This is a genomic window from Blautia sp. HCP28S3_G10 (genome assembly GCF_052065235.1).
In the GTDB taxonomy this organism is placed as follows: Bacteria; Bacillota; Clostridia; order Lachnospirales; family Lachnospiraceae; genus Blautia_A.
On sequence record NZ_JBQHUL010000032.1, the window covers coordinates 1 to 46,048 of the forward strand.

Genomic DNA, 46,048 nt, shown 5'->3' on the forward strand with positions numbered 1-46,048 from the left:
TGCATTTTTCGTCATCATAAAAAACACCGCCCTTCTGATATTTATTATATCAGAAAAGCGGTTCCAACAATAGCAAAACCCTGCAAAAGCAGGGCTTTGTCTACAGTCTGCGGGGACGTTGGATCAACGCCCCTTCTTTTGCTTGTCAGAAGATAATACAGACAGAATCCAGAAAAGGAGTAGATTTTATGAATCAGCAGGACGACAAAAAGCCGGAAAAAGGTCCGGTCAGACAGGTAAAAATCTCATAAAACTTCTTCCGGCAGCTGCTGTGATTGCAGCAGTGACTGTTTCAGGATTACAGCCGGAAGTCAGTGCAGAAGAGACAACCAAAACGGTCAGTGGGCCAAAATCAGATGTAATCAATGCAAAAGAGCTGGAAAGTCTCCTGACAACAGCGTATTCCTATGACTATGCAGAAGTGCAGGAGGATTTTTCCTCAGAAGAGTCTTCTGACAGGCAGAAAGAAAAAACTTCAGCAAAGAAAAAAGCGAAGACAGGCGGAATCAAAAAGGGCGGTGCAAAAGTCCTTCCTGTAAAATCTGCTGCAGCTTCCGGTCAGGGACAGGGAACGACAACTACACCGACCACCAGTGTACCGGAAGACGGTTACAAAGATGGTACTTATCAGGGAAGCGGAACAGGATTCGGAGGAACGATCACTGTTCAGGTTAAAGTTTCCGGAGGTAAAATTACAGCAATTAATGTACTCAGTGCGTCTGGTGAAACAGGATCATATTTTGCATCAGCAAAAGGAGTTATCAGCAAAATGATCTCTGCCCAGTCCCCAAATGTAGATGCTGTCAGTGGTGCCACATATTCATCAAACGGTATTATTCAGGCAGTCCAGAATGCTCTTTCCAAGGCTGGAAACGGAGGCAAAAAGACCACCACAAAGAAGAAAAAAAACAAGAAGAAAACAACAGCAGTGGCTGTTACACCAACACCGGCACCAGCATCAGCAGCAACACGTCCGGTTATTGCAAAACCGACTACGGCGCCGGGACAGGAAGAGGAAACTGTTTACTTTAAGGACGGAACTTACACTGCAAAAGCCAGAGGATTCCAGGGGTGGGTAACGATTACAGTTACGATTGAAAACGGAAAAATAACTACAATTAAGAATACAAATGATGATACACCTGCATATTTTAAAAAAGCATGGAAAGCGATTTACCCTGCAATTCTTGAAAACCAGACAACAGATGGAATTGATACAGTCACCGGCGCCACTTATTCCTCAAATGGTATTCTTAATGCGGCAGCTGAGGCCATTTATCAGTCACTGTCAGTAAAACCGACGGCTACTCCTACACCAACGCCGACAGCAACGCCAACGCCAGGGCCGACTCTGACAGTGACCCCAGAACCGACAGTGACCCCGGAACCGACAGTGACCCCGGAACCGACAGTGACTCCTGAACCGACAGCTACTCCTGTGCCGACAGCAGCTCCGGAACCGACAGTAACACCGGAGCCAACATCAACGGTAACACCAACCCCGGCTCCTGCGAAGTCAGAGGAACAGAAACCAACCCCGACTCAGGCAGCAGAAGCAGACGAAAAAGAGACGGAAAAAACGGATAAGGAAGGAAAGAATTAAATGAAATACCATAGTTTTTACATGAGACTTTTGTGTCTGATTCTGGTCATCGGAGCCTTCATGGGATATGATTTTGTCAACAAAAACAACTCACAGGTACAGAAAATTACAGAGCTTCAGGACAGAGTTACAGCTCTCGAAAAACAGCAGACAGAAATGCTGACAGCAATTGATGAAGCGGCAAAAGCAAGAGAGGAAGCGGAAGCTGCAGCAGAGGAAGCGAAGGCTCAGGCAGCAGCTGCAAAGACAAAAGATAATTCATCAAAAGATACAGCAGAGAACACAGATGATGCAGAAAATATATACAAAGATGGTACTTATACAGGTTCCGGACAGGGATTTGGCGGAGCTGTTGAAGTACAGGTAACACTTGCAAATGACTCTATTACAGATATTCAGGTGACATCAGCTTCCGGTGAAGATTCAGCATATCTTTCCCAGGCGGAAGGTGTTATAAGCACGATAATTTCTGCCCAGAGTACAGATGTGGATACTGTTTCCGGTGCAACTTTCAGCTCTACAGGAATAATAAATGCAGTTAATGATGCTCTTGGAAAGGCAGAAAATCAATGAAAAAAAAGCAGAGAAAAGTCCGGCTGATAAGAGCTGCAGTCCAGCTTGTATTTTTCATTGCAGCACCTGCGCTGTTTTCCACTGCATTTGCAGGAATTAAGTCAATTTTTCAGGCAATAGCATCGCATCAGCCGATTACCTGGAATTCCTTCCTTGATGTTACAGGTGTACTTCTTCTGATAACAGTCTTTTTCGGACGTCATTTCTGTGGTTATGCATGCGCTTTCGGATCACTGGGAGATGCTTTGTATGAGGCAACTGTGTTTATCAGAAGCAAGATTTTTCATAAGAAAAAACGCCATGGTTATCCGGAAAAAGTGGTCAGGATACTGCAGAAAGTGAAATATATTCTGCTTGCTTTTATCCTGCTTTCTATCCTCGCAGGCTGGTATCCGAAGCTGCAGGGAATGAGTCCGTGGGATGTTTTTTCGATGCTGACAGCCAGAAGGCTTCCGAATGCCTCCTATAAAATTGGAATTATTCTTCTGATTCTGATCATGGTGGGAATGTGTACACAGGAGCGCTTTTTCTGTCAGTTTCTGTGTCCGATGGGAGCAGTATTTGCAATGATGCCGATTTTCCCGTCTGCATTGTTTCACAGAGACCGCTCAAAATGCCCTTCCAAATGCGGCGCCTGCAAGAAACGCTGCCCCGCACATCTGGATATCGACGGGGATACACCACTTTCAGGAGAGTGTATCTGCTGTCATGCCTGCCAGGCAGCCTGCCCGAGGCAAAACATACAGATCGGAGAAGGGGAAGAAACGAAAGAAGTACAATAACAAGTATTCAGGGAAAAGTTAACACAATACAACTTGAAGACGATTTCATTCTATGGTAAAATACCATCGTATCAAGCTGGAAATAAAAACGCATTCACTGAGAAATATGGTGGATGCGTATTTCTGTTATGAGGAGTCAGGAAACAGATGATAAAACGAAACATATACAAATCTGTATTGGGAGCGATAGTTGCCAGCAGCATGATTTTGGCATCAGTGCCGGTAATGGCAGATACAGAAGTGCAGAAATATACAAACACAGATTTTGCTATGGATACAGTAGTATCAGAGACACTTTATACAACCGGTGATGATCTTAACGCCTCTATCGGAGAGAAACTCCGGGAAGTTGAGACAGGACTTCTGTCATGGACAGAGAGCGATTCTCAGATTGCCAAAATCAATTCCGCAGATGGGAAAACAGTCGAAGTATCTGATGAACTGGCAGGATATTTAAGGCAGATATGTCAGCTTGCTGAGGATTCAGATGGTGCATTTGATCCGACACTTGGGCAGGTGATCCGTCTCTGGGATATAGAAGGAGAAAATCCTCATGTACCGGATCAGAAAGAACTGGATGCCCTTATTGAAAATGTAAATTACAAAAATATTGTGCTGGACGGAAACAAAGTAACTCTGAAAGACGGAGCAACACTTGATCTGGGAGCGGCAGGAAAAGGTATCGGATGTGATGTTACAGCTTCTTATCTGAAAGAACAGAAAGATGTAACAGGTATGATCCTGAATCTTGGCGGCAGCAGCGTGATGGCCTATGGGGAGAAGCCGGATCAGTCTCCGTGGAAGGTGGCAGTTACAGATCCTCGAGATACAGAAGGGGATTACCTTGGAGCAATTACAATAAAGGGCGGTGAGTTCCTTTCTACGTCAGGAGATTATGAGAAATTTTTCATGGAAGATGGCAAACGTTATCACCATATACTGGATCCGAAGACGGGATATCCGGTGTGGAACGGACTGACTTCTGTGACAGTAGTCTGCGATAACGGACTGCTTGCAGATGGACTGTCAACAGCATGTTTTGTGCTTGGACTTGAAAATGCTCAGGCATTACTTGAGAAGTATGATGCGGATGCGGCTTTCGTAGATGAAGATAAAAATGTTTATCTTACGTCAGGCATGAAAGAAAGATTTGAACTGATGAAAAACACATATACAATAAAGAAGATTAAATAACAAAAAGCGGATTCATGTCAGAAATGAATCCGCTTTGTTACTTCGCCTGTAAGAATACCGATAAGTACACCGGTAATAACACCTGAAATGATAAGAACCGGTGCATAATAAAGAAGGCTTTTGTTTTCTACGATCAGGGCAGCTACGATCAGCTGTCCGATATTATGGGACACACCACCGGCAACGCTGATGCCCAGAAGACTGAAGCCGGACTTTTTTTCCATAAAGGTCATTACAGTAAGACTTAAAGCTGCGCCGGCCATACTGTAAAGAATACTGAACATATTTCCGAACATGAATCCGATCACAAGGATTCTTACCATGGAAACCAGAACTGCCTCTTTCCAGGTATATTTTTCAAGGATAAAGAGGACCGCGAGGTTGGCAAGACCAAGTTTGATTCCCGGAATTCCGGCAAAAAAAGGAATCAGGGATTCGACATATCCGAAGATGATTGCTATGGCGGCAAAAAGCCCCATGTAGGCGATTTTTTTCTGATTCATAATTTATACAGCCGTATCGAAATCCGAAGAATTGTCTTCAGCGTTATCGGCTTTTTCTCCTTCTATTACTACTTTGTTTGGAAGACAGACAATGGTTCCACCCGCACTTCCGACCGCTTTCTGTTTCATGCACAGATGATCCGGACAGTCTGCCTCGATCATTTTCACCTGTCCGTCTCTGATCTCGCAGACATTTGTGTCTCCAATAGAAATGATCTGATCTTTTGAAAGAGAATAAGTACCGTATTCTTCTCCGTTTATAGTGATGCGGACAGTTCCATAATTTCCTCTGCGTAATAAATACATACCGGCCCAGAGCACCAGGGCAAATATCAGAATTCCTGCAATAAAAGCAATTTCTTTTTTCTTCATAAATCCCTCTGTTTGAAGATTGATAACGTGAAACAGCAACACAATTTATCATAGCATATCGAAGTCGTTATGACAAGAAGCAGTTAGAAGCAACAAACATAAACCAAGGTAACTGTTCACTTGTAATATTCCGTGACTTGTTTACAGAGAATATGCATGATACAATAAAAACACTACTGCTCTGCTAAAATACAGACAGTAATATATGAAATTATAATGCATCATCAGAAAAAGGAGAACATCTATGACATCTTCATATTTTTATACGGGCATTATATGTGCAGTATTCTGGGGAATTTATTTTCTTCGGAAAAAAGATACGGTGTTGTCGTTTTCAAAATCAACACTGATTATTTTCTATATACTGACAAGATTTGTGCCAGTGGCAATGACGCAGGATATACCTGCAGGCACATGGAGAAATTTTGCGTTGGAATGGATTATTATTCTGGCAGGCATTTATTATATACGAAAGAAAAAATCTTCTGCGCTTACCAGCTGCATATGCAGTTTCTATCTGTTCCAGCCAGGGATTATTCTTGGAATTCTGACAGGAAACCAGCTGTTTTTACCTGCAATGTTTGTTACACTGGCAGTCTTATGTATCCTTGATACTGTTATAAAGAAACAGGGAGGAAGTCTGCTGGCATTCAGCGATGAATATTTGCTGGTCACTATCGGAAGCCTGGGACTTTTTGCAGCAGTTCAGATTTATGATCAGCACTGGAATAATATTTCAGACGCAGAAGAAATTCCGGTTTTATATATTGTATCAGTAACACTTCTGATTTTTGCGATTGTGAGATGTTCTTATCGGATTATCAGTAAAAAGACTTTTTCAGAGCATCTGAAACCTTATATAGTGGAAAAAACCTGTGACTGTGAAAAACGACCGGTACTTTCTACAAGAGACATGGTTATTATGATCTGTATTACACTGGCTTTTGCAGTAACGGCTTTTGTGAACCTCGGATCTGTCAGAACTCCGGAAACATATCGGACGCTGAATTATGATGTGGCTGGAAATAATGAGATTGTTCTCGGGTTTGATTCAGATGTTTATATATCAAAAATATACATTTATCTTGGATATACCGGAAAGACCGTGATGTCTTTTTCAAGTCTTGAAGAGGGAAGCAATGATTGGGAAGTCTTTGAGAGCAAGCATGAACTTTCAAGTGCTTTCTGCTGGAATGAAGTTCCGGTAAACCGTTCTCTGAACAGACTGGGAATGGTTATTACCGAAGACAAAGAAGCATCCATACATGAAATCGTGTGCCTGGATGCCAATGGAAATCGTATCCTTCCAACAAATGCATCATATTATAAAGAACTTTTTGACGAGCAGGGACTGTTTCCGGAAGAACTTCGTACAAGTTATGATCAGACCATGTTTGATGAGGTGTATCATGCCCGTACTGCGTATGAATTTATTCACGGACTGTCTATTTATGAAAATACGCATCCACCGCTTGGAAAAATTATCATTGGTCTGGGAATCCGGGCATTTGGTATGAATCCGTGGGGCTGGAGATTTATGTGTGTGATCATGGGAACGGCAATGATCCCTGTGATATACCTGCTGGCTTTTGCAATGTCTGCAAGCACTGGTACAGCATGTTTTACAACGGTTCTGCTTGCAACGGAGTTTATGCATTTTACATTGTCAAGAATTGCAACCATTGATATTATCGTTGCATGTTTTGTACTGTTGATGTTTTTCTTTATGTATTGTTTCAGCAGGTGCTGTGGCTCATTCAGGAATTTTAACAGGCAGGTACTGTTTCTGCTTTTGTGCGGAATTTCGACAGGACTGGCGGCAGCAACAAAATGGACCGGACTTTATGCTACTCTGGGGATTGCAGTGCTGTTTTTTGTGGGACTTTTTTCCAAAGTAAAAAATATCAGGCAGGAAAAGAAATATCTGTCTGTGTTGTTTGCATGCTGCCTTGCATGTTTTATTCTGATTCCAGGCTGCATTTATCTGTTGTCATACATACCGTTTACAAAAGTTTACACGGACAAAGGCCTGCTGGCATCGGCAGTTTCGAATGCTCAGCTTATGTTTACTTATCATTCAGATACAGTTTTTGAACATCCATATTCATCGGAATGGTATTCCTGGCTGGCTGATATCCGGCCTTTGATGGATTCATACACGACAGTTGATGCTGAACATCTACGTACAATTGTTACTTTTGGAAATCCTTTGATATGGTGGGGAGGACTAGTGGCACTGTTCCATCAGGTTTATCTCTGGTATTACAGAAAATGCAGAAACGCCCGATATCTGGTTATTGCATACTGTTCGGTGTTGTTTCCGTGGTTCTTTATTCACAGGACTGTGTTTATTTACCAGTATTTTCTCGCTTCCAATATTCTTGTTGTGATGATAGGCAACTCGCTGCATCATATAAAACGAAAAAAGATCGCAATGCTGCTGTTCGGAGGGATTTCTGTGGCACTGTTTATTATGTTTTATCCTGTGCTGGCTGGTGTTGCTGTCAGAACTGATTTTGTAAAAAGAATTCTGCAGTGGCTGCCGACATGGACGATGTCATTTTAGGCTGTTATGAAAAAGCAATCATTTTAGAGGACATACATATGAAAAAACAAAATACAATCTGCTGGAGGGCAGGGATTGATGTAACGCTTGCGGTATGCTTTATTTATATGGTCAGCCGGCTTACAGAGTTATATGAACATCCGATAATAATCCAGATTGCAATGGTGGCAGCACTGCTTGGGTGCTGCCTGTATATCTGGAGAAAAAAGCCCGATGAAAAGAAAATCTGCACGATTTTGATCATCATGGGAAGTGTCATGCGCATCGGATATATGTTGTATACAGGCTGTGAAGAGCGGCAGCATGATCTCTGGGACCTTGACAAAAGTGGTTATGGTCACGCAGCATATCTGCTGACTTTAATAGAAGACAGGCATCTTCCGGAAACCAATCAGGTTCAGATGTATCAACAGCCGATGTTTTATTTCCTGGGAGCTGGAATTTCTGGTTTTATAAACTGGATTCTGGGGTCAAAAGAGGCATATTTTCTGGTGGATGCTGCGAAAACAGTGTCCTGTGCAGCCTCGTGTATATGCCTTCTTCTATGCCGCAGGATTGGAATTCTTTGCGGTCTGAGAGAAAAAGAAATGAAATATGCCCTGATGCTTACTGCTTTTCTGCCGGCTTTTTATATTGCAGGAGGAACAATTTCACCAGACGCACTTGTGGCCATGTTTATGCTTCTGGCATTTGCACTTACTTTACAGTGGTTTAAAGATCCGGGCTGGTTAAATACAGTTCTTCTGGCAGTTGTATATGGACTTGGAGTTCTTACAAAGATTTCCTGTGGAGTTGTGGCACTTATGACAGCGATTCTTTTTGTCTGGAAATTTATTACTCAGATAAAAGCAGGGATAAAAACAGCCGGGATGCTTGTATGCAAATATGTGGTATTCGGGCTGATTGCGCTTCCTCTGGGATTGTGGTACAGCGTTCGCAATTATCTGCTTTTTGGACAGCCGCTGAATTATGTGCTGCCGATAAGTGAGGACTCCTGGCTGTACAGAGGAAACTGTTCTGTTGTGGAGAGATTGTTTCTTGTCCAGATATCAAATTTTTTCGGCACACCATATGTGGATTTGAATACAGATTATAATGCTCCCGCATATTATCTTAAATCCTCACTTTTTAATGAATTCAGATACAATGTACCAGGCTGGATACCAGTCGTACTGCTTATGTGTGCTGCAATATGTGCGGCAGCGTGTCTGGTGGCATTGATCTGGCAGATCATGCGTAACCGTAAAGATTTTTACTGCAGCATTGTGGCTGGTATGAGCGTGCTTTATTATGCAAGCATTTTGTTTTTTTATCTGCAGTATCCATTTGCCTGCAGTATGGACTTCAGATATATGCTGTTTCTTGTGATTCCACTTTCAATATTATTGGGAAAATATATACAATACCATGAAAAAACTGCAGCATGGATCAGAACAGGACTTTGGGGTCTGGCTGTCAGCTCGTGTGTAATGTATGTGCTGGCTGCTCACAGGTAATATCCCGAGACATACGGGTCAAAATCCCATCACCGAAGGTGATTTGGAATGGATTTAGACCAAGTTGCTGTGAACGGAGTGAACAGTAACGAGTAAAGCAGGTGGACACACTTTATTTAAGAAATATTCATTGTTTTCCACGTAGGAAAGTGGTAAAATAGTATGGATTTCTTAAATAGGTAAAATACGGATGATTTCGTATATAGAGTTATCAGAATAAAATAAATGGGAGTTTACTATGAACGTTTTTTCTAAAGTATTCGGAACACGTAGTCAGCGCGAAGTAAAGCGTATCATGCCTCTGGTAGAAAAGACAGAGTCTTATCGTCCGGAGATGCAGAAATTGAGCGATGAAGAGCTGAGAGAGAAGACAAGAGAGTTCAAGAAACGTCTGAGCGAAGGCGAGACATTGGATGATCTTCTTCCGGAAGCTTTTGCCACAGTACGTGAGGCAGCTAAACGTGTCCTCGGAATGGAACATTATCGTGTACAGATCATTGGTGGTATTATTCTTCATCAGGGTCGTATTGCAGAAATGAAGACAGGTGAAGGTAAGACATTGGTATCTACACTGCCTGCATATCTGAATGCACTGGAAGGTCGTGGAGTCCATATTGTAACAGTCAATGATTACCTGGCAAAACGAGATGCTGAGTGGATGGGTAAGGTTCATGAATTTCTTGGACTGACAGTTGGCGTGGTTCTTAATGATATGAAGCCAGAAGAGCGACGTGAAGCATATGGCTGCGATATCACATATGTAACCAATAACGAACTGGGATTTGATTACCTGCGTGATAATATGGTTATCTATAAAGAACAGCTGGTTCAGAGAGATCTTCATTACTGTATTATCGATGAGATCGACTCTGTACTTATTGATGAGGCACGTACACCTCTGATCATTTCAGGACAGAGTGGAAAATCTACCAAGCTTTATGAAGTCTGTGATATTCTGGCACAGCAGCTGGAACGTGGAGAAGCAAGCCATGAAATGACTAAGATGGCAGCTATCATGGGTGAGGAAGTTGTTGAGACAGGTGATTTTGTTGTCAACGAAAAGGATAAACTGGTCAACCTGACTGATCAGGGCGTAAAGAAAGTCGAAAAATTCTTTAATATCGATAACCTTGCTGATCCTGAAAACCTTGAGATCCAGCACAACATTATTCTTGCTCTTCGTGCACATAACCTTATGCACAAAGATCAGGACTATGTTGTAAAAGACGATGAAATTCTTATTGTAGATGAATTTACCGGACGTATTATGCCGGGACGTCGTTATTCTGACGGCCTTCATCAGGCAATTGAAGCGAAAGAACATGTTAAGGTTAAGAGAGAGAGCAAAACTCTTGCAACTATCACATTCCAGAACTTCTTTAATAAATATGACAAAAAAGGCGGTATGACAGGTACAGCTCTTACCGAAGAAAAAGAGTTCCGTGATATTTACGCAATGGACGTTGTAGAAATTCCTACCAACAGACCTGTACAGCGTAAAGACCTGGAAGATGCCGTTTACATGACAAAGAAAGAGAAATTCAATGCAGTTGTAGAAGCTGTCAAAGAAGCTCATGCTAAACAGCAGCCAGTACTGGTTGGTACCATTACGATTGAGACATCTGAACTTATCAGCAGAATGCTTCGCCGTGAAGGTATCCCGCACAATGTACTGAATGCGAAGTTCCATGAACTGGAAGCTGAGATCGTAGCTCAGGCAGGTCAGGCAGGAGCAGTTACAATTGCGACTAACATGGCTGGTCGTGGTACTGATATCAAGCTGGATGATGTGGCAAGAGAAGCCGGTGGTCTGAAAATCATTGGTACAGAGCGTCATGAATCCAGACGTATTGACAATCAGCTGCGTGGACGTTCCGGTCGTCAGGGAGATCCGGGTGAATCCCGTTTCTACATTTCTCTGGAAGATGATCTGATGCGTCTGTTCGGATCTGAGCGTCTGATGAAAGTATTTACATCTCTTGGTGTTGCTGAGAATGAACAGATCGAACATAAAATGCTTTCCAATGCAATCCAGAAAGCACAGGAAAAGATCGAGTTCAATAACTTTGGTATTCGTAAAAATCTTCTGGATTATGACCAGGTTAACAATGAACAGCGTGAGATTATCTACAAAGAACGTCGTCAGGTACTTGATGGTGAGAATATGCGTGATGCCATCTATAAGATGATCACAGATATAGTAGACAGCACAGTAGACATGTGCTTCTCTGATGATGTTGAATCTACAGAATGGGATCTGAATGAGTTTAATACTGCATTACTTCCAATCATTCCAATCGAACCGCTTACCGAAGAAAAGGTTAAGGGCAAGAAGAAAAACGAGATGAAACATTTCGTTAAAGAAGAAGCAGTAAAACTTTACGAAGCAAAAGAGGCTGAATTCCCGGAAGCAGAACAGCTTCGTGAACTGGAACGAGTTGTTCTCCTGAAGAGTATTGACAGTAAGTGGATGGATCACATTGATGATATGGAAATTCTTCGTCAGGGTATTGGTCTTGTAGGATATGGCCAGAGAGATCCGGTTGTTGAATATAAGATGAGTGCTTTTGAAATGTTCAACAGTATGATCACATCTATTCAGGAAGACACAGTACGTATGCTGTATCATGTACATGTAGAGCAGAAGGTTGAACGTGAACAGGTAGCAAAAGTTACAGGAACTAACAAAGATGACAGTTCTGTAAAGAAACCTGTTCAGAGAAAAGAAGATAAGATTTATCCAAATGATCCGTGTCCGTGCGGCAGTGGTAAGAAGTATAAACAGTGCTGCGGACGGAAATTAATGAAAGCATAAGATAAGGTGTGATATATTACGGAGCACCCTCTCATATATTGATTCACAGGTAACCGGATAACGGTCTGGCGAACTAACTGCCAATTATGACTAAACATTCTCTCAGGAGTGCCTTCGAGAATGAGTCATCGTAGGCAGTGGATTTTGCCAGTACCTAAAACCATCCGGAAATAACCTGTTCTTCAAATATATGAGAGGGTGCTCCTGTCTATATCATGGGCACGGGAGACCGCGCGACGCGCCAGATAAGGGAAGAAAATGTCACAAACACTGAAGAAACGACATTACCAACAAGGGAAAGCAAAACAAGTAAAATTTGATGTTTTACAGACCGATTCATTGATAATTCCATGAGGGAATTACAATTGATCGGTCGTGAACAGAAAGAAATCCCAGTATACCAGGGGAATTCCTGACATACTGGGATCTGTGTCTTATATATATTTAGAAGAATTTTGCAATTGTATCAAGTTCTCTTCTCTTCGGGCGGGCTGGTTCTTCAGCAGGAACACCTACTGCAATAACAGAAACAATTGTTTCTGTCTCTGGAATTTCGAGCAGTTCTCTGATTTTGTCAGCGTCACGGATACCCATGATCAGCGTACCAAGTCCCATCTCAGCAGCTTTCAGAACAAGATTTTCATTCTGGAGACCAAGGTCATAACAGCCCCAGCCGTTACCGAGTTCATTATCCGGCATACCGTCTGGCTGGAAACCAGCACGATTATGAACAAAAGCAGTAACAATAAGAGCAGCGTGTTTGGATTTTACTGCATTATTTGCACCAGGAAGACAGTTCTGACGGATTTTTTCAGTAAGATCATCTGACATAACGCAATAATAACGGCCGGTCTGAGAGTTTTTCCATGAAGGAGCTTCCTGAGCCGCATGAATCAGTTCCTCAATCTGTTCCTTAGTAACTTTGGAATCAGCACTATATTTACGAACAGTTCTTCTGCTTTCTATCAATTTCTGAAATTCCATAAACAAAAACCTCCTAAAAAAATATATTAAAAATAGCATACAGAATAGAAACTCTGTATGCCATAATTATGCCATTATCTGACAAAAAATGCAATTCTCATCTTATCTGATAAACAAATGGGCAGAGTAGGCGTTACTGTTCACAGGTAATATTCCGCGAGGTGTTTTGCCATGAATATGGCAAAATCCCGAGACATACTTATTTTCCGGCTTTACGTGACTCACGTTTGGCTTCCAGGTTGGAAACAACCATTGTACAGGCTGCATCACCTGTAATATTGACAGTAGTACGGCCCATATCAAAGATACGGTCAACACCTGCAACAAGTGCAATACCATCAACAGGAAGACCAACAGAGGTAAGTACCATGGCAAGCATGACCATGCCTGCGCCAGGAACACCTGCAGTTCCGATAGAAGCCAGTGTAGCAGTCAGAACGATAGTCAGCATCTGTGGAAGTGTCAGCTGGATACCATAGCAGGAAGCGATAAAGATCGCACACACCCCCTGATAAATAGCAGTACCGTCCATGTTGATCGTCGCTCCCAGCGGAAGAACGAAAGAGGCAACTTCACGTTTTGCACCAAGTTTTTCTGTACATTCCATATTGATCGGTAAAGTTCCGACAGAAGAAGCACTGGAGAATGCAAACATGATAGCAGGAAGCATGCCCCTGAAAAATTTCAGTGGGCTTAAGCCGCCCATAGTTTTGACAGTCAGGGAGTAAACGACCAGTGAATGAACAATATAACAGATGTAAGCTGCCAGAAGTACCATCGCAAGAGATCCGATAATGGCAGGACCATTAGAAGCGATAACCGGACACAGAAGACAGAATACACCGATTGGTGAAAGCTTCAGGATCATTTCCATGCATTTCATGAAAATTTCGTTAAGATCATTGAATGCGTTTACTACGCGTATATTTCTCTCACCTACAAGAATGATAGCAAATCCAAGAAGGATCGCCATAACGATGATCTGAAGCATGTTGGCTTCTACCATAGGAGATACGAAGTTGGATGGAAAGATATTGACCAGTGTATCCATGAAGGAAGTTGCCTCAGCTGCTTCATAAGTTAGATCTGTGGTAGCCACAACAGGAAAAAGTCCCTTAAAGAGATTACCTCCGACAAGACCGATAGTAACAGCGAAAGCAGTGGTGCACAGATAAAATACAACAGTTTTCAGTCCGATAGCACCGACCTTTTTGATGTCACTCATGGAAATGATACCGCACATAATAGAGAACAGTACAATCGGAACGACAATAAATTTGACAAGGTTCAGGAAGATAGTACCGAATGGCTTGATATAGGATTCGGCAAAGGCAGCATGGTTCTGCATAAGCAGACCTGCGATGATGGCCAGTATAAGTGCAATAAAAATCTGCATGGCCAGAGACATTTTTTTCTTTTCTTTCATTTGAATTTCCCCTCTCCAAAAATATTTTGAAAAAAGGAGACAATGCACCTGCTACAATGTCTCCTTTGACAATTTATTTTAACATGACTCGACTGTAAAAACAATGAAAATATGATAGTTTATCGTTATTGTTACTGTTCACAGGCAATGTCCCGCGAGGTGTTTTGCCATGAATATGGCAAAATCCCGAGACATACGGGGCAAAATCCCATCACCGAAGGTGATTTGGAATGGATTTTGACCAAGTTACTGTTCACAGCAGCTGTAAGCGTGCCACAGATGAAGAAAAATAACCGTTATCACTGCAATCAGGATTCCGTCAAAACTCTTGGACAGATTTCGCACAGCCACAGATTTTTTGCCAAGTACGATGACAAAATAAACAGCACATCTGCTCATCTCCAGATATAAAAGGCAGAAAACAGACAACAGTAAATCTTTTGTGCTAAGGCCTTTTTCCAGGCAGAGATAAAGGAAAAAGGCTGCCACGTATACAAGGATCAGATAGTCGGTGCCGTTTTTGTACATCCAGAAAGTTGACGCTGCGCATGCCGGAACATAAAGTACCAGGGAATTTTCTGATGCATGACATTTCTTTCTCAGATAAAAATATCCGGCAGCAGTAAAAATAATTCCGACAATCATATTCAGAAGAAGAACCACAGTGGAATTTATTCCTGCAAGCTGAAGAAAACTGAACATACCAAGATACTGTTTCGCAGAAGCGGTTCCGCTGGATAAAGTTTCTTTCAGAAGAATCAGAGGGGAAGTGCCCGTGATCACAGCAGTAGTGATCCATCCGAGAATATCAATAGCTGCCGCAGTAAAAAGCGGTTTCCATTTGCGATTCAGAAGCCAGACCAGGCAGATGATCATGGAGATCTGTGGCTTCATCATTGCAAATCCCATACAGATACCGGCAATCCACGGATTGGAGTCAGTGAGACATATGGCAAGAATTCCAAGGCAGCAGATGATCGCACCTGCGTTTCCGTAGCGGAGGGAATACATGAAACTGAAGTGTCCTCCGATAAGCAAAATCAGCAGGAGTATAAATCTGCCGGAAAACTGTCGGCGGAATTTACGATAAATAACAGTGGCTGTAACTGCATAAATAACAAAATGAAGAACCCAAATATATATCTGGGCGATTTCAACAGGCAGAAATGCACCATAAAAAATGCTCCCAAAAACACAACACCATGGTACTGTCGAAAAACCTTTGGGAATTCTGCCCACGGATTTCAGTAAAGTGTGCTGTCCGATCAGTGGAAACGGATCATAGCCAAGCAGAGTATAGCGACTGATCCTCCAGTGTCCTTTCAGATCAAAACCTGTATATCCCAGATAAAAATATAGGATAATACACGAAGCGATACAAAGTACAAGAAGACCGGCGAGAAGCCGGAATCTTTTTTGCTGTATATTGGATTTCATATCAGATACTCCATTTCTTATATTGTCTGCGTCGGGCAGAAGGTGTGGATTTCAGAATCAGATAATCTGTTCCGGCATTGATCGCACATTGGCCATCTTTTTCCTGACGGTCGCCGATCATCAGGACATCTGAAGGATTCAGGCTGTTTTCCCGGAGAATCAGAGAAAGTCCTTCCGGATTTGGTTTCAAAAAAGAAAAACGTATATTATCAGGATAATAAAGCCCGTCGGCATTAAATCCCAGTATGCGACTTTTATCTTCAAGAGGATAGTCGGAATAAAAGTAGACCTTGTGTCCTTTTTTCTGCTGTGCTTTCAGAAAAGCCAGAAGCCTCTTATCACGACTTTTGTATACGGCAGAAAGAGGACGTTTATACATCCATTCCTCAATAATGTGGTCTACTTTTGCCGGGGTAAAATGATGTTTTTCTGAAAGAAGGAAGCGGATCCTGCTTTCACAGTCTGCTTCCTTCAGTAATTCATCAGATTCTCTTAAGTGTCGGTAGTCTTTCAGGAGAAAGGCTTCTTTCCAGTTAGTTATATGCGACAGATAATAACCTGCCATCTGAAATAACATGGAAAGCCGCATGGGATATTTGTAATATAAAGTCCCATCCATATCTACTACATAGGTCTGATAATCTTTGATTGATTTCATCTTTGTTTTGTTCATATCAGAGTTTGATAAGATCCTTTCCTACCATCCATTCCAGTCCGGGAATGTGAACCATCATAAGGATACAGGTGATCACGATAAAAGCCAGAAGATAAAGCATCAGGCCTTTTTCGTGGAAAAGTTTCTCCGGTTTCTGTGCACAGGAATCTTCTTTGTAGCTGATATTCAGATACAGGCTGAAAAGACCACACAGAATCGGAATATCAATGATCAGTTCAGATTTATACTTGATCATGAAGATACCGCAGAAAAATACAGACAGAAGTGCATAATAAAATGCAGATATCAACAGAGATTTTTCTGTATAATACTGGAAAGATTTGCGGTAATGCCCTGCAAGATCTTTGTTATCGATCATACGATATTCAGAGTAACGTTTTGTTGCCATCAGAAATGCACCGCCCATCCAGTATCCGAGTACGATGCTTATTGGTGGCAGATAAAAAGAAGAAATGGAAAACCAGCCGATAAGAAGACGGATTGCATTATTAACAGATTCTGACAGTACGTCTATATAAGGAATTTCTTTAGTACGAAAAGGTTTTACGTTATAAAGAATTCCCATGATAAAGAGCCACAGTTCCATAAGAAATACCGGCATGGAAACGAACCAGGAAATAATAAGTCCGAGAGCTCCCAGAACCAGGTATTCAGTCATGACCCAGTGAAATTTCAGACGGCCTGACACAACAGGACGGTTTTTCTTGGTTGGATGGTATTTGTCAAATTCAGCGTCCAGCCATTCATTGATAACGTAGTTGGCGGAGGCTACAAAACAGGTGGAAATAAATGCCAGGATGATATCTGGTATTATGGAAGCCAGATTTACATCTTTTACCAGAAAAATGGCAAAAATCATTCCCGGGACTATAAACAACTGTTTGATCCAGTGATCGACACGTGCAATTTTTATATAATCTTTCATAAATTTGTTCCTTTTACTTTTTTTCTTCGAAAAGTATAACATAGCCATTTCTAAAAGTCTAGGATTGAGAAGGTGTTGTACCGAATTGCTTTTTGTAGGCACGGATAAAAGTGGTGTAGTCACGAAAACCACTCTGTTGGGCTGCCTTCAGTACGGGAGTTTCCTGACTGATCAGTGAGCGTGCCAGAAGAAGCCGTTTACTGGAGATATAGTTGTGTATCGTATAGCCGGTTTCTTCACGGAATTTTCGCATCATATGATATTTGCTGAAGAAAAATTTTTCCGACAGTGTATCAATGGAAAGATCCTGACTCAGATTTTGATTGATGTATTTAAGCAGTTGTTCTACCTGCGAATCTGAGGAATAAGATTTCTGATCAGCAGTGTATGTTTCTTTCAGGAAGATTCGATTAATATAAACCATAAATTGCGTGAAAAGTGATTCACACAGCAGATCATCACCAAATTTTTTGCTTTTGGATGCCTGTTCCAGTTTTAGGAGAAGTTCCCGGAGCTGTTCCTGAAGATCAGAATCAAGACGGACCAGGTTGAAACTGCGGTCGTTTGCTTTCTGGAAGCAGCTGTTCAGCTGGCTTTTTGCGATATCTTTACGTATCCATATGATAAAACGTTCATAGGGAACGGAGAAATCAATTTCCGGTTTGTGGATATCGCCCTGACTGACCAGAAGAATATCACGTGGTTTTAGATGATAGGCTTTTCCCTCGATATGATAGGTAACTTTCCCGGAAAGAAAAACCACGATTTTGTGAAAATCGTGATAGTGCCATTCAAACTCTCTCTTTGTCTGATCTTTAATATGAAACAGTCGGAATTCTTCTTTTAGATAGCCGGTTTTCTGTGACGCATACTGCAGATAATCCATGAAATCCTCCCTCATGTGAGATGACTTTATTATATAAAAATAAGGCAGGAAATGCAATGATGGCAGTCGAATTATGCCAAACGTTTTTTCTTGCAAATGCAAATATAAGGTGGTACAATATGTTCATCTTATTTGAGCGTTTTCTATGATGTTTCTATCGGGAATTCCAGTAGTTTAAGTCTAAGTTAAGAGTTGGTACTTGAAAGTTCAAAAAAGCAGATGTACAATCTGGATAAAAGCATTTTGTTCTTGAAAATAGAGAGGTATATGGCAAAGAAAGATGTTCTTTCAAAATGACAGCAATAAAGAACTATTGGAAAAATACATAGAGAAACATAAAGAGAACATTTACAGACAGGTCATTTCGGGACAGACTTCTGGTGGAGTATGGCTGCAAATAAATCCACCTTGTAAATAAGAAACGAATATAGTAGTATAGTTACTGTTCGCAGATAATATTCCGCGAGGTGTTTTGCCATAAAGATGGCAAAATCCCGAGACATACGGGTCAAAATCCCATCACCGAAGGTGATTTGGAATGGATTTTGACCAGGTTGCTGTGAACGGAGAGAACAGTAACGTAGTATAGACGGTAGATTAAATACATTGAAAGGGAAGGCTTTCCAGATGGAGAAATCACAGAAGATAATGAAAAGATGCGCTGCTGTTGTAATGGCATTTATCCTGACAGTATCAGGAAACGGATTGATGGTAAATGCAGCTACAGCACAGACAGAAGTTACAGTTAATGCAGGAAAAGTATATCAGAACAACAGACCATATACCGGCTGGTACAGTACGAAGGGGCAAAAGTATTATTCGGTTAATGGAAAGCGTGCAAAAGGATGGCGCAAAATAGGTGGCAAATATTATTATTTTGCCGGAAATTACAGACTTGCAGTTAATAAGATCGTTGGGTCAAAATCCCGTGGATATTATTATGTTGACGAAAATGGAATGAGAGTTACTACAAAGGAGATCAGACAGGCTGTTTCTTTTGTTATGAAGTATTCAAGTCCTAAGCTCAGCAGGCAGAAACGTCTGAAAAAATGTTTCCAGGCTTTGCTTAAATATCCATATCATCGTATGACTGACGGTGAACCATCTGCACGCAAAATAGCTTCCTGTGCCAGGTATATGTTTTCAGCAAAAAGAGGAAATTGCTATCGTTATGCTTCTGCAATGGCCTATATAGGAAGAGTTCTGGGATATGATACAAGAGTTGCAGTGGGGGCAGTTACAGCAAGAGGTCCGAAAGCCCCGTTATCTCCACATGGCTGGTGTGAAGTAAAAATCGGAAATACATGGAAAATGATCGACTGCAGTATGCAGAGAGCCAACATGAAAAGGAGTCTTTATCTGGTAACCCGCAAAAAATATCCGTATCGTCTGAAATGTAATAAGGAATATACAATGTCAGTACAAAACGGAAAAGTCAAATGGTCATAAATAACATAGATCCTTCTGGTGCTGAACGCAACGGAAGGATTTTTTTAACAATACAAAACGCATCTTTTGCAATATAAAACGCATTTTATTCTATATACATTGTAAAAATATCAGATATAATATGAATAAGTGAGTGCCACAGGTAATAAAACCGGGCAAAATGCAGGAAAGGCGGGAGTGAATAATGGCAGACTGTATTACAATGATCAAATATCAGGGACTGGGAAATGATTATCTGGTTCTGGATCCAAATAAAAACCGTGTACAGCTTCAGGGAAAGAAGATTGCACTGATGTGTCAGAGAGGATTTGGACTCGGAGCAGACGGTGTCCTTTACGGACCGGTTCAGATCAATGGGAAAATGGGCGTTCATATTTATAATTCAGATGGAAGCGAAGCCGCGATCAGTGGAAATGGTGTGAGGATTTTTGCAAAATATCTCATGGATCATGAATATGTAAAAGAACAGAAATTTACTATAGAAACTCTGTCAGGTCCTATTGAAGTGGAATGCCTGAATAACCGTGCAACAGAATTCAGAGTAAATATGGGAAAAGCTTCCTTTATATCAAGAGAGATTCCTGTTACCGGAGAAGTTCGTGAAGTAATCAATGAAACTTTCACCTTTAATAAAAAAGAGTATAAGGCAACATGTCTTACAGTGGGAAATCCACACTGCATTATCTTTACAGATAAAGTAACGCCTGAAATGGCGAAAGAACTTGGCCCATATGTAGAAAATGCAGATGAATTTCCGGAGAGAATGAATCTTCAGATCTGCCATCAGATTGACAGCGGAAATTTGGATATTGAAATCTGGGAACGTGGCTCCGGGTATACAAAAGCCTCAGGAACAGGGAGCTGTGCGGCAGCAGTTGCAGCGTATCGCCTTGGTCTGACAGAAAGCAGAGTAAATGTAAACCAGCCAGGTGGAATGATCCAGATTGATATTAAAGAAGACGGAACTGTTTATATGACAGGAAGTGTCGGTTACATTGCTGATATGAGTATTGCGGAGAGCTTTTTCTCATGATAAAAGTTCATAAATAGACCAAGTTGCTGTGAACGGAGTGAACAGTAAATTTCCGGAATTTTAAGGGAACGGTTTTGGCTGTTCCCTTTCTTTTTATAATATGGTAAGATATAGCCGATATTATTGCAAATATACTGGGAGGAAAACCATGAAACTTACAATGCTTGGAACTGGAAATGCAATGGTAACAGAATGTTATAATACATGTTTTGTCATACAGGATGGAGAAAAACACCTCCTGGTAGATGGCGGTGGCGGGAACACTTTGCTCCGTCAGCTGAAGCAGGCAGGTTTTGACTGGAAAGATATGCGGGAAATATTTGTTACACATAAACATGTAGATCACCTGATGGGAATTATCTGGATGGTCCGAATGATCTGCCAGAATATGAAACAGGGGCAGTATGAAGGGGAAGCCTGGATCTATGGTCATGATGAAGTGATCAGTCTCCTGAAAGATATGGCAGAGAAGCTTTATCCTGCAAAACAGACGCAGTTTATCGGAAAACGTCTGCATCTGGTAGTTGTAAATGACGGAGAAGAAAGAAACCTGATAGGACATAAAGTAACTTTTTTTGATATTCAGTCAACAAAAGCAAAACAGTATGGATTCTGTATGGATATGGGTAACGGTGAGAAGCTTACCTGTTGTGGAGATGAACCATACAACGAATGTGAAAAGAAATACGCGGAAAACAGCAAATGGCTGCTTCATGAGGCTTTCTGTCTTTTTGACCAGGCTGATCAGTTTCATCCCTATGAAAAACATCATTCTACCGCAAAAGATGCAAGCGAACTGGCTGCGCAGCTGAATGTGAAGAATCTGATACTATATCATACAGAAGACAAAAATATTTTCCGCAGAAAAGAACTGTATACAGCAGAAGGAAAGAAATATTTCAGCGGAAATATATACGTACCTGAAGACCTGGAAACAATAGAATTGTAAGAGTTACTGTTCTTGCAGTTTTAGGGCGAATGTGATATGCTGTTAACACTGGTGTTTTCGGACATAAACAGTATCCAGAAATGCTATCTTATATTATAGAAAGAAGGTGAAGCTGTGGTTGAATTAGATCAGTTCAAGAGTATTCTTGCAAACTACACAGAACCATTAGTGGAAGTGAGGGATTCACTTTGACCTCGCTAATAAAGAGCAGAAGGTCGAAGAATTAGAGCGCGAGATGGAAGCGCCGGATTTCTGGGACGATGCAGAAGTTTCCCAGAATAAAATGAAAGAACTCAAAAGTATGAAAGATGACATGGAAACATATCATAACCTGGTAACACAGATGGAAGATATGGAAACCATGATCGAAATGGGTTACGAAGAAAATGATCCTGAGATTATTCCTGAAATTCAGGAGATGCTGGATCAGTTTATTCAGGATTTTGACAATATCAGGGTTAAGACATTGCTGTCAGGAGAATATGACAGTGAAAATGCGATTATCAAACTGAATGCGGGAGCAGGTGGCACAGAAGCCTGTGACTGGTGTGGAATGCTTTATCGTATGTACAGCCGCTGGGTTGACCGTAAAGGATTCTCAATGGAAGTTCTGGATTATCTGGATGGAGATGAGGCTGGTATTAAATCAGTTACATTCCAGGTAAACGGTGAAAACGCATACGGATATCTTAAATCTGAGAAAGGGGTTCATCGTCTTGTACGTATTTCTCCTTTCAATGCAGCAGGTAAACGGCAGACATCATTTGTATCCTGTGATGTTATGCCGGATATCAAGAAGGATCTTGATGTAGAGATCAATGACGATGATATCCGTATAGATACTTACCGAAGCAGTGGTGCAGGTGGACAGCATATCAATAAGACATCATCTGCCATCCGTATTACACATTTTCCGACAGGAATCGTTGTACAGTGTCAGAATGAACGTTCACAGCACATGAATAAGGACAAGGCAATGCAGATGCTGAAAGCAAAACTGTATTTACTGAAACAGCAGGAGGCAGAAGCAAAGCTTTCCGGTATTCGTGGAGAAGTGACAGATATTGGATGGGGAAATCAGATTCGTTCCTATGTTATGCAGCCATATACTATGGTGAAGGATCACAGAACAGGCGAAGAAACAGGTAATGTTGATGCAGTTCTGGATGGAGCAATCGATCCGTTTATAAATGCATATCTGAAGTGGATTGCATTATCCCGTAAACCAGAATAGGTATCTGTAAAAATACTTGCAGTTCAGAGTCAGGTGTGATAACATATCCCTCGTAGGAACACAGGTGTCTTTTTTATACGGACACCCCCTGCGGGGGAAATCCATTATAAAGAACCTGTAATTAATATAGAATATGGTTTAAAATAGGATGGATCAGATGGAAAAATTGCAGGACAAAAATAAGTATTTTGTAGTAAGAGAGCGGGCTGTGCCGGAGGTATTACTTAAAGTAGTACAGGCAAAACGGCTGTTAGATTCCGGAAAGGTACAGACTGTACAGGAAGCGGCAGACAGGACGGGCATCAGTCGAAGCTCTTTTTATAAATATAAGGATGATATTTTCCCTTTTCATGAGCAGGCCAGAGGAAAAACAATTACTTTCATTATTCAGATGGATGATGAACCGGGGTTGTTATCTATGGTGCTTCAGACAATTGCTCGTTTCCATGGAAATATCCTGACAATTCATCAGAGTATTCCCATTAATGGTGTGGCAACGCTGACACTTAGTGTTGACATTTTGCCAGGGGAAGGCGATGCAGAATCGATTATTGAAGAAATTGAGCGTCGGGACGGAGTCCATTATCTGAAGATCCTTGGAAGAGAATAAGTAGCCGGAGGGCTTTTACAAAGGAGGAAAATATGATAAATATTGCAGTGTTAGGATACGGTACAGTAGGAAGTGGTGTAGTTGAGGTTATCAATACAAACCACAAAAGCATCAATAAACGTGCCGGTGAAGAAATAAATATCAAATATGTGCTTGATCTGAGAGATTTTCCTGGTGATCCGGTACAGGAAGTTCTTGTACATGATTATGAAGTGATCGCAAATGATCCGGAGGTAGATATCGTAGTTGAAGTTATGGGCGGAATTGAGCCGGCATATACATTTGTTAAACGTGCTCTGGAATCAGGCAAAAGTGTCTGCACATCTAATAAGGCACTTGTTGCAAAACATGGTCCGGAACTGATGGAAATTGCCCGTTCCAAAAACATTAATTTCCTGTTTGAGGCAAGCTGTGGAGGTGGAATTCCGATCATTCGTGCGCTGAATTCTTCACTGACAGCAGATGAAATTGATGAAATAACTGGTATTCTTAATGGAACTACCAACTATATGATGACTAAAATGAGTGCAGAAGGCTGCAAATTTGATGATGTGCTGAAAGAAGCTCAGGCAAAGGGATATGCAGAAGCAGATCCTACAGCAGATGTAGAAGGTTATGATGCCTGCCGTAAAATTGCAATACTTTCTTCACTTGCCTATGGTCGTTTCCTTAATTATGAGGATATTTATACAGAAGGAATTACAGATATCACACCAGAGGATATGGAGTATGCAGCAGAGCTTGGAATGACGATCAAACTGCTTGGAACAAGCCGCAAGGTAGGTGAAGATTCTTTCTATGCTATGGTAGCGCCGTTCCTGGTTGGACAGAGCAGTCCTCTTTACAGTGTAAATGATGTATTTAATGCTGTTTTTGTACATGGTAATGTTCTTGGAGATGCAATGTTTTACGGCAGTGGAGCAGGAAAACTGCCTACAGCAAGTGCAGTAGTTGCAGATGTCGTGGATGAGGCAAAACATCTTCACAGAAATATTATGACGAACTGGTCAAGCAAACCGCTGAAACTGATGTCAATGGATCAGGTTGAGGGAAGATTCTTTGTAAGGGTCAAGGGAACAACTGTAGAACAGGTAAAAGAAGTTTTTGACCAGGTTGAAATTGTTAATCTTAAAGAGCACCCGGGAGAATTTGGATTTGTAACTTCTGTCATGAAACAGGGAGAATACGAAACAAAGGCTGCAAAACTTAATGGCAGTGTTGTTACCATGATTCGTGTAAAAGACTGAAAAGTTGCATAAAATAAAAGAAATCAGCTACAGTGTATTATAACTGGCAGTATACAGTTCCGGGAGGAAATCATGTTAATAGTAAAGAAATTTGGTGGCACATCTGTTGCTAATAAAGAGAGAATCTATAATGTGGCAAACAGATGTGTGGAAGAATATAAAAAAGGTAACGATGTAGTTGTTGTTCTTTCAGCAATGGGAAAATATACAGATGAACTTATTACCATGGCTGAGGACATTAATGAAAAACCGCCGAAGCGTGAAATGGATATGCTGTTTACAATCGGTGAGCAGATGTCAGTTGCACTCATGGCAATGGCACTGGACAAACTGGGGGTGCCGGCAGTGTCCCTGAATTCTTTTCAGGTAGCTATGCATACTACCAGCGTTCATGGGAATGCACGTCTGAAGAGAATTGATACAGAACGTATCAGACGTGAATTGGAAAATCGTAAGATTGTTGTTGTTACTGGTTTCCAGGGTGTTAACAAATACGATGATTATACAACGTTGGGCCGTGGCGGTTCAGATACAACAGCAGTTGCTCTTGCAGCAGCACTCCATGCAGATGCCTGTGAGATATACACAGACGTAGATGGTGTTTACACAGCAGATCCACGTAAAGTTCCGAATGCACGTAAGCTTAAGGAAATTACTTATGATGAGATGCTTGATCTGGCTACACTTGGCGCAGGTGTGCTTCATAACCGTTCTGTGGAAATGGCGAAGAAATACGGGGTACCACTTGTGGTGCGTTCCAGTCTGAATAATAGTGAAGGAACTGTTGTAAAGGAGGAAGTAACAGTGGAAAGAATGCTGATCAGCGGTGTTGCTCTTGATACAGATGCAGTAAGAATCGCAGTATTAGGTTTGAAGGATGTTCCTGGTATGGCCTTTAAATTATTTGATGTTCTTGCAAAAAAACATATTAACGTAGATGTTATTCTTCAGTCTATCGGCCGTGCAGGAACAAAGGATATTTCATTTACAGTAGATGGAAAGGATCTGGATGATGCAGTGGCTGCACTGGAAGAAAATCAGGCACGTCTGGGTTATAAAGAAATCCATTCAGAAAGAAATATCGCCAAACTTTCTATTGTAGGTGCAGGTATGATGAGCAATCCTGGAGTTGCTGCAAAGATGTTTGAAAGTCTTTATAATGAGGGCGTTAACATCAATATGATCTCAACATCTGAAATTCGTGTAACCGTTCTCATTAATGAAAAAGACGGTGTAAGAGCTATGAATGCGGTTCATGACGCATTTAATCTGGCAGACTGATATATGGAAGTCCATCCCTGGTACTTCAGGGGTGGACTTTTTTGGGAGGAAAAATAATGAGTAGGAGCAGAAAATACTGGAAAAGGTACGCAAAAGACAGTCTTAATGGAAACTGGGGAGTATCTATGGCAGGAATGCTGGCTGTGGCTGCAGTCAGTTTTATCGGCAGCATTATGTCCGTGGAACTTTTTCCGGGAAATACAATATTTTCTCTTGCACTGGGGCAGATTTTCAGCTTTATATTTTCATTGATTGCGATTGTTTTTCGTACAGGATATAACTATATGCTTTTGAATGAAGCAAGAGGAAAAGAATTCTCGTTGGGGAATATTTTGTATCTGTTTCACAATCAGCCAGACCGTGTGCTGATAGCGGGATTTGTAGTCTCGATACTTGATATGATCGCACAGATACCTTTTTATTATGTGGTTTATATGACTGATCAGGGAAGTACACTGGAACAGCAGGTTGCATGGGTGCAGATGACAATGGCCATGTTTGTACTGAGTCTTGTGCTGAATGTGATTTTTACAGTACCGTTTGTTCTTACATTCTATCTTCTTACAGATGATCCTGAGATGGGTGGAATGGAGGCATTAAAAACCAGTGCGCGCCTGATGAAGGGAAATATACTGAAATACTGGTTAATGATGCTGAGCTTTGTTCCGTTACTGATTTTGTCAGTATTCACTATGTATATAGGACTTTTGTGGCTTCTTCCATATATGTATATGACCGAAACAGCATTTTATATGGATATTATGGGAGAATTTAATGAAGAATCAGCCGGACCACAGACAGAAGAAACAGAATTTTGCAACTATGACGATTACAATTCAGAAGCATAGAATAATTGTAACTGAGAGAGTATCGGACAGTTACGAATAATCAGAGACAACTGGAGGAAAAAATGGATATTATTCAGGTAATAACAAAGGAACTTAATGTTGAAAAATGGCAGGTGGAAGCTGCCATAAAGCTGATCGATGAGGGCTGTACAATCCCGTTTATTTCCCGATATCGAAAAGAGGCAACAGGTTCTCTGAATGATGAACAGCTTCGTGCTCTTCATGAGAGACTTCTTTATCTGAGAAATCTGGAGGGCAAAAAAAATCAGGTTCTTACAAGCATTGAGGAACAGGGGAAACTTACACCAGAGTTAAAAAAGCAGATTCTTGCTGCCCAGACACTGGTTGTTGTAGAAGACCTGTATCGTCCGTATCGTCCAAAGAGACGTACAAGAGCTATTATTGCGAAGGAAAAAGGCCTGGAACCGCTTGCAAATATCATTACGCTTCAGATGACACAGAAACCTCTGGAAGAAGAGGCGTCAGCCTTTATTTCAGAAGAAAAGGGTGTAGAGTCGGCAAAAGATGCCATAAATGGCGCAAAAGATATTATTGCAGAGCATATTTCAGATGAAGCAGATTATCGTATTTATATTCGAAAAATAACTCAGCAGAAGGGCTCTGTTATATCAGCAGCAAAAAATCCTGAGGAATCTTCTGTATATGAAATGTATTATGAATTTGAAGAACCTGTAAAAAAGCTGGCTGGTCATCGTGTACTTGCACTGAATCGTGGAGAAAAAGAGAAATTCCTTACTGTAAAAATCAATGCTCCGGAAGATGAGATTATCGGCTGGCTGGAGAGACAGGTCATAACAAAGAAAAATCCGGTTACAACACCGGTCCTGAAAGAAGTTGTAGAGGACAGTTACAAACGTCTGATCGCACCTGCTATCGAAAGAGAAATCCGCAGTGATCTCACAGAAAAAGCAGAAGATGGTGCAATCCATGTATTTGGAAAAAATCTGGAACAGCTTCTCATGCAGCCTCCAATCGTAGGAAAAGTTGTTCTGGGGTGGGATCCGGCATTCCGTACCGGATGTAAACTTGCAGTTGTAGATCCTACCGGAAAAGTTCTGGATACTGTAGTCATTTATCCTACAGCACCTACTACAGATGCCAAAATCCGTGCTGCAAAAGAAACTTTGAAAAAACTGATCAGGAAATATAACATTTCTCTGATTTCACTTGGAAATGGAACTGCTTCCAGAGAGTCTGAACAGATTATAGTAGAATTACTGAAAGAAATTCCGGAAAAGGTTCAGTATGTTATTACAAATGAAGCAGGTGCATCTGTATATTCAGCAAGTAAGCTGGCTACAGAAGAATTCCCGAATTTCGATGTAGGACAGAGAAGTGCAGCTTCTATTGCCAGACGTCTGCAGGATCCTCTGGCTGAACTGGTAAAAATTGATCCACAGTCTATTGGTGTTGGTCAGTATCAGCATGATATGAATCAGAAAAAACTGGGGGAAGCTCTTGGCGGAGTCGTTGAGGACTGTGTAAATAAGGTCGGTGTGGATCTGAATACAGCATCTGCGTCACTTCTGGAGTATATCTCCGGTATAAGTAAAGCTATTGCGAAGAACATCGTAGCGTACAGGGAAGAAAACGGCAGATTCGAAAGCCGCCGTCAGCTTCTTAAAGTTGCCAAGCTTGGACCGAAAGCCTTTGAACAGTGTGCAGGTTTTGCACGTATTACAGGTGGAAAAAATCCGCTGGATGCAACAAGTGTACATCCTGAAAGCTATGATGCTGCTCAGAAACTTCTTGAAAAACTGGGATATAGCCTGGAAGATATTTCGGCAGGAAAACTTACCGGAATTTCCGGCCAGATTAAGAACTATAAGAAAATGGCAGAAGAACTGGGAATTGGAGAAATCACACTCCGTGATATTGTGAAAGAACTGGAAAAACCTGCCCGTGATCCTCGAGATGAGATGCCCAAACCTGTTCTTCGTACAGATGTACTGGATATGAAAGATCTGAAAGAAGGAATGATTCTGAAGGGTACCGTCAGAAATGTTATTGACTTTGGTGCTTTTGTGGATATCGGAGTACATCAGGATGGACTGGTTCATATTTCCGAGATGACAGAAAGATATATCAAACATCCGCTGGAGGCAGTGAGTGTTGGAGATGTGGTTGACGTCAGAGTGATCGGAGTAGATATGAAAAAGAAGAGAATAAGCCTTTCCATGAAGGGAATCAAATAGTTAGAAATTGAATTAATGCTTATATTATAAAATCATCCATATTTTCTCTGGACAGCGCTAAGGTTCAGGAATCTGGAAATACTAAGAAATACAGAACTTTGCTAAAAGCAATACAGAAAACGTCAAACTCATCGCTTTGCGATTCAGACAATCCGTTTTCTGTATCAACGCAAAAACCTGTATTTCAAGTATTTCTGCAAATTCCTTCACAGGCCGCACTGCACAGAGAAATATGGATGATTTTTGTGTATACAAGACAGAAAATACAATTAAGCTATATTTTACCTGTCATGGAGTTGTGGGGCGTTTGTCAGCGCACCTGCGGTGCGCGTGGTCCGCAAGCTGGAATTCTGTGTACGGAGCGATTTCTGAGCCGGAATATACTTATAAATTATGAAATCTACATATTGCCAATTTCAGCAACAGAAAAAAGATACCCTGTCATCAACGCTCTGCAGGAATTATAGAAATTCTTAGAAATCAGGAAACTGTGTTATAAATGAAAAACAAACTGTTTGAGCGTAGCGAGTTGTTTTTTTTTATTTATGAATTTAACAGTTGACTGTATTTCTTTAGAATTTCATGATTCCGAAGCTTGTTGATGACAGGGTATCTTTATTTCTGTTGCGTGATATTCCAATTTTCAGTTGCAAAAATCAAATATCAATTCCGGCTCAGGAGAGCGGAGTCATTAGAGAATTCCTGTCCGCTTGCTTTTTCAAACTGATCCAGCAGGTTTCGTACGGTCAGTTTCTTTTTTTCCTCACCCTGGATATCAAGGATAATCTTACCTTCCATCATCATGATCAGACGATTTCCGTGAGCAATAGCGTCCTGCATGTTATGAGTTATCATAAGAGTAGTAAGGTGATCACGATTAACGATCATTTCTGTGATCTCGAGAACCTTTGCAGCAGTTTTCGGGTCAAGGGCTGCTGTGTGCTCATCCAGAAGCAGAAGCTTCGGCTTCTTTAAAGTCGCCATCAGAAGTGTCAGAGCCTGTCTTTGTCCACCTGAAAGAAGACCAACTTTGGAAGTAAGACGATCTTCAAGACCAAGACCAAGAACTTTAAGAAGTTCTCTGTATTCGTCACGTTCTGCTTTGGTAATACCTGCACGGAGAGAACGGAATTTACCACGACGTTTTGCAAGTGCAAGGTTTTCTTCAATTCCCATAGTTGCGGCAGTACCGGTCATAGGATCCTGGAAAACACGGCCAAGATAAGCAGCTCTTTTGTGTTCCGGTAATTTTGTGACATCTGTACCATCAATAAGAATCTGACCATTATCAACAAACCAGGTTCCTGCTACTGCATTCAGCATGGTTGATTTTCCGGCACCATTACCACCGATAACAGTAACAAAATCCCCTTCATTTAAAGTAAGATTCAATCCATTAAGAGCGACCTTTTCATTGATTGTTCCAGGATTGAAAGTTTTATAGATATTTTTTAACTCAAGCATTTTTGTTTCCTCCCCGTTTGGTAGGTTTTGCAAAGTATTTACTCTGCCAGTGTGGAACTGCAAGGAAGACTGCAACAACAAGTGCAGAAAGCAGTTTCAGAAGATCTGTGTCAATTCCCATCCAGATAACTGTCTGGAGAACCAGATAATAAAGGATAGAACCAAATGCCACACTGAGAAGACGGAGAGCAAAATTGCGGAAAATTCGTCCGAAAACAGCTTCTCCGATAATGACAGCGGCAAGACCGATAACGATAGAACCACGTCCCATGTTAATGTCGGCAAATCCCTGATACTGTGCGAGAAGTGCACTGGAAAGAGCAACAAGACCGTTGGAGATCATAAGTCCGAGTACTTTGCAGACGTCAGTATTGATACCCTGTGCACGTGACATATTCGGGTTGCATCCGGTAGCACGGAGGGAACATCCAAGTTCCGTTCCGAAGAACCAGTATAGTATTGCAATAAGAACAACAATAAAAATAGCTACAATAAGAATTGTATTCTGATAGAATGGAACATTTTTTACATTACGAAGGGAAACAAGGAGATTGTATTTGTTTCCGTTTACAGCCTGGTTGGCTTTTCCCATGATTTTAAGGTTTACAGAATAAAGACCAAGCTGTGTAAGAATACCGGCAAGGATTGCAGGAATACCCATGAAAGTATGAAAAATTCCGGTTGCAAGTCCGGCCAGCATACCTGCTGCAGTGGCAGCAATCATAGATACGAACATGCTGTGTCCGCTCATCAGCATCATGACACAGACTGCACCTCCGGTGCACATAGTACCGTCAACAGTAAGGTCGGCGACATCCAGAATACGGAAAGTAAGATAGACACCAATTGCCATAATACCCCAGATAAGACCCTGGGCCGCAGCACCTGGAAGTGCATTTACTAAAGTTATTATGTTCATTTCAGTTCCTCCTGATTAACACAGACAGCGAGAAAGGATATCCTTTCCCGCTGTAAAAAGTGATTTGAATTTTTAGTTAAATATTGTCGGGGTTATACTGATATTATTCAGCTGCCTCTTCTGTGTCAGCTTCTTCTGTATTTTCTTCTGCTGCTGCATCAGCTTCTTCAGAAGAATCATCGCTTTCTTCTTCTGCGTCAGCACCGATTGCTACATAGTCATCAGGAACTTCTACACCGAGTTCTTCGCAGATTTCCGGATTGTATTCTTTGGTGAACTGAGGTGCATATTCAACAGGCATTGTAGAAATGTCTTCACCGTCTACAAGAATTTTGAGTGCCATTTTACCGGTAGCAACACCAAGATCATAGTAGTTGATGGAAAGAGTAGCAACACCGCATCCTTCGCAGATACCTTCTTCGCCAGTGATTACCGGAACTTTTTCCGGAAGGCAGATGTTGTTGATGATTTCTGTATTAGCTGCAACTGTGTTGTCTGTAGGAACATAGATAACATCACTCTCAGATGCTGCTGTTGTTGCTACAGAAGAAAGGTCATTGGAATCTGAGAATGCATAATATTCACAGGTGTATCCTAATTTTTCAAGAGCTACTTTAACTGTATCTACCTGATACTGGGAGTTTGCCTCTGCTGAGCAGTAAATAAGACCTACATTCTTTGCATCCGGGAAGAGTTCATTCAGCATTGCAGCCTGATCTTCCAGTGGAGCAAGGTCTGAAGTACCGGAGATGTTTCCACCTACTGTTCCGTCAAAATCATCAAGATCAAGAGCAACACCATATTCTGTTACGGAAGTACCAAGGATCGGGATATCTGTAGTACCTGCTGCAGCTGCCTGAAGCGCAGGAGTTGCGTTTGCAAGGATAAGATCTACACCATCAGAAACGAAATCTGTAATGATTGTAGAACAGGTGTTGGAATCGCCCTGTGCGTTCTGCTCATCAAATGTTACTTTGTCACCAAGTTCTTCTGTAATCGCATCTTTGAATCCCTGTGTTGCAGCATCGAGAGCTTCATGCTGTACAAGCTGGCAGATACCGATGTTGTATGTTTTATCGTCTGCTTTGTCATCTGCTGCAAAAACGCTGACACCTCCCATGCCAACTACCATTGTTGCAGACAGAACGCCTGCTAAAATCTGCTTTTTCATATTTTATTTCCTCCTGAATTTTAATTCTTTTCATAAGAATCATTAAACTTGTTTCAGTATACCGCTTTAACGCATGGAAGTCAAGAAGTATTGCGACTTTATTGTGCTAAAATATTCTGGCATTGTAACTGTTTACAGGTAATAACTCTAGAGGTGTTTTGCCATGAATATGGCAAAATCCCGAGACATACGGGGCAAAATCCCATCACCGAAGGTGATCTGGAATGGATTTTGACCAAATATCATCCTATATAATACAAAAAAATTTGGACTGTCAAAAAGATAGTGCGATTTTTTTATATTTATTGACAATTCAAAACTGGTTATGTATAGTAAAAGTACTTGCAAAGAGGCGTAATCATTAAATGTTGCGCCTCTTTTGTTCAGCAAACATGGAACAGCACATGAAATGGAGGAAGAAGAAATGAAAAAAGCATTGGTAATCGGACTTACAGCAGCAATGGCAGTTTCTATGTCAGCAACAGCTCCTGTATATGCAGCAGACGGTATTGCTAAAGAAGATCTCAAGGTTGGTATCATCTATATTGGTGATGAGAACGAAGGTTATTCCGCAGCTCATATGGCAGGTATCGATGAAATGGAAGAAAATCTTGGCATCGATGATTCTCAGGTTATTGAGAAAACTCTGGTAGGTGAAGATGAGGGATGTTTTGATGCAGCAGCAGACCTTGCAGATCAGGGATGTCAGATTGTATTTGCAAACAGCTTCGGACATGAAAGCTATATCCTTGAAGCAGCCGGAGAATATCCGGATGTTCAGTTCTGTCATGCAACAGGTACACAGGCAGCATCAAGCGGACTTTCCAATATGCATAACTACTTTACAAACATTTATGAAGCACGTTATGTTTCCGGTGTTGTAGCTGGCCTTAAACTGAATGAAATGATCGATGACGGAACTATTACAGAAGATAACTGCAAAATGGGTTATGTTGGTGCATTCCCGTATGCAGAGGTTATTTCCGGTTATACTTCTTTCTACCTTGGTGCAAAGAGTGTATGCCCTTCCGTTACAATGGAAGTAAAATACACCAACAGCTGGGCAAGCTTTGACCTTGAAAAAGAATGTGCAGATGCTCTGATTTCTGACGGATGTGTACTGATCAGCCAGCACGCAGACACAACAGGTGCTCCGACAGCCTGCGAAGCAGCCGGTGTTCCTTGTGTAGGTTACAACATTGACATGACATCTGTAGCTCCGAATACAGCACTCACATCTGCATCTATGGACTGGGGTGTATATTATACATATGCAGTACAGTGCATGCTTGATGGAACAGAAATTGACACTGACTGGTGCAAGGGCTTCGCTGATGGGGCAGATAAAATCACACCTCTCAACGAAAAAGTTGTAGCAGAAGGAACAGATGAAAAGGTTAAAGAAGTAGAAGATGCACTCAGCGATGGTTCTCTTCATGTATTTGACACTTCTACATTCACAGTAGATGGTAAAGAACTTACTACTTATAAGAAAGATGGAAGCGATACAGAATATATCTCTGACGGATATTTCCATGAATCAGAATATGGTTCTGCTCCGGCATTTGACATTGCAATTGACGGAATTACATCTATCACAGAATAATGAATACTCAGGCGGGGCTGCTTGTCAGCAGCTCTGCTTTTTTGTATGATGGAAATGTCTGGAAGCACTGTATATGATCCATGATACAAAAAAGCACATTTACAGTTGATATTCACAGGAATAAGGAGTGCGGTGAACATTAACTGTTTACACCTGTGTGACTACAGACAAGGAGGGAATGGAAGTGGCAGAAAAATATGCACTTGAGCTTAAAAATATTACCAAACGTTTTGGCTCTGTTCTTGCAAATGACCATGTAGATCTGACACTGAAAAAATCTGAGATACTTGCGATCCTTGGAGAAAACGGAAGTGGTAAGACAACACTGATGAATATGATCTATGGAATCTATTATCCGGATGAAGGACAGATATTTGTAGATGGAAAAGAAGTTACAATACGTTCACCAAAAGATTCTTTTGCCTTGGGAATCGGAATGGTACATCAGCATTTTAAACTGGTTGATGTACTGACAGCGGCGGAAAATATTATGCTGGGGCTTCCTGGCAAACAGATGCTTAATATGAAAAAGGTAACTGAGGATATCCAGAAGATTGTAAATAAATATGGATTTGACCTGGATCTCTCACAGAAGATATATGAAATGTCAGTTTCTCAGAAGCAGACAGTAGAGATTGTCAAGATGCTTTACAGAGGCGCAAGGATTCTGATTCTTGATGAGCCGACTGCTGTACTGACTCCACAGGAAGCGGACAGACTTTTTGACATTCTTCGAAATATGAGAGACGATGGCTGTTCAATTATTATTATCACACATAAACTTCAGGAAGTGCTCGCACTTTCCGACCGTGTGGCAATCCTCCGTAAAGGTCAGTATATTGACACTGTAGAAACATCTCAGGCGAATGTACAGAGTCTTTCAGATATGATGGTAGGAAACAAAGTTGACCTCAATATTGACCGCCCGAAACCGGAAAATGTGCAGAAGCGTCTTTGTATCCAGGGTCTGAACTGCAAAGACAAAGAAGGTGTCAAGACGCTCGATGATGTAGATCTGACTGTTAATTCAGGCGAGATTCTTGGTATTGCCGGTATTTCAGGAAGTGGTCAGAAAGAACTGCTGGAAGCCATTGCAGGTCTTCAGGAAGTCGAAAGTGGAAGTATTAAGCTGATCGATGAAAAGGGCAATGAAAAAGAACTTTCAAAAATGGATTCCATTGCAATAAATGAAGCGGGAATCAGCCTGGCATTTGTTCCGGAAGACCGTATTGGTATGGGACTTGTCGGTGATATGGATATGACAGATAACATGATGATCCGGAGCTATCGTAATGGAAAAGGCCCTTTTCTTGATCGTAAAGGGCCACGTGTACTGGCGCAGAAAATTAAAGATAAACTTGAGGTTATGACTCCAAGTATTTCTGCTCCGGTACGCCAGATGTCCGGTGGAAATGTACAGAAAGTTCTGGTAGGAAGAGAAATTGCCCAGAACCCGAAAGTTCTTCTGGTTGCATTTCCTACAAGAGGTGTGGATGTAAATACTTCTCATGTTATTTATGAACTTCTGAATGAACAGAAAAAGAATGGGGTTGCAGTTGTCTGTGTAATCGAAGATCTTGATGTTGTTCTGGAACTCTGCGACAGAATTGCGGTTCTCTGCGGTGGCTGCATCAGCGGTATTGTTGATGGAAGGTCTGCAACAAAAGAGGGAATTGGACTTCTTATGACGAAACATGAAAAAGGAGGGGAACAGAATGCATAAGGAACCTTTCTTAAAAATGTCAAAAAGAGAGCATATCAGCTGGCAGAAAAGACTGGGAATCCGTTTTATTGCGCTTGTTCTGGCGCTGATCGTCTGTGCGGGTGTTATTGTTGCTCTTGTAAAAATGAATCCGCTAGATGTATATAAAGCAATCTGGGACGGTGCACTTGGATCAGAGAGACGTGTCTGGATGACTCTCCGTGATACAATGGTACTGTTATGTATTTCCATTGGTCTGGCACCGGCATTCAAAATGCGTTTCTGGAATATCGGAGCAGAAGGCCAGATACTGATCGGTGGCGCCTGCTCAGCAGCTATTATGATTTATGCAGGTGACAAAATGCCGACAGTAGCTCTGCTGGTGGTAATGTTTGTGGCAAGTGCCCTGGGCGGTCTTATCTGGGGAATGATTCCGGCTGTTTTCAAAGCATACTGGAATACAAACGAAACACTTTTTACCCTGATGCTGAACTATGTGGCAATGCAGGTTGTTACATACTGTATTGTTTTCTGGGAAAATCCAAAAGGCTCCAATACAGTTGGTATTATTAATCAGGCAACACAGGCAGGTTGGCTGCCTGAACTGTTTGGACAGAAATATGGATGGAACCTTGTGATCGTACTTGCATTTACAGTAATTATGTTTATTTATCTGAAATACAGTAAACAGGGATACGAGATCGCAGTGGTTGGTGAAAGTGAAAATACTGCACGTTATGCAGGTATTCATGTTAAAAGAGTAATTATCCGTACCATGGCTATTTCCGGTGCAATCTGTGGTATCGCAGGATTTGTTATTGTAAGCGGTGCGAGCCATACAATTTCTACTGCGACAGCAGGAGGTCGTGGATTCACAGCAATCATTGTTGCATGGCTTTCCAAGTTTAATACATTTATCATGGTTGCTGTTTCTTTTGGTATTATTTTTATGAATCAGGGTGCAGTTCAGATCGCAACACAGTACGGACTGAATGAGAACGCTTCTGATGTTATTCTTGGAATTATTCTGTTCTTCCTGATCGGAGCAGAATTCTTTATCAATTACAGAGTTGAGCGTGCAAAGAAATAGGAGGAAGATGCAATGAGTGTACTGATTATTTTTATCCAGAAAGCAATAGTCCAGGGCATCTGTATTCTTTATGGTGCGCTTGGTGAAATCATGACAGAGAAATCCGGTAACCTGAATCTGGGTATTCCGGGTATTATGTATATGGGTGGTATTGCCGGTCTGATGGGAGCCTTCTTTTATGAAAAAGATAATCCGGATCCGAATGCTTTTATAGGTATTCTGATATCTTTTGTATGTGCATTTGCATGTGCGGCAATCGGTGGTCTCATCTATAGTATTCTGACCATAACACTTCGAGTAAATCAGAATGTAACCGGTCTTGCACTTACTATTTTTGGTACCGGTTTTGGTAACTTCTTTGGTGGTTCCATCTCCAAGCTTGCAGGTGGTGTAGGTCAGATTTCCGTAAAGGTTACAGGTAGCGGCTACACGGCAAAAATTCCGGGATTATCAAAGATACCTGTACTTGGTGGTATTTTGTTTAATTATGGTTTTATGACGTATTTATGTATTGTTGTGGCAGTAATCCTTTCGGTATTTCTTTTTAAAACACGTACAGGTCTGAATCTTCGTGCTATCGGTGAAAATCCGGGAACTGCAGATGCGGCAGGTATTAATGTTACGAAATATAAATATCTGTCCACATGTATCGGAGCAGGACTTGCGGGACTTGGCGGACTTTACTTTGTTATGGAGTATTCTGGTGGAACGTGGACAGATAACGGTTTTGGTGACAGAGGCTGGCTTGCTGTAGCACTGGTTATCTTTGCATTGTGGAAGCCGCTGAATGCAATCTGGGGAGCTTTCCTTTTTGGCGCTCTTTATATTCTGTATCTCTATATTCCTGGTCTGGGAAGAAGTATGCAGGAAGTGTTCAAGGCACTGCCGTATGTGGTAACTATTATTGTACTTGTATTTACCAGCTTCCGAAAGAAGAAGGAACATCAGCCGCCGGCTGCGTTGGGACTGCCTTACTTCCGGGAAGAAAGATAAAGAATTCCCGGTGAGGACTGGGAAAAGGATAAAAATTTATAGGGGATTTCTGATAAATGTTCTTTTAATATGACACTCAGAATAACAGATTTCCGGACACGTTACGGTTCCTGTGCAATCTGTGTACCGTTTATTAACTGCCATTCGGGGCGAACTCGCTTCGCTCAGACATGCCCCTCGGTGGCAGTAACGGACACAGATCTTACGACGGAACCTCACTTGCCGTCCTGAAATCTGTTATTTTTTGTGTCATGCCAGAGACTTTCTCAGAAATCCTTTTCTAATGTTTCACTGTTTCCCAATCTGCACCGTACTTTATAGAGTTAGCGGCGTTCCGCCGCGGAGCCCCAACCGTGGAACGGTTTTATGTGGAGCGGTGCAAGGGAACGGGACTCCCGCGATTCATGGTTTGGAAAAATACAGATAACAGCGCGGAGAAAGAATTGGGCTGTACAGCTTGAAAAGATATCCGATGCCAGAATTGAGCAAATGCCTGTGCAGATTCCGTTAATGAGATGCAGGCTAGCGCTGTCACAGAGGACCATGTCTGAGCGAAGCGAGTTCGGTCCGAATGACAGCAGATAAGCGCATGCATCGAATTAGGAATCAAGCATTATTTGCGAGATCTGGCATTGGATATCTTGCACAAGCGTGAACTTGCGAAATCTGGCATAGTATATTTTGCACAAGCGTAAACTCAGGCACTACGTTGTTTATATCGTATACAAGCATGAATTGCAAAAAATCTCGCTTCCCTCTTGCATCCCTCCACAGTTAGTTATATAATAACCCGAGAAAGAAAATTCTTCGGGGCAGGGTGACTGATAAAATAACAAAAAGTCAGAATTCCCTACCGGCGGTAAAGTCCGCGACCCGCGCAAAGCGGCTGATCTGGTGACTGATAAAATCAGAATTCCAGAACCGACAGTAAAGTCTGGATGAGAGAAGAACACGCTGATTCATACGTGCTCAATACCCCGGGAAGAAACTCCCGGGATTTTTTATTGCCATAAAAAGCAATTAAAACGTAGAATTTTCTTTTAAAAAAGATAATTCAAAGGAGAGACAAGCATGAGTGAACAGGTATTAAGAAATGGAAATGTAACAGAGAGGAGCCGCACCAGAACAATCACACAGATAGCAATGCTGGGTGCTGTAGCAGGTGTTTTGATGAACTTTGAGTTTCCGATTCCATTCCTGGCACCATCCTTTTATCAGTTGGATTTCTCAGAAATCCCTGTACTGGTAGGTTCATTTGCAATGGGACCACTGGCAGGCGTAATTATCGAACTGGTAAAAATCCTGGTGCATCTGGTAACAAAAGGAACCCTTACAGCGGGAGTTGGTGATCTTGCCAACTTTATCTTCGGATGTACATTCGTGGTACCGGCAGGAATCCTTTATCGCTTCCACAATGTAAAGAGCCGCAAGCATGCAGTAATGGGAATGGCAGTTGGAACAGTCCTTACAACAGCAGCAGCATGCCTGATGAATGCATATGTATTGCTTCCGGCCTACGGTAAGGCATTTGGTATGCCAATTGAGGCATTTATCGAAATGGGTGCAGCAGTGCATTCTTCAGTAAACAGTCTTCTTGGTTTTGTGGCACTTATTATTGTTCCATTTAACTTATTTAAATACATTCTTACTTCCGTAATCGTATTCTTTATTTACAAAAGAATCCGTGTAGTCCTGAAAGGCGACTGATCAGGGTGCAGAATATGACTGTTTTCAGCAGCCCATAATATCAGAAAGAAGGAAAACTCATGGGAAAAATCCATAAAGTAGAAAAACTTACAGACAATCGCTTCGTGAATCTGTATCATGTAGATGCTACCAGCGTGCATAATACGCCAGTATCCTACTACGTGGCTTCCAGGGCAAAAGATACAGAGAGCATGAAAATCAAAACCAGAGTGAACAAACCAGATGGAGTGATTATTTACAGTATATATGGAGAAAAAAAAGATAAAGTAGTTCTTATACGTCAGTTCCGTTATACAATAGGTGACTATATTTATGAATTCCCGGCAGGACTTGTGGAGCCTGGAGAAGATTTTCATGATGGAGCAGTCCGTGAGATGTACGAAGAGACAGGGCTGAAATTCGAGCCACTTGAGGTAAATCCGGCTTTTGAAAAACCGTTCTTTCCGACAATCGGGCTGACTGATGAATCATGTGCCGCAGTTTATGGATACGCCAGTGGTGAGATCAGCAAGGCAGCACAGGAAGATTCAGAAGAGATAGAAGTAGTTCTGGCAGACAGAGATGAGGTAAAAAGAATCCTCAGAGAAGAAAATGTGGCGATACCATGTGCCTATATGCTGATGCATTTTCTCAGAGATAAAGATCCATTTGCATTTCTGCAGGAATTATAAAAACCGTCTTGACAAAGTGGATTTTCGTGTGTTATAGTCAACTACAGTTGTAGTGTGTAACTCGATTTCAGGAGGCATTAACTATACATAACAAAGATTGTTTATGTGGGTTAGTGTCTCTTTTTTTGTGCTTTGATTGATTTATGTAAAACGAAGGTAATTGTTCACAGGTAATATCCCGCGAGGTGTTTTGCCATGAATATGGCAAAATCCCGAGACATACGGGGCAAAATCCCATCACCGAAGGTGATTTGGAATGGATTTTGACCAAGTTGCTGTGAACGGAGTGAACAGTAACAACCGAAGTATAGCAGGCCGGCTGGATACATAAATCCCTTAAACACTCTTTGTAAAGTATAATAGTTACTGTGAACAGGAACTAACAAAACTACACAAGGAGTAAGGAAAATGAAGGACAAAATTTTTAGTGTTCTGCAGCGAGTAGGAAGAAGCTTTATGCTCCCTATCGCAATCCTTCCGGTAGCCGGACTTTTACTGGGAATCGGAAGTTCTTTTACAAATGCAACAACTCTTGAAACTTATGGACTTACAAAGATACTGGGGGAAGGCACTATTCTTCATGCATTGCTGATGATCATGAACAGTGTCGGAAGTGCTGTATTTAACAACCTGCCACTGATCTTTGCAGTTGGTGTTGCTATTGGTATGGCAAAGAAAGAAAAAGAAGTTTCTGCGCTGTCAGCAGTTATTGCGTATTTTGTCATGAATACTGCGATTAATGCCATGCTGACAATTACAGGTCAGATTCTTGACAATGGTGAAATTGCCGGATCAGTTCTGGAAGGAACTATCACTTCTGTATGTGGTATCCAGTCACTGCAGATGGGCGTGTTTGGCGGAATTATTGTAGGACTTGGTGTGGCTGCACTGCACAACAGATTCTACAGAATTCAGCTTCCAAATGCACTTTCATTCTTTGGTGGTACACGTTTCGTACCGATTATTTCTACAATCGTGTACATGTTTGTAGGAATTGCAATGTACTTTATCTGGCCGGTAGTGCAGAATGGCATTTATGCACTTGGTGGTCTTGTAACTGGTTCCGGTTATATTGGAACACTTATTTTCGGTCTCATTAAGAGAGCACTGATTCCGTTCGGACTGCATCATGTATTTTACATGCCTTTCTGGCAGACTGCTGTAGGTGGGACAATGGAAGTTGCAGGACAGATGGTACAGGGTGGACAGAATATCTTCTTTGCACAGCTTGCTGATTCTGCAAATATCGCACATTTCAGCGCAGATGCCACAAGATATTTCTCCGGAGAATTTATTTTCATGATCTTCGGCCTTCCGGGAGCAGCACTTGCAATGTATCAGTGTGCCAAACCTGAGAAGAAAAAAGCAGCAGGCGGTCTTCTTCTTTCCGCAGCACTGGCATGTATGGCAACCGGTATTACTGAGCCTCTGGAATTCTCATTTCTGTTTGTTGCTCCGGCACTTTTCGCAGTACAGGTTGTCCTTGCAGGTACGGCGTATATGCTTGCACATATGCTAAACATCGCAGTAGGACTTACTTTCTCAGGTGGGCTTCTTGACTTCTTCCTGTTTGGTATCCTCCAGGGAAATGCCAAGACAAGCTGGATAAGAGTTATTCCGGTTGGTATTATTTATTTCTTCTTATATTACTTTATCTTCAAATTTATGATCAAAAAGTTCGATTTTAAGACACCGGGACGTGAAGATGACGATGAAGAAGTTAAACTTTATACAAAAGCAGATGTAAATGCAAGAAAAGAAGCACAGAACGTTGAGAGTTCTGATGGTGCAGTCTCCGAAGATACGCTCAGTGAAATGATCACCGGAGGTCTTGGTGGTAAGAAAAATATTGCAGATGTGGACTGTTGTGCAACAAGACTTCGTTGTACTGTTCATGAAGCAGACAGAGTAAATGACGGAATTCTGAAATCTACAGGTGCTTCCGGTGTAATTCATAAAGGAAATGCCGTTCAGGTCATTTACGGACCGAATGTAACTGTGATAAAATCAAACTTAGAGGATTACCTGGAAAAAGCTCCAAACACATATGCAGAGACAGAAGAAGCTGTTGCTGAAGCAGCAGAAGAAAAACAGACAGAGGAAACAGGCAGCCAGGAAATAAAGGAAACTATCATTATCTCAAGCCCGATCACAGGTATTGCGGCAGATCTTTCAACTGCACCGGATGAGGCTTTTGCACAGAAGATGATGGGTGATGGAGCAGTGGTAACACCAGAAGATCCTTATGTACGTGCTCCGGAAGACGGAGAAGTTGCTTTTGTATTCGATACAAAACATGCAATTGGATTTATAACAGATTCCGGGATCAGTCTTCTGATCCATGTAGGAATCGATACTGTAAAACTGAACGGAGAGGGATTTGAGGCACTGGTGGAAAGCGGTCAGACTGTTAAAAAAGGTGAGCCGATGCTGAAACTTGATCTGGATTATCTGAAAGAACATGCACCGTCTGTTACATCACCGGTTCTTTGCACAGAACTGGAGGATAACCAGAGGATCCACCTTCTTAAAGATGGCCCGGTAAAAGCAGGAGAACCTTTGTTTGAGATAGAAGTTCTTCAGTAAAACTCTGCCTCATCACAGGGAAAAAGAATGTACAGGATAGCAAAAACACTGAATCATAATTCATTTATTGGAGTTGAAGAGAACAGTAATCAGGAATATCTGGTAATGGGAAAGGGCATCGCATTTGGTAAAAAACCCGGGCAGCGTGTTGAACCGGCAGAAGATACCCACATTTATTCTCTGACAAAGCTGACAGAAAGAGGTAATGCCAGGGCAATTGTACAGGGAGTTTCGCCGGTCAGTCTGGAACTGGCCAGTGCGGTGCTGGATCAGGCAGAAAAGGAATTTGGAAAGATTGATCGTTCTATTGTATTTCCTATGGCAGATCACCTGGATTTTGCTATCCGCCGTATTCAGAATGGTGAACAGATCAGCAATCCGCTGACAGATGATATACGTATCATGTTTTATAAAGAATACAAAATTGCCGCCTGTATCAGAAATCTTTTGAAAGAAAGACTTCAGATAGATATAGATGAACATGAGATTGGTTATATTGCGCTTCATGTTCACTCGGCAATTGTAGAAGAAAATGTCTCACAGGCCATGGAAGTTGCGAGAGCAGTCCGTGACAGTATTTCCCTGGTGGAAAATGTTACCGGACACAAGATAGATGTAATGTCTTTATCCTACAACCGTCTTATGAATCATATCCGTTATATGGTAGCCAGGGCAGTAAATGGTGAAAAGTTGAAGATGAACATCAACGATTATATGTCAGTGAAGTTTCCGGAAGCATTTCAGGCTGCAAAGAAAATCTGCGAGGAAATGGAAACAAGTCTGAAACTGCCAATGGAAGAGATTGAGATCGGATATTTGGCAATGCATATGGAACGTATGATGGACCGTGAAGAACAGGAATAAAAATCTATTATAAAGAAAAGGAGAATACAACTATGAAAACATTTGATTACACAATTAAAGACGAACTGGGAATCCACGCAAGACCGGCAGGACTTCTTGTAAAAGAAGCAAAGAAATTTGAATCAGCATGCACGATCACAAAAGATGGCAAAACAAAAAAACTGACACAGCTTATGATGCTTATGTCTCTGGGTGTAAAACAGGGAGATACAGTAACAATTGAAGCTGATGGCGCAGACGAAGATGCAGCTATCACAGCACTGAAAGAATTTTTTGAATCAAATCTGTAATTAAATTCCGGAGGAAAAAAGATGCAGCGTTTTCAGGGGAAATCCGTATATAAGGGAATTGCCATGGGACCTGTTGTGGTCCTGAAAAAAAATGATTATCAGGTAAAAAGAACCAGGATCGAAGATCCGGATGCAGAAGCAAAGCGTGTGACTGAGGCTGTAACAAAGTCTCAGGAGCAGCTTGGTAGACTTTATGATAAAGCGGTCAAAGAAGTTGGAGAAGCAAGTGCAGCGATCTTTGAAGTACATCAGATGATGATCGAAGATGAAGACTATCTGGAAGCTATCCAGAATATGATTCAGACAGAGCAGGTTAATGCAGAATATGCAGTAGCAGTTACAGGTGATAATTTTGCTGAAATGTTTGCAGCAATGGACGATGACTACATGAAAGCACGTTCTGCTGATATTAAAGATATTTCAGAACGGCTTGTTCGTAATCTGAGCGGACAGGAAGACACAGACCTGAGCTCCATTGAGCCGTCTGTTATCGTAGCAGATGATTTAAGTCCGAGTGAAACAGTTCAGATGGACAAAGACAAGATTCTTGCGTTTGTGACTGTACATGGTTCCACCAATTCTCATACAGCCATCCTTGCGCGTATGATGAATATTCCGGCACTGATCGGAGTCTCGATGGATCTTGATGAGTTTCATACGGGTATGACAGCTGTAGTAGATGGCTTTCAGGGACAGGTGATTTTTGACCCGGACGAAGACGTGAAGGCTGAAACTGTTACAAGAATGCAGGAAGAAGAAGAAAAAGTGAAACTTCTTCAGGAACTGAAGGGTAAAGAAAATATTACCCTTGACGGACATAAAATTAACATCTATGCCAATATCGGAAGCGTAGGAGATATTGGTTATGTTATGGAAAATGATGCGGGTGGTATCGGGCTTTTCAGAAGTGAATTCCTGTATCTCGGAAGAAATGATTTCCCGACAGAAGAGGAACAGTTTCAGGCATACAAACAGGCTGTACAGATGATGGCAGGTAAAAAAGTTATCATTCGTACACTGGATATCGGTGCTGACAAACAGGTGGATTATTTTAATCTTGGAAACGAGGATAACCCGGCCATGGGATATCGTGCGATCCGTATCTGTCTGAAACAGCCGGATATTTTCAAAACCCAGCTTCGTGCCCTTCTTCGTGCGGCAGTTTATGGCAATCTGTCCATAATGTATCCAATGATCACTTCTACTGAAGAAGTGAAGAGAATCTACGAAATTGTGGCAGAAGTTGAAGAAGAACTGAAAGCACAGGAGATTCAGTATAAGATTCCGGAACAGGGTATTATGATCGAGACTCCGGCAGCAGTTATGATCAGTGACAGACTGGCAGAGATGGTAGATTTCTTCAGTATCGGAACCAACGATCTGACCCAGTATACACTGGCTATTGACCGTCAGAATGAAAAACTGGATGATTTTTATAATCCACATCATGAAGCCATTCTCCGGATGATCCAGATGGTAGTGGATAATGCACATAAATGTGGCAAATGGGCAGGAATCTGTGGCGAGCTTGGCGCAGATGCAACACTTACAGAGCAGTTTGTACGTATGGGACTTGACGAGCTTTCTGTTGCACCGTCTATGGTTCTGAAACTACGCAAGATTGTGAGAGAGATGAAGACGGAAGAATAACTTGTTTTACACATAACAAATAGTAGTTTTGGTGGATAGCACTAAAATTTCAACCCTGGTTGGTGGATAACTGACTGGGGATTTTTTTACAAAAAAATCAAAATGAAAATCGTTTTCATATGTAACCGCCAAATAATGATGCGGTCAGATATAAAATTACTCCAGCCCTTTGCGAGTTGGAGTAATTCACTATAATTCACATGCGATTTTTGATAGATTGGAGTTTTTCA

The 46,048-nt window shown here is 41.5% G+C and carries 37 protein-coding genes and 1 riboswitch; of the genes, 26 read left to right on the top strand and 11 right to left on the bottom strand.

From position 1 onward, the window contains the following. Positions 1-118: 118 nt before the first annotated feature. The 4 genes from ACTNB8_RS12385 to ACTNB8_RS12400 all read left to right on the top strand — a co-directional run bounded on the left by ACTNB8_RS12385 (position 119) and on the right by ACTNB8_RS12400 (position 4,152). Positions 119-1,603, top strand: a complete 1,485-nt coding sequence (locus tag ACTNB8_RS12385; RefSeq protein ID WP_441055129.1) for an FMN-binding protein — start codon at positions 119-121, stop codon at positions 1,601-1,603. Beyond that, positions 1,604-2,176, top strand: coding sequence for an FMN-binding protein (locus tag ACTNB8_RS12390; RefSeq protein ID WP_441055131.1), 573 nt, complete (start codon positions 1,604-1,606; stop codon positions 2,174-2,176). Further along, positions 2,173-2,958, top strand: a complete 786-nt coding sequence (locus ACTNB8_RS12395) for a 4Fe-4S binding protein (protein WP_441055133.1) — start codon at positions 2,173-2,175, stop codon at positions 2,956-2,958. Before ACTNB8_RS12390 ends, ACTNB8_RS12395 begins: the two co-directional genes overlap by 4 nt. Positions 2,959-3,105: 147 nt before the next feature. Next, complete coding sequence (locus ACTNB8_RS12400; RefSeq protein WP_441055135.1) at positions 3,106-4,152, top strand: FAD:protein FMN transferase; 1,047 nt, start codon at positions 3,106-3,108, stop codon at positions 4,150-4,152. A gap of 17 nt (positions 4,153-4,169) precedes the next feature. On the opposite strand, the gene ACTNB8_RS12405 is transcribed toward ACTNB8_RS12400, so the two are convergent. Both ACTNB8_RS12405 and ACTNB8_RS12410 read right to left on the bottom strand, forming a co-directional pair. Further along, positions 4,170-4,655, bottom strand: a complete 486-nt coding sequence (locus tag ACTNB8_RS12405; protein ID WP_441055137.1) for a Gx transporter family protein — start codon at positions 4,653-4,655, stop codon at positions 4,170-4,172. Between the two features lie 3 nt (positions 4,656-4,658). After that, the gene (locus ACTNB8_RS12410; RefSeq protein WP_441055139.1) at positions 4,659-5,027 is read right to left on the bottom strand and encodes a NusG domain II-containing protein; all 369 of its coding nucleotides are present in this window, start codon (positions 5,025-5,027) and stop codon (positions 4,659-4,661) included. Between the two features lie 244 nt (positions 5,028-5,271). Here ACTNB8_RS12410 and ACTNB8_RS12415 point away from each other — a divergent pair, with 244 nt between their 5' ends. The 3 genes from ACTNB8_RS12415 to secA all read left to right on the top strand — a co-directional run bounded on the left by ACTNB8_RS12415 (position 5,272) and on the right by secA (position 11,904). Continuing rightward, the gene (locus tag ACTNB8_RS12415; protein WP_441055141.1) at positions 5,272-7,593 is read left to right on the top strand and encodes a phospholipid carrier-dependent glycosyltransferase; all 2,322 of its coding nucleotides are present in this window, start codon (positions 5,272-5,274) and stop codon (positions 7,591-7,593) included. Positions 7,594-7,631: 38 nt separating this feature from the next. Further along, positions 7,632-9,089, top strand: a complete 1,458-nt coding sequence (locus tag ACTNB8_RS12420) for an ArnT family glycosyltransferase (protein ID WP_441055143.1) — start codon at positions 7,632-7,634, stop codon at positions 9,087-9,089. A gap of 238 nt (positions 9,090-9,327) precedes the next feature. Then, positions 9,328-11,904 carry a preprotein translocase subunit SecA gene (gene secA, locus ACTNB8_RS12425; RefSeq protein WP_441055145.1) on the top strand — a complete coding sequence of 859 codons (2,577 nt, stop codon included), beginning with the start codon at positions 9,328-9,330 and terminating at the stop codon, positions 11,902-11,904. 444 nt (positions 11,905-12,348) lie between these two features. Here secA and ACTNB8_RS12430 read toward each other — a convergent pair whose 3' ends face one another. The 6 genes from ACTNB8_RS12430 to ACTNB8_RS12455 form a co-directional block, all read right to left on the bottom strand. Further along, positions 12,349-12,888 carry a nitroreductase family protein gene (locus ACTNB8_RS12430; RefSeq protein ID WP_441055147.1) on the bottom strand — a complete coding sequence of 180 codons (540 nt, stop codon included), beginning with the start codon at positions 12,886-12,888 and terminating at the stop codon, positions 12,349-12,351. 199 nt (positions 12,889-13,087) lie between these two features. After that, the gene (locus ACTNB8_RS12435) at positions 13,088-14,314 is read right to left on the bottom strand and encodes a dicarboxylate/amino acid:cation symporter (RefSeq protein ID WP_441055149.1); all 1,227 of its coding nucleotides are present in this window, start codon (positions 14,312-14,314) and stop codon (positions 13,088-13,090) included. A gap of 246 nt (positions 14,315-14,560) precedes the next feature. Further along, complete coding sequence (locus ACTNB8_RS12440) at positions 14,561-15,751, bottom strand: glycosyltransferase 87 family protein (protein WP_441055151.1); 1,191 nt, start codon at positions 15,749-15,751, stop codon at positions 14,561-14,563. Position 15,752: 1 nt separating this feature from the next. Then, positions 15,753-16,409, bottom strand: coding sequence for an HAD family hydrolase (locus ACTNB8_RS12445; protein ID WP_441055153.1), 657 nt, complete (start codon positions 16,407-16,409; stop codon positions 15,753-15,755). 16 nt (positions 16,410-16,425) lie between these two features. Then, on the bottom strand, positions 16,426-17,352 hold the full coding sequence (locus ACTNB8_RS12450; protein ID WP_441055155.1) for a UbiA prenyltransferase family protein: 927 nt from the start codon (positions 17,350-17,352) through the stop codon (positions 16,426-16,428). Between the two features lie 58 nt (positions 17,353-17,410). After that, positions 17,411-18,238 (bottom strand): AraC family ligand binding domain-containing protein, encoded by an 828-nt coding sequence (locus ACTNB8_RS12455; RefSeq protein WP_441055157.1) that lies wholly within the window; start codon positions 18,236-18,238, stop codon positions 17,411-17,413. Between the two features lie 627 nt (positions 18,239-18,865). On the opposite strand from ACTNB8_RS12455, the gene ACTNB8_RS12460 reads away from it, so the two are divergent. The 9 genes from ACTNB8_RS12460 to ACTNB8_RS12500 all read left to right on the top strand — a co-directional run bounded on the left by ACTNB8_RS12460 (position 18,866) and on the right by ACTNB8_RS12500 (position 29,105). Continuing rightward, on the top strand, positions 18,866-19,687 hold the full coding sequence (locus tag ACTNB8_RS12460) for a transglutaminase domain-containing protein (protein WP_441055159.1): 822 nt from the start codon (positions 18,866-18,868) through the stop codon (positions 19,685-19,687). Positions 19,688-19,871: 184 nt separating this feature from the next. Then, the gene (gene dapF, locus ACTNB8_RS12465; RefSeq protein WP_441055161.1) at positions 19,872-20,720 is read left to right on the top strand and encodes a diaminopimelate epimerase; all 849 of its coding nucleotides are present in this window, start codon (positions 19,872-19,874) and stop codon (positions 20,718-20,720) included. A 148-nt stretch (positions 20,721-20,868) separates the two neighbouring features. Then, a complete protein-coding gene (locus ACTNB8_RS12470) occupies positions 20,869-21,669 on the top strand; it encodes an MBL fold metallo-hydrolase (RefSeq protein WP_441055163.1) in 801 nt (266 codons plus the stop codon). 114 nt (positions 21,670-21,783) lie between these two features. Next, a protein-coding gene (gene prfB / locus ACTNB8_RS12475) for a peptide chain release factor 2 (RefSeq protein ID WP_441055165.1) occupies positions 21,784-22,903 on the top strand; the annotation gives its coding sequence in 2 pieces (ribosomal slippage) (positions 21,784-21,858 and positions 21,860-22,903; 1,119 coding nt in all). 157 nt (positions 22,904-23,060) lie between these two features. Continuing rightward, positions 23,061-23,513, top strand: a complete 453-nt coding sequence (locus ACTNB8_RS12480; protein WP_441055167.1) for an ACT domain-containing protein — start codon at positions 23,061-23,063, stop codon at positions 23,511-23,513. A gap of 32 nt (positions 23,514-23,545) precedes the next feature. Further along, positions 23,546-24,760 (top strand): homoserine dehydrogenase, encoded by a 1,215-nt coding sequence (locus ACTNB8_RS12485; protein WP_441055169.1) that lies wholly within the window; start codon positions 23,546-23,548, stop codon positions 24,758-24,760. 72 nt (positions 24,761-24,832) lie between these two features. Then, positions 24,833-26,041: an aspartate kinase gene (locus ACTNB8_RS12490; protein WP_441055171.1), complete on the top strand. Its 1,209-nt coding sequence runs from the start codon at positions 24,833-24,835 to the stop codon at positions 26,039-26,041. A 56-nt stretch (positions 26,042-26,097) separates the two neighbouring features. Continuing rightward, the gene (locus ACTNB8_RS12495) at positions 26,098-26,889 is read left to right on the top strand and encodes a DUF975 family protein (protein ID WP_441055173.1); all 792 of its coding nucleotides are present in this window, start codon (positions 26,098-26,100) and stop codon (positions 26,887-26,889) included. Between the two features lie 62 nt (positions 26,890-26,951). Further along, positions 26,952-29,105, top strand: coding sequence for a Tex family protein (locus ACTNB8_RS12500; protein ID WP_441055175.1), 2,154 nt, complete (start codon positions 26,952-26,954; stop codon positions 29,103-29,105). A gap of 663 nt (positions 29,106-29,768) precedes the next feature. Here the strand turns inward: ACTNB8_RS12500 and ACTNB8_RS12505 are convergent. The 3 genes from ACTNB8_RS12505 to ACTNB8_RS12515 form a co-directional block, all read right to left on the bottom strand. After that, positions 29,769-30,569: an ABC transporter ATP-binding protein gene (locus ACTNB8_RS12505; protein WP_441055177.1), complete on the bottom strand. Its 801-nt coding sequence runs from the start codon at positions 30,567-30,569 to the stop codon at positions 29,769-29,771. Next, positions 30,562-31,488: an ABC transporter permease gene (locus tag ACTNB8_RS12510; RefSeq protein WP_441055179.1), complete on the bottom strand. Its 927-nt coding sequence runs from the start codon at positions 31,486-31,488 to the stop codon at positions 30,562-30,564. The genes ACTNB8_RS12505 and ACTNB8_RS12510 overlap by 8 nt, the downstream gene beginning before the upstream one ends. A 103-nt stretch (positions 31,489-31,591) precedes the next feature. After that, positions 31,592-32,659 carry an ABC transporter substrate-binding protein gene (locus ACTNB8_RS12515; protein ID WP_441055181.1) on the bottom strand — a complete coding sequence of 356 codons (1,068 nt, stop codon included), beginning with the start codon at positions 32,657-32,659 and terminating at the stop codon, positions 31,592-31,594. 460 nt (positions 32,660-33,119) lie between these two features. Between ACTNB8_RS12515 and ACTNB8_RS12520 the strand changes: the two genes are divergently transcribed. From ACTNB8_RS12520 to ptsP, 10 genes are all read left to right on the top strand, one after another. After that, the gene (locus ACTNB8_RS12520) at positions 33,120-34,265 is read left to right on the top strand and encodes a BMP family ABC transporter substrate-binding protein (protein ID WP_441055201.1); all 1,146 of its coding nucleotides are present in this window, start codon (positions 33,120-33,122) and stop codon (positions 34,263-34,265) included. Positions 34,266-34,449: 184 nt separating this feature from the next. Continuing rightward, the gene (locus ACTNB8_RS12525; RefSeq protein ID WP_441055183.1) at positions 34,450-35,988 is read left to right on the top strand and encodes an ABC transporter ATP-binding protein; all 1,539 of its coding nucleotides are present in this window, start codon (positions 34,450-34,452) and stop codon (positions 35,986-35,988) included. Continuing rightward, on the top strand, positions 35,981-37,057 hold the full coding sequence (locus tag ACTNB8_RS12530; protein WP_441055185.1) for an ABC transporter permease: 1,077 nt from the start codon (positions 35,981-35,983) through the stop codon (positions 37,055-37,057). The genes ACTNB8_RS12525 and ACTNB8_RS12530 overlap by 8 nt, the downstream gene beginning before the upstream one ends. Positions 37,058-37,069: 12 nt before the next feature. After that, a complete protein-coding gene (locus tag ACTNB8_RS12535) occupies positions 37,070-38,050 on the top strand; it encodes an ABC transporter permease (protein WP_441055187.1) in 981 nt (326 codons plus the stop codon). A 799-nt stretch (positions 38,051-38,849) separates the two neighbouring features. Next, positions 38,850-39,004, top strand: a riboswitch (FMN riboswitch). Positions 39,005-39,121: 117 nt separating this feature from the next. Then, positions 39,122-39,757, top strand: a complete 636-nt coding sequence (locus ACTNB8_RS12540; protein WP_441055189.1) for an ECF transporter S component — start codon at positions 39,122-39,124, stop codon at positions 39,755-39,757. Between the two features lie 59 nt (positions 39,758-39,816). Further along, positions 39,817-40,428: an NUDIX hydrolase gene (locus tag ACTNB8_RS12545; RefSeq protein WP_441055191.1), complete on the top strand. Its 612-nt coding sequence runs from the start codon at positions 39,817-39,819 to the stop codon at positions 40,426-40,428. 408 nt (positions 40,429-40,836) lie between these two features. After that, on the top strand, positions 40,837-43,014 hold the full coding sequence (locus ACTNB8_RS12550; protein ID WP_441055193.1) for a glucose PTS transporter subunit IIA: 2,178 nt from the start codon (positions 40,837-40,839) through the stop codon (positions 43,012-43,014). 27 nt (positions 43,015-43,041) lie between these two features. After that, the gene (locus tag ACTNB8_RS12555) at positions 43,042-43,878 is read left to right on the top strand and encodes a PRD domain-containing protein (protein ID WP_441055195.1); all 837 of its coding nucleotides are present in this window, start codon (positions 43,042-43,044) and stop codon (positions 43,876-43,878) included. A gap of 32 nt (positions 43,879-43,910) precedes the next feature. Next, entirely contained in the window at positions 43,911-44,168 is a 258-nt protein-coding gene (locus ACTNB8_RS12560; RefSeq protein ID WP_441055197.1) for an HPr family phosphocarrier protein, read from the top strand. A 21-nt stretch (positions 44,169-44,189) separates the two neighbouring features. Continuing rightward, on the top strand, positions 44,190-45,818 hold the full coding sequence (ptsP, locus tag ACTNB8_RS12565) for a phosphoenolpyruvate--protein phosphotransferase (RefSeq protein WP_441055199.1): 1,629 nt from the start codon (positions 44,190-44,192) through the stop codon (positions 45,816-45,818). Positions 45,819-46,048: the final 230 nt, after the last annotated feature.

Coding starts and splice junctions, on each gene's coding strand:
- ACTNB8_RS12450 (WP_441055155.1), bottom strand. CDS start 17,352: ATGAAAGATTATATAAAAATTGCACGTGTCGATCACTGGATCAAACAG.
- ACTNB8_RS12470 (WP_441055163.1), top strand. CDS start 20,869: ATGAAACTTACAATGCTTGGAACTGGAAATGCAATGGTAACAGAATGT.
- ACTNB8_RS12445 (WP_441055153.1), bottom strand. CDS start 16,409: ATGAAATCAATCAAAGATTATCAGACCTATGTAGTAGATATGGATGGG.
- ptsP (WP_441055199.1), top strand. CDS start 44,190: ATGCAGCGTTTTCAGGGGAAATCCGTATATAAGGGAATTGCCATGGGA.
- ACTNB8_RS12510 (WP_441055179.1), bottom strand. CDS start 31,488: ATGAACATAATAACTTTAGTAAATGCACTTCCAGGTGCTGCGGCCCAG.
- ACTNB8_RS12500 (WP_441055175.1), top strand. CDS start 26,952: ATGGATATTATTCAGGTAATAACAAAGGAACTTAATGTTGAAAAATGG.
- ACTNB8_RS12550 (WP_441055193.1), top strand. CDS start 40,837: ATGAAGGACAAAATTTTTAGTGTTCTGCAGCGAGTAGGAAGAAGCTTT.
- ACTNB8_RS12415 (WP_441055141.1), top strand. CDS start 5,272: ATGACATCTTCATATTTTTATACGGGCATTATATGTGCAGTATTCTGG.
- ACTNB8_RS12545 (WP_441055191.1), top strand. CDS start 39,817: ATGGGAAAAATCCATAAAGTAGAAAAACTTACAGACAATCGCTTCGTG.
- ACTNB8_RS12490 (WP_441055171.1), top strand. CDS start 24,833: ATGTTAATAGTAAAGAAATTTGGTGGCACATCTGTTGCTAATAAAGAG.
- ACTNB8_RS12530 (WP_441055185.1), top strand. CDS start 35,981: ATGCATAAGGAACCTTTCTTAAAAATGTCAAAAAGAGAGCATATCAGC.
- ACTNB8_RS12460 (WP_441055159.1), top strand. CDS start 18,866: ATGGAGAAATCACAGAAGATAATGAAAAGATGCGCTGCTGTTGTAATG.
- secA (WP_441055145.1), top strand. CDS start 9,328: ATGAACGTTTTTTCTAAAGTATTCGGAACACGTAGTCAGCGCGAAGTA.
- ACTNB8_RS12540 (WP_441055189.1), top strand. CDS start 39,122: ATGAGTGAACAGGTATTAAGAAATGGAAATGTAACAGAGAGGAGCCGC.
- ACTNB8_RS12390 (WP_441055131.1), top strand. CDS start 1,604: ATGAAATACCATAGTTTTTACATGAGACTTTTGTGTCTGATTCTGGTC.
- ACTNB8_RS12395 (WP_441055133.1), top strand. CDS start 2,173: ATGAAAAAAAAGCAGAGAAAAGTCCGGCTGATAAGAGCTGCAGTCCAG.
- ACTNB8_RS12535 (WP_441055187.1), top strand. CDS start 37,070: ATGAGTGTACTGATTATTTTTATCCAGAAAGCAATAGTCCAGGGCATC.
- ACTNB8_RS12560 (WP_441055197.1), top strand. CDS start 43,911: ATGAAAACATTTGATTACACAATTAAAGACGAACTGGGAATCCACGCA.
- ACTNB8_RS12420 (WP_441055143.1), top strand. CDS start 7,632: ATGAAAAAACAAAATACAATCTGCTGGAGGGCAGGGATTGATGTAACG.
- ACTNB8_RS12555 (WP_441055195.1), top strand. CDS start 43,042: ATGTACAGGATAGCAAAAACACTGAATCATAATTCATTTATTGGAGTT.
- ACTNB8_RS12495 (WP_441055173.1), top strand. CDS start 26,098: ATGAGTAGGAGCAGAAAATACTGGAAAAGGTACGCAAAAGACAGTCTT.
- ACTNB8_RS12430 (WP_441055147.1), bottom strand. CDS start 12,888: ATGGAATTTCAGAAATTGATAGAAAGCAGAAGAACTGTTCGTAAATAT.
- ACTNB8_RS12405 (WP_441055137.1), bottom strand. CDS start 4,655: ATGAATCAGAAAAAAATCGCCTACATGGGGCTTTTTGCCGCCATAGCA.
- ACTNB8_RS12520 (WP_441055201.1), top strand. CDS start 33,120: ATGGCAGTTTCTATGTCAGCAACAGCTCCTGTATATGCAGCAGACGGT.
- ACTNB8_RS12455 (WP_441055157.1), bottom strand. CDS start 18,238: ATGGATTATCTGCAGTATGCGTCACAGAAAACCGGCTATCTAAAAGAA.
- dapF (WP_441055161.1), top strand. CDS start 19,872: ATGGCAGACTGTATTACAATGATCAAATATCAGGGACTGGGAAATGAT.
- ACTNB8_RS12435 (WP_441055149.1), bottom strand. CDS start 14,314: ATGAAAGAAAAGAAAAAAATGTCTCTGGCCATGCAGATTTTTATTGCA.
- ACTNB8_RS12505 (WP_441055177.1), bottom strand. CDS start 30,569: ATGCTTGAGTTAAAAAATATCTATAAAACTTTCAATCCTGGAACAATC.
- ACTNB8_RS12440 (WP_441055151.1), bottom strand. CDS start 15,751: ATGAAATCCAATATACAGCAAAAAAGATTCCGGCTTCTCGCCGGTCTT.
- ACTNB8_RS12410 (WP_441055139.1), bottom strand. CDS start 5,027: ATGAAGAAAAAAGAAATTGCTTTTATTGCAGGAATTCTGATATTTGCC.
- ACTNB8_RS12485 (WP_441055169.1), top strand. CDS start 23,546: ATGATAAATATTGCAGTGTTAGGATACGGTACAGTAGGAAGTGGTGTA.
- ACTNB8_RS12400 (WP_441055135.1), top strand. CDS start 3,106: ATGATAAAACGAAACATATACAAATCTGTATTGGGAGCGATAGTTGCC.
- ACTNB8_RS12515 (WP_441055181.1), bottom strand. CDS start 32,659: ATGAAAAAGCAGATTTTAGCAGGCGTTCTGTCTGCAACAATGGTAGTT.
- ACTNB8_RS12480 (WP_441055167.1), top strand. CDS start 23,061: ATGGAAAAATTGCAGGACAAAAATAAGTATTTTGTAGTAAGAGAGCGG.